We start from the raw sequence: 57617 nt of genomic DNA, 5'->3' as shown, positions 1-57617 counted from the left end.
CCGAAACTAAAGCTGTTTAAATTGATAAATGCTTCGAGAGCTTCGGCATGACATTTCTAATACTAACTGTAATTTAATATTAACTGTAACTGTTATATTAACCGTAAACTTTAGCGATGTCATGCCGAAGCTCTCTAAGCATTATTGATATGTCCTTTTACTTAAATTATTCCACTGCCACAGAATCATCGCCGCGGCCATCGGCTACCGCATGAATATTTCCGTTGTCATCAATTAAAATCATTTCGGTTCTTCCGATCTGATTCCAATTTTCGGCTTTATAACCTAATTTTTCTAAATCTTTAATGGTAGTTTCAGGAAAATTTTTCTCAAAAGCAACACTTTCCGGAAGCCATTGATGATGAAACTTTGGAGAATTTACAGATATATTTGCATTTAGTTTAAAATCAACCACATCGACAATAGATTGATAAACAGATGTCGGAATCGTTGTTCCTCCCGGAGTTCCGACAACCATATAAGGTTTTCTGTTTTTTAGAACAATTGTTGGAGTCATCGAAGAAAGCATCCTTTTATTGGGCTGAATGGAGTTTGCTTCTCCACCGACAGCTCCAAACATATTCGGAACACCCGGTTTTATGGAGAAATCATCCATTTCATTATTTAGGAAAAATCCGGCTCCTGAAACAACAACCTTGCTTCCATATAAACCATTTAAAGTGGTAGTTACGGCAGCTGCATTTCCATCTTTATCGATTACGGAAATATGGGTAGTTTGTGTAGATTCTTTAGGTTGTTTAATAATTTTTCCAACTTCCGAACTTGGGGTTGCTTTGTTAAAACTAAAACTTTTCCATCTTTTTTTTAAATATTCATCAGAAATTAAGTAAGAAGTTTTATCATTAATAAAATCAGGATCGCCCATATATTCTGCTCTGTCGGCGAAAGCTCTTCGTTCGGCTTCTACCATAATTTGAACGGCTTTTGTGGAATTCTGTTGATATTTTTCCAAATTTTCATAACCGGACATTTTCAACATTTGAGCTAGCAAAATTCCGCCGCTTGAAGGCAATGGCATGGAAACTATCCTGTTTCCCTTATAATCAAATTCCAAGGCTTTCCTTTCTGCAACTTTATAATTTTTAAGATCTTCTAAAGTGATAATTCCGTTTCCTTTTTTCATTTCTGAAACCAAAAATTCGGCAGTTTTCCCTTCATAAAATCCTTTTAAACCTAATTTTTGAATTAATTTTAATGTTTCAGCCAATTCATTCTGAACCAAAATATCTCCTGCTTTCCAAGGTATATTCTTTACAAAAACTATTGAAGATTGGTTGTGTTTTTGAAAATATTCTTTGCTTGTATTTAATAAATCAGCTTCCTGTTCGGTTATTGCAAATCCTTTTTCGGCTAAATCAATTGCAGGTTGAATTAATTGATCCATTGGAAGTTTGCAGTATTTCAGTGTTGCAAAAAATCCGGCAACACTTCCCGGAACTCCAACTGCCAATCTTCCGTTTTGAGAAAGATCTGTATCTGCTTTTCCGTTTTTATCAACATACATATCGTGAGTTGCTTTTTTAGGAGCAGTTTCGCGATAATCAAGCGTAAATTTTTCACCGTTGTTTTTAACACCAACTAAAAAACCGCCGCCACCGATGTTTCCGGCTTGAGGATAAACAACTGCCAAAGCATATTGTGTGGTGACAATCGCATCGTAAGCGTTTCCGCCCATTCTCAGAATTTTTGCTCCGGCTTCACTTGCAAGAGGATGTGCTGAAACGACAACGCCTTTATTTTTTACTTTAGCCTCTTTTACTATATTAAATGAAATAAATTGGGTAAAATAAGTACTGTATGTGGCCAATAAAATAATTGTTGTAAGTATTTTTTTCATCTTAATTTTAAATAAGGTTTAAATTTTTCTATAAATATGATATTTATGTTAATTATGTTAAATTAATTGATTAATTTATAGTATATCGATTGTTTTATTTTTGATTTTAATGTTTAATTGATTTTTTATTGCTATGTTTGAAAAATTAAATATAATGTAAAAACATAAAGGTATGAAGAAAAATTATCAGAAAATTATTTCGATAGGTGTGTTGTTTTTTATTTCTACAGGTCTAAGTGCTCAGGTAAGTGATACATTGAAAACTAAGACGGTAGAAGAGGTTAAGATAACAGTGGGATCCAGAAACAAGAGTCGTGTTGCTACGGATACTCCGGTTCCCGTAGATGTTATTAACATAAGTTCACAATCGGTGTTAAGTCCTCAGACGGATCTTAATCAGATCTTAAACTATGCTGCACCTTCATTTACTTCAAATTCTACTACAGTTGCAGATGGAACGGATCATATAGATCCTGCTCAGCTCAGAGGATTGGGTCCGGATCAGGTTCTTGTTTTGCTAAATGGAAAAAGAAGGCACACTTCTTCATTGGTTAATATTAATGGATCGCCGGGAAGAGGATCGGTAGGAACAGATCTTAATGCAATTCCGGCTTTTGCTATTGAAAGGCTTGAAGTTTTAAGAGATGGAGCTTCTGCTCAATATGGTTCAGATGCTATTGCAGGAGTTATTAATGTTATCATGAAAAGAAATACAAAGAAATTGACGGCTGCAATTACAGCAGGAGGATTCAATTCTAAAGGTTCGAATGATCATTCCGGAGGTTGGGATGGCGAAAAATACCAACTTGATCTTAACTATGGTACCAATTTAGGGAAAACCGGGTTTATAAATTTTACCGGTAGTTTAATGAAGAGAGATGATACGGGAAGAGCAAGGGCAAATACATCTAATATTTTTAATGCTTATAATGCAATAGAACAGCGTGCTTTAAATGATGGAATAAATATTTCTTCACTTTTTGGCAATATTAATAGTGCTCCGAACTCCAGTCAGATTTTAAGCTACATAAGGCAATATTCTCAAGGGGTGTCCTATTTTACTGCACAGCAATTAAGTCAAATTCAAAATGCAAATACGATTTCTGCCATGCAGACCGCATTGAATTTTGATGTTACAAATAATGAATTGGCATATAGAGGACTAACACGAGATGATTTTAATATGAGAGTAGGGCAGTCGAAACTTACAAGTGGGCAATTGTTTGTAAATTCTGAATTTGATATTACTTCCGCAATCAGAGGATATGCTTTTGGAGGTTATTCTTACAGGAGCGGGAATGCAGCAGGTTTTTACAGATTGCCAAATCAGAACAGAACATCTACTTCCATTTATCCTAATGGTTTTCTGCCGGAAATTTCTTCAGATGTTATTGATGTGTCGTTTGCTGCAGGTTTCAAAGGGAAGTTGGGTAATGTAAGTTATGATATAAGTAATACTTTTGGAAAAAATACTTTCGATTATACAATTGAAAATACAGCTAATGCAAGTATGATGTATCCAAGTAAAACAAGCTTTGATGCAGGAGGGTTAGGTTTTTCCCAAAATACGATCAATGCAGATTTTGATACTAAATTTGATTGGCTAAAAGGATTTAATCTTGCTTTCGGAGGTGAAGCGAGATTCGAAAATTTTAAAATTAATAATGGAGAAGAGGCTTCATGGGCGCTTTATGATATTAATGGTAATATACAGAATTCTACAACAGCTGCTTCCTTAAAACCTACCGATTTCTATGGGAACAGCAGACCCGGAGGTTCTCAGGTTTTTCCTGGATTCAGACCTGAAAATGCTTTAAGTAAAGGAAGGCATTCTATGGCTCTCTATGTTGACACAGAATTGGATATTACGGATAAATGGCTTGTAAGTGCGGCTTTGAGATATGAGAATTATTCGGATTTTGGTTCTACATTTAATTATAAAATAGCTACCCGTTATAAAATTTCAAATACTTTTAATTTTAGGGCAGCACATTCCACAGGGTTCAGAGCTCCATCTTTACAGCAGATGTATTTTAATTCCACTTCTACACAATTTGTGGGAGGTGTTCCTTTTGAAGTGGGTACTTTTTCTAATGATTCAAAAGCGGCACAGATTTTAGGTATTCCACAATTGAAGCAGGAGGAATCTAAGAGTTATTCGGCGGGGTTTACTGCTAAATTTCCGTCTGCTAAGCTCAGCGTAACCTTAGATGGTTATTATATCAGAGTGAATGACAGGGTTGTTCTTACCGATCAGTTTTCAAGACCAACGGGAACTTATGCAGATGGTACTCCTCTCAGAAATTTGCAGTTGGCTTTTGATGCGGCAAATGCTACTGCAGCTACATTTTTTGCTAACGCAATTGATACACAGACTAAAGGAATGGAAGCTGTGATTTCTCATAAAACTTTTATAGGTAAAGTTTCACTGAATTCAGATTTGGCTGTTACAGTTTCTAAAACAAATAGAATTGGAGATATTCATGGCTCTGATGTTTTGGTAAATGCGGGGCAGATTAACAGGTATTATTCTGAAGCCAGCAGGGTTTATGTTGAAGAAGCTATCCCAAGATTCAAAGCCTCTTTAAATAATTCATTGGAAATAAATAAATTAAGCTTTCTTCTAAGGAATGTTTATTTTGGCAAAGTTACAGATCCGAATGTTGTTGATGTAAATGGAGATGGAATAGTACAGGCGGAAGTGATTAACGGACAAGCTATCGAAGTGGAGCATCCGGTTTGGGGAGGAAAAATTATTACAGATTTTTCTGTTGGGTATAATTTTTCAAAGTCATTTAAACTTACAATTGGAGCTAATAATATTTTTGATGTTTATCCGAATGAAAATTATGGTCCGGTAACGGCTAAGAGAGCCACGGGATTAGATGGTAATGGAAATATCGTTTATTCTGCTTCTCCTGCTACTATTGACTTGTCAAACTCCAATCAATTTGTTTATTCGAGAAATGTTTCTCAGTTTGGAATGAATGGTAGATTTCTTTTTGCGAGAATAAATGTGAGTTTCTAAATATTGTTTTTGAAGTGTAATGAAAAAAAGGTGTGTTTTGCGCACCTTTTTTATTTTGGTTGGCTTGATTTTTTTACTTTTGCGGAATCTAATAAATAATAGTAAAGAAATATACTATGGAAAAAATACTTATTACAGGTGCTTTAGGACAGATCGGCACTGAGCTTACAAACAGGCTTGTTGAGATCCACGGAGCAGATAATGTTGTAGCTTCGGGGCTTGACAGATGGCAAAAGGGAATAACTGCAGCCGGACATTACGAAAGAATGGACGTTACGAATACTCAGTTGGTAAAACAGGTAATCAAAGATTATGAGATTACAACGGTATATCACTTGGCTTCATTGTTGTCCGGAACTTCAGAAAAGCAGCCGATTTTTGCATGGAAATTAAATCTTGAGCCTCTTCTTCATTTCTGCGAATTGGCGAAAGAAGGTCTTCTTCAAAAGATTTTCTGGCCAAGTTCTATTGCTGTTTTTGGAAAAGGAATTCCAAAGGAAAATGTTGAACAGGATGTGGTTTTAAATCCGACAACCGTTTATGGAATTTCTAAAATGGCAGGCGAAAAATGGTGTGAATATTATTTTGACAAGTATGGAGTAGATATAAGAAGTATCAGATATCCGGGATTGATTTCATGGAAAACTCCGGCCGGTGGTGGAACAACTGATTATGCTGTTGAGATTTTCTATGAAGCGATTGAAGAAGGAAAATATACTAGTTTCATTTCTGAAAATACTGGAATGCCGATGTTGTATATGGACGACGCTATCAACGCAACATTGAAATTAATGGAAGCTCCGAAAGATAGTTTAACCGTTCGTTCTTCTTATAATTTAGGTGGAATGTCTTTCACTCCAAAACAATTGGCGGAGGAAATAAAAAAAGAAATTCCAGAATTTACAATCGATTATAAACCGGATTTCAGACAACAGATTGCAGATTCGTGGCCGGCCTCAATCGACGATTCTGTAGCTAAAAAAGATTGGGGATTGACTTACGATTTCGGAATTTCTGAAATGACAAAAGACATGATCAAGAATCTTAAAGTGAAATTAGGTAAAAATTAATTTATATAAAGTTAAACTTTAATTAAAATACATTTTAACATCTGATTTTTAATTTATTATAAAATTTATCTAAAATTTAATTTAAATGATATTATTCACTTTTAACATCTTGAATATTGAAGCTGATACCAAAAATGGTGTCCAGATTTCCGATGATGAAAGACTGAAAATTTCACATGATAATACAAAAGCTATTCTTAGGATTTTAGATATTCATGATGTTAAAGCGAGTTTTTTTGTAGAGATTTCTATCGCTCAAAAACTTCAAAATTTAATAAAAGCAATTTCATCCAAAGGGCATGAAATTGCTTTTTATAATAAAAATTCTACTCTTCAGGAAATTGAAGATGCAAAGAAATTCACACAGGAATTTCTGGAAAAACAAATCAAAGGAGTTCGTCAAAAAGATTTTAAGTTATCTCAAGACAGCTTGAAAATGTTGGAATTTAATTATGTTTCCAATATCGATAATGCAGATATTCTTTTTCCTTTTAAACGTTTGAAAAGAGATACGGAAATCACAGAAGAGGATGGATTAAGTATTGTTCCGGAAAGTATTTCACCTTACAGTCAATTGCCTTATAATGATTTTGTGTTTCAGGTTTTGCCGATGAAATATTATCAGAATATGGTTTTTGAAACGTTGAAGAAAGATGAATTTGTTTTGATTTATTTAAATTCTTGGCAGTTTACAGATTTCAGTAAATATCAATTCGATATTCCATTTTACAGAAGATTAAATTTGGGCAGAAAAATGGAGGACAAATTAGATGCCCTCCTTACCTGGATCAACGAGAAGGAGATGGCTACTTCCCGTATGAAAGATTATATTTTTTAATAGGTTGCAGGAATTAGGTAAGTAAAAACTCTAAATTTTGAGCCCTTAATGTATTTGTGCTTAGAAAATTAATTTAAACGCAAAGATTTAATTATTCAAATCGTTGATTTCAGAGAGCAAAGGCAAATAAATTTGCTTCGCGAAGCTGAAAACGATAGCTTAATCAATCAATACATTGATTCACCTTCGCTCCCTTAAAATGGAGTTTTTAAAATAAAATCTTTGCGTTAAAAATTCGCAGATTTTGCAGATTCAATAGGTTTCTGTGCAAATCCGTGAGATCAGTGGGAGAAAATTAAGCCAATTCAAAAAGCGTAATCTCCGGTAAAACCCCGACTCTCCCCGGATAACCCAACACTCCGAAACCTCTGTTTACATAGAGCATTTTTCCTTCGCTTTCATATAAATCCGCCCATTTTGGATATTTGTATTGAACTGGTGACCATTTGATGTTTTTCAGATCTAAACCGAACTGCATTCCATGAGTGTGTCCCGAAAGTGTCAAATGGATGTCTGTAGGGTGTTTTTTAACCACATAATCAAAATGAGTAGGGTCATGGCTCATTAAAATTTTTGTAGCATCTTTTGGAACGTCTTTCAAAGCATCATCCAGTCTTCCGAACTGAGGGAAAGGTTTTAATCCCCAGTTTTCAACACCTAAAATGTATAGTTTTTCACCGTTTTTCTCAATAATTCTGTGTTCGTTTCGAAGCATGTCAAATCCTGCCTGTCTTTCGTATTCGATCAAAGTTTCAAGGTTTTTCTTTTTTTCATCTAAAGAACTCCAGTTTACATAATCGCCATAATCATGGTTTCCAAGAACTGCTAATTTCCCGTCTTTCGCTTTAATTTTTGAAAATAAAGGAATAAATGGTTTGAATTCATCTGCCACATTATTTACCATATCTCCCGTGAATAGAACCAAATCAGGATTTTGTTCGTTGATTAAATTAATCGCATGTTCCAATTTACTAGGATCGGTGAAGCTTCCACTGTGAACATCCGAAATCTGCACAATTTTGTATCCTTTGAAGCTCTCTGGAAGATTAGTGAAATTAATTCTTACTCTTCTCACCTTGTGACGGTATTTTCCAAATGTAATTCCGTCGATGAAAAGGGCAGAAAGCACTCCTCCTAACCCTAATCCGGCTAAACTCAGAAACTTTCGCCTTTCAGGGAAAAAATGATCGGCAGATCCTGTTAATCCGATTAGATAACTTCCGGTTCTGAAAATATCATCAATTAATAAAAATAAAACAACGAAAACTTTAGGTAAAATGAAAACCAAAAAAAGAGAAATCATAATCTGAGCTCTCACCATACTTTTGTCCGCTCTGTTAAAATGCGTAACCTCGTAAGCGAAAATCCCATAAATAGCTAAAGAAATAACCCAATAGCCGATTTTTATCCAGGAATTATCCGTTAAAGTTCTTATCGCCTGATAAATATACACTTCCAAAAAAAGGAAGACTGCCGCAATAAATAAAAAATTTCTTTGCATAATTAAGGTTAAAAAAAGCACAAAGAATAGTTTCCCTGTGCTTTTTTATATTTTAAATTAAATAATTATTAAGGAAATCTATAAACAATAGCATTGATGTTCATTCCGGCACCTACCGAAGTCATCACAATGTTACCTTTTTCTTTAAACGTTTGACCGTCCATTTTTCCTTTAATTATTAAATCAAACATCGTAGGAATTGTTGCTACAGATGAATTTCCAAACATTTGGATCGTCATTGGCGATATTGCATGGTCGTAATCTTTCACATCATACAGCCTGTGAAGCCTGTCGATCATAGCGTAATCCATTTTAGCATTTGCCTGATGAATTAATATTTTGTTGATGTCTTCAATAGAAAGTCCTGCATCATCAATTGTTTCTTTAATTGCCACAGGAACATTTTTAAGAGCGTACTCATAAATTTTTCTTCCCAGCATTCTGATAAATGGCTTGTCTCTGTCAACTTCTTTGTTTAAAGAAGGTCCGCTTACCAGATACTCCAATTCAGGACCATTGTCGCAGATTGTATTGTGAGCGATAATTCCTACATTTTCTTCATCAGTAGCTTTTACCACAACTGCACCAGCTCCATCTGCAAAAATCATTTTATTTCTGTCGAAAGGGTCCGTTACTCTGCTTAAAGTTTCGCTGCCTACTACAAGAATAGTTTTAGCAACCTGGGCTTTAATTAAATTATCAGCCAAAATCATTGCTTCCACCCATCCCGGACATCCGAAAATCATATCGTAAGTGATACATTTTCTGTTTTTTATACCCAAATGGTTCTTCACTCTTGCTGCCATATTAGGCATAAAGTTTACAAGTCCACCCGTATTTACCTCTCCAAAATTACTTGCGTAAATAATATAATCTATTTCCTCAGCATCAACTTTTGCATCTTCGATAGCAATCTTTGCAGCTTCGTAGCCAATTCTAGAGTTCGAAAGATCGTCTTCAATATATCTACGTTCCTCAATTTCTGTAATTTCTACAAATTTTGAAATGATTTCCTCGGTAGGTTTTTCAATTTTTTCACCTTCATCCGTATAGAATTCAGAATCTAAAAAATAATCTCTACCAATAACTCTATTAGGAATATAAGATCCAGAACCAATAATGATCGTATTCGGCATTCGTTTAAATGATTTTTTTTAAGGATGCAAAGTTAATAATTAATATTAATAACAAAGAATTAAAAATATTATTAAATTTGCAAAAATTGTACTTTACAATCCTATGAAAAATAATCCGTCCTTAAAAGGCTTACTTATTGCAGTTGTGGCGTTTATCGTTGCCTTTGGGATCTACTTCCTTTTTTTAGCAAAAAAGAACTCTTACGTGGTAGATAATCCTACTCCCAATACATTTTACTATAAAATTAATAACGGTTCGGAAGGAACTATTGCAGGAGGGCAAACTGTTCCGGTAGATCTGAACAAGGGCAAAAATTCAATTAAAGTTTTCGATCAGAATAAAAAATTATTGTTCGATTCTGCGTTTGAAGTAAATAAGATCCGTGGCTTAATTAATATTGCACATCAGGATTATTACATTAATGATCAATATTATGGATACAATCTTAAAAAAGATTCATTACTTTTGGCATTGGATAAGACTGTGATCGACGGAAAAGCATATTATGGAGGTGCAAAGCGCTTCAAGAAATTATTTACCGATGATTTTTACTATAATGTGGATGAAGATTACGACAAAGTGATCAAAAATATTCAGCAGATAGAATCAAGATCAAAAATTTTCAGAAAACAGGATTACCTTAATTATTATAAAGAATATTACAAGTTTTAAGTTTTGACAAAAGATATTACTAAAATTACACCCTACAATTCTGAAGCTACAAAGAAGAGCCAGGTAGAGGATATGTTCGACAATATTGCACCGAAATACGATCTTCTGAATCGTGTTTTATCTCTGAAAATTGATGTTTTGTGGAGAAATATTTTGGTGAAATGGATGAAAAATGATAATCCGCAGGAAGTGCTGGATGTGGCTACAGGAACGGGAGATCTGGCAATTACGATTGAAAAAGGAATAGGTTCAAAAGTAATTGGTTTAGATTTATCGCAACAAATGTTAAATGTTGGCGTTATTAAAATAAAAAAACTTAAATTAGACGGCAAAATTTCCATGCAAAAAGGGGATGCAGAAAATTTACCTTTCGAGGACAATAGATTCGATGCTGTTTCCGTTGCATTTGGAGTAAGGAATTTTGAAAACCTTACCAAAGGTTTAGCAGAATTAAGAAGAGTAGTTAAGGATAACAAGAGTGTTTACATACTGGAGTTTTCAAAGGTTGAGGGGTTTCTGGGACCATTTTATATGTTTTATTTTAAAAATATATTACCTGCCATCGGCAGACTGGTTTCCAAAGATAACAGGGCGTATACATACCTTCCGGATTCTGTAAATGCTTTCCCTTTTGGGGAAAAGATGAGACAAATTCTTTTAGATACAGGATTTAAAAAAGTTGAATATAAAAAACTTAGTTTAGGTATAGCCACAATTTATAAAGCAACAAAGTAACCTATGAATAAATTTTTATTAAGAGCACTGGTTTTAGCCTCAGTAAATGTTGCAGTTTTAGCAAACGCGCAATTCAGAACCCGTAACAGAATGGATAAGTTGGAAGACTTTGACGAGCAGAAATTCAGTTGGGGTTTTTATCTGAATGGTAATAAACTAGACTACCGTATCGTTTTGAATCCTAGATATGGTATGAATAATAATCAAAATCTTGTTACTTCTAAAGAAAGTTACAGTTTCGGTGCCGGTTTGATCGCAAAATGGAGACTGAACGACTTTTTAGATTTAAGATTAGAACCAGGGTTACAATTTGGTCAGAGACAATTGACCTTCAATACGCAGTCGAACGACCAGTATGCTGCCGGAACTTTGACGAACGATCCCTTTATTCCGATACCATTAACGGAAAAGGACAGGGTAAGAGAAATTAAAACAACTTTGGTTGACGTTCCTGTGTTGTTAGAATTTCACGGAAACAGATGGTACAATTCAAGACCTTATGTTGCAGCAGGGGTGAACTATATTGTAAATCTTCAGTCGAATTCAGATTCTACTGATGACAACATGCAGCAGGTTTTCAGATCTACAACGCATAATTTTGCTTGGTCTGCTGAGATGGGTATTCAGTTTTACTTTAATAAATTTAAGTTAACACCGGCAATCAGAGGTACATTTATCATGAACAACGAGATCGTTGCTGATAATGCAACTACACCTCCTTATTGGACGTCTGCAATGTCTACTTTACAGACAAGAGCAGTGTTTTTTGTGTTGAAATTTGAATAAGAAAATTTCTTAAAAATAAAGAAAGGAGGTGCAAAAGCATCTCCTTTTTTGTTGTGCTATCAAAATATAGAGCGTTTTATTTTTGTTAGTATTAATATTTTGTTATTTTTGCTAATAGTTAGAATATATAAAACCTGAAATGCTTCAAGATTTAGAAAACAATTTTTCAGAATTAGAGAAAAAGATTTTACTATTACAAAAGAATTATAAAAATCTTACTGAAAAGTTCTCGGAATTAAATATTGAGCATGAAGACCTTAAGAAGAAATATGATGAGGAAAGAAAAAAAGGTCAGGTATTAGCAGAAGAACAAAAAAATATAAAACTTTATTCAGCAATATCAGGAAATCCTGAACACAACAGGTTGATGAAAAATCATATCAACAGATTGGTAAAGGAAATAGATTTCTGTATTGCGCAGCTTCAAAACAGTGGATTATAATGGAGGTAAGAAGAATAACCATCAACATTGCAGGAAGGGTGTATCCGCTAAACGTACCGGCAGCAGAGGAAGAAACTCTGCGTAAAGTAGGGAAGCAGATTGAAAGTATGATTAAAGATTTTGAACAAAATTTCGATGTGAGAGACAAACAAGATGCTTTGGCAATGTGTGCCCTGAAATTGGGAACAAATGCTGAAGTAGTGTCTATGAACTACGATAAAACAATAAATTCAACCAACGAAAGATTAACGCAAATAAATCAATTGTTGAACGAAACAGGGAAATAGATTTTTTCCCACAGGACTGCCTACAATAATTCTAACACATTTAAGGTAAACTCAACGCTAAACAATTACCGAGCAAATGTCCAGTGAATGGCGTGCCGATTTATCGGATTACAGACAGTGGAAATCAGTTCAAATCGTGTTGATTAGGAGTTTACTCTCAATCCCTGGATTATTGTGGGCTTTTTTATTTAAAGATGTGAAGACAATTAAAACTCAATATAGATTATGACAACAGCCATTATAGTCGGCGTAATTTGCCTTGTAATTGGTGCAGTGATAGGAATACTTTTTTCCAAAAGTTCACTCAATACCAAGGGCAAGTTTATTATAGATGATGCAAAAAAGAATGCCGAAAACCTTATAGAAAAAGCTAACGTACAAGCCGAATCCATAAAGAAAGAAAAAAACCTTCAGGCTAAAGAAAAATTTTTAGAACTGAAATCCCAGCATGATGCAGATATCCAGTCTCGCGAAAAGAAAATGCAGGAGGTTGAAAAAAGGATCAAAGACAAAGAACACAAGCTGAATGACGAGCTTAGCAAGACAGGAAAACTTGAGAAAGATTTAGACAGACAAATTGCTGATTATTCTAAGAAAACAGAAATTTTAGACAAAAAACAACATGAATTAGATGTTGCAACAGCTAAAAAAGTTGAAATTTTAGAGAAGATTTCTAATTATTCTGCAGAAGAAGCAAAAGCTGAATTGGTAGAATCTTTAAAAGCAGAAGCAAAAACCAGAGCTCAGGCACACGTTCAGAGCATTATGGAAGAAGCTCAGTTAAATGCAAAAGGTGAAGCTAGAAAAATCGTTATTCAGACCATTCAGAGAATCGGAACTGAACAGGCGATCGAAAACTCAGTATCAGTTTTTAATATTGAATCTGATGAAGTAAAAGGAAGAATTATCGGTAGAGAAGGTAGAAATATACGTGCCTTGGAAGCGGTAACAGGTGTAGAAATTATCGTTGATGATACTCCTGAAGCTATTCTTCTTTCATGTTTCGACCCTGTAAGAAGAGAGATCGCAAGATTATCACTTCACAGATTGGTTACAGACGGTAGAATTCACCCTGCAAGAATCGAGGAAGTTGTAGAAAAAACAAGAAAACAAATCGAGGAGGAGATTATTGAAGTTGGTAAAAGAACAATTATCGATTTAGGAATACACGGCTTACACCCGGAATTGATTAAAATCGTGGGTAGAATGAAATATCGTTCTTCTTACGGACAAAACTTATTACAGCACTCAAGAGAAGTTGCAAATATTGCTGCAACGATGGCTGCTGAATTAGGATTAAACGTAAAATTAGCGAAAAGGGCAGGTCTATTACACGATATTGGTAAAGTTCCGGAGCAGGAATCTGAACTTCCTCACGCTTTATTAGGTATGCAGTGGGCTGAAAAGTATGGTGAAAATGCAGAGGTTGTGAATGCAATCGGAGCTCACCACGACGAAGTTGAAATGACTTCATTATTGTCTCCGATCATTCAGGTTGCCGATGCAATTTCAGGAGCAAGACCGGGAGCAAGACGTCAGGTTTTAGAATCTTATATCCAAAGATTGAAAGATCTTGAATCTGCGGCATTAAGTTTTGAAGGAGTTTCTTCAGCTTATGCAATTCAGGCAGGTAGAGAGTTGAGAGTAATGGTAGAAAGCGGTAAAGTAAATGATGAAGTAGCTTCTCAATTATCTTACGATATTTCTGAAAAAATCCAGAATGAATTGACTTATCCGGGACAAGTAAAAGTAACAGTAATCAGAGAAACGAGAGCTGTGAATATTGCAAGATAATAATCGAAAAAAGATATTTAATAAAAACCTTTCAAGAAATTGAAAGGTTTTTTATTTTTAGCAAAATTTAAAATTCCAAAATGCAAGAACTTTCTTTGTCTTCAAAAATGAGACTTATCTTTTCTATTCCTGTAATCATTGCTGCTTTAGGTTACTTTGTGGATATTTACGACCTGCTTTTGTTTGGTATTGTAAGAATCCCAAGTTTGAAAGCCTTAGGCTTAAATCCTGATGTCGACGGAACATTTATTCTTAATTGTCAAATGGTCGGATTACTTATTGGAGGGATTTTCTGGGGTATTTTCGGAGATAAGAAAGGAAGATTATCTGTTTTATTCGGATCAATCTTAGTATATTCTTTAGCAAATATTGCCTGTGGGTTTTTGCCTCATTTTCCAAAAGAGAATTTGGTGTATTCCTATGCAGGGTTAAGATTTATTGCAGGAATTGGACTTGCCGGAGAGCTTGGAGCAGGAATTACCCTTGTTTCTGAAAGTTTACCGAAGAATTTAAGAGCCATCGGAACTTCTGTTGTTGCCGGATTTGGATTAATGGGGGCCGTTGTGGCTCAATTAACCGTAGAATTGGCCGGAGGATGGAATATTTCATATATAATCGGTGGAGTTTTAGGAATTTTACTTTTATTTCTAAGAATCAGCGTTGCAGAATCCGGAATTTATAAGAATATTGAACACCAATCTGTCTCAAAAGGAAATTTTCTTTCATTTTTTACCAATAAAGATCGTTTAATAAGATATTTAAAATGTATAGCTGTTGGTTTGCCCACTTGGTACTGTATTGGAATTTTAGCGGTTTTAGCAAATCAATTTGCTCCCGAAATGGGAATCGAAAGTCTTAACCCCGGAAAAGCAATTATGTGGGCTTATGTAGGTATTTCTGTGGGTGATTTTACCAGTGGACTTATTTCTCACCTTTTAAAATCCAGGAAAATGGCGATTTTCTATATGTTGGCTTTCACTATTGTTGGTGTTGTGATAATGCTTTTCGGGAATACGGATACCGAGACCAAATATTATATTTTCTGCGTTTGGCTTGGCTTAGGAACAGGCTATTGGGCGATGTTCGTTACGTTAGCTGCAGAGCAGTTTGGGACGAATATCAGAAATACCGCAACGACAACCGTTCCGAATATGGTGCGTGGCTTGGTTCCGGTGATGATTTTTGGTTTTGATTTTTTTAAAACTAATTTTTCAGTGATTATCAGTGCCGCAATTGTAGGAATTATTGTGTTTGGTCTGGCATTTTATTCGTCTCTGACAATTTCTGAAACACACGATAAAGACCTTGAATTTATAGAATAATTATAAGTGTTTAAGAAATATTTAAGTAAGACTTTACGTTATAATACTAAATAAGGTCAACAAAATAAACAATTTATAAAATTTAATATTAAATTATGTGCTGAATAATTAATATTTGTTTAACTTTGAAAAGTAACTAAAACTAAATTTTAATAATCTCAAAAACCAAATCACATGCAAAATTTTTTGAAAAATGCTACAAAATTAAAAAAAGCCGATCTTAAGAACATTACAGGAGGTATAAGCGGAACTCCGGATCTTTCACTTTGCGGATGCGATTGCGCAGGATCTGTTACAGGTCCTAAATATTGTGTTCAGTACATGGCTTGTCCACAAGTTTATACTTGCGATCAGTCGGCGGTATAAAGAATTATTTCAACTTGAAATAAACATTTCCACATTTAATACGCAAAAACCTTTTGATTTTCAGAAGGTTTTTGTTATTAATATATTACAATGAAAAACTTCGGTGTGAAAAACATTAAAAATTTTAAAAAAATTATATAATAACTCTATCGATTAGAATGATATCTAAAAGAAGAAATGTGTAGTTGGAAAAATCAATAAAAGCAGGATTTTTATCTCTCACTGAAAAACCTTATTTTTGCATATCTAAAAGTAAAAGAAAGAATGAATTCCTACAAAAATCCATTGGAAGAGCGCTACTCCAGTGAAGAAATGTTATTTAACTTTTCACACAATAACAAATTCCAAAACTGGAGAAAACTTTGGATCGCTCTTGCTGAGATTGAAAAAGACCTTGGTCTTGAAATCACAGATGAGCAGATTGCAGAGTTGAAAGCTAATGCTGAAAATATCGATTATGAGAAAGCAGCTGAGTACGAGAAAAAATTCCGTCATGATGTAATGGCTCACGTTCACACTTACGGTGATGTAGCGCCTTCAGCAAAAGGGATTATACATTTAGGAGCTACTTCGGCTTTTGTAGGAGATAACACAGACTTAATTCAAATCCGTGACGGACTTTTAATTTTAAAGAAAAAGTTAGTCAACGTGATGAAAAATCTTTCGGATTTTGCCATTCAATATAAAGATCTTCCTACGTTAGGATTTACTCACTTCCAGCCGGCTCAGCTGACGACTGTTGGAAAAAGAGCCACACTTTGGTTACAAAGTTTAGTTCTTGATATTGAGGAACTTGACTTCTTTCTTGAAACTCTACGTTTTAGAGGAGTAAAAGGAACAACAGGAACTGCTGCAAGTTTCCTGGAGCTTTTTAATGGTGATTATTCTAAAGTAAAACATTTAGATAAAGAACTTTCAAAAAGATTCGGTTTTGAGAAAGTTTTCGGAGTTTCCGGACAGACTTACGACAGAAAAATTGATGCGAAAGTGGTGGCTTTATTAGGAAACATTGCTCAATCTGCACATAAATTCACCAACGATTTACGTCTTCTTCAAAATCTTAAAGAAATTGAAGAGCCATTCGAAAAAAATCAAATCGGTTCATCTGCAATGGCTTACAAACGGAATCCAATGAGAAGCGAAAGAATCGGAGCATTAGCGAAATATGTAATGTCTTTGACAACAAGTTCTGCAATGGTAGCTTCTACTCAATGGTTTGAAAGAACATTGGATGATTCTGCAAACAAAAGATTAACAATTCCTCAGGCATTTTTAGCGGTTGATGCGATTCTATTAATTTGGAATAATATCATGAACGGAATTGTAGTTTATCCGAACAGAATCAACAAGCACATTATGGAAGAACTTCCTTTTATGGCGACAGAATACATCATCATGGAAGAGGTGAAAGCTGGTGGCGACCGTCAGGAAATCCACGAAGTGATCAGAGTTCACTCAATGGAAGCTTCTAAACAGGTAAAAGAAGAAGGGAAGGAAAACGATTTGATTGAAAGAATCTTAAACGACCATTCTTTGAAGCTTGATAAATCAAAATTAAAAGAAGTTTTAGATCCTAAAAACTTTATCGGTTTTGCGCCGATTCAGACGGAAGAGTTCATTGCCAATGAAGTTCAGCCGATAATTGATGCAAACAAAGATCTGATAGGTTTGGAGGCTGATCTTAAAGTATAAATCATATGCAGTCTTTTCGGCTGCATATTTTTTGTGTTTGTCATTCTGAATGTATCAAAGCGAAATAAAGAATCTCTATTCTATATAGATTTCTCTTGCCTCAAAATGACAATTTAAATTAAAAATAAATCTAATAAATATCTGACATCTAATGTCTAATAACAAAAGAATTTTCGTAGAAAAAAGAGGAATTTTCGATGTAGAAAGTCCAAAAATTTTTGATGAAGTAAAAGCGGTTGTTCCGTCAATCCAAAGTGTGAAAGTATACAATGTGTATGATATTTTCAATTTGAATGACGGTGAATTCGAAAAGGTTGTTAACAGCACTTTCGTAGACCCTGTTACTGATATTTTGCATGAAGAAAATCCTGCGCAAGGAATCCATTTTGCAATGGAATTTTTGCCGGGACAGTACGATCAGCGTGCCGATTCTGCCCAACAATGTATCGCTTTACTGACTGAAAATGAAAAGTCTAAAGTGAGAAGTGGAAAATTGATCGAGTTTGAAGGTGTTTCTGAAGGAGATTTAGCTAAAATCAAAGATCTTCTGATCAATAAAGTAGAGTCTCAGCAAAAAGATTTATCTGTTTTGGATATTCCTGCGGATGAAACTCCGTCAAAGGTTTTAATCCACGAAAATTTCATCAATTTTGATAATATTCAGCTTGAAGAATTCTTTAACAATCATGGTTTTGCATTAGGTTTAGATGATTTAAAATTCATTCAGGAATATTTTAAAACTGAAAAAAGAAATCCTACAGAAACAGAATTAAAAGTTTTAGACACCTATTGGAGTGACCACTGTCGTCACACAACTTTCGAAACGGAGTTGTCAAATATCGAATTTGAAGGACAGTTTAAACATACATTGGAAACCATTTTCAATGATTATATCGAAAAAAGAAAATTCTTAGGACGTGAGCTTAAACCAATTTCCTTAATGGATTTGGCGACAGTTTGCGGAAGATATTTCCATAAAACAGGCAACTTGGAGAATTTGGTGGTTTCTGACGAGATCAATGCCTGTACGATCCAGATTGAAGCTGAATACGATGGTAAAAAAGAACCTTGGTATTTATTATTTAAAAATGAAACCCACAATCACCCGACAGAAATTGAACCTTTTGGAGGTGCTTCAACTTGTTTAGGTGGTGCAATCAGAGATCCTTTGTCCGGACGTTCTTACGTTTTCCAGGCGATGAGATTGACGGGTGCTGCTGATGTTTTGGAATCGGTTGATAAAACGTTACCGGGTAAATTACCTCAAAAAACAATCACAAAACAGGCGGCAAACGGCTATTCTTCTTACGGTAACCAAATCGGTTTGGCGACTACAATGGTTTCTGAAATCTATGATGAAGGCTACAAAGCAAAGAGAATGGAAGTTGGTTTCGTAACTGGCGCAGTTCCTGTGGATTGGGTAAGACGTGAAAAACCAGAAGCGGGTGATTCTATTATCATTTTAGGGGGTGCAACAGGTCGTGACGGTGTTGGTGGAGCGAGCGGAAGTTCAAAAGAGCAGGACGAAACTTCGATTCACACAATGAGTTCTGAAGTTCAGAAAGGAAATGCGGTTGAAGAACGTAAAATCCAGAGATTATTCAGAAATCCAGAGGTAACAAGATTAATTAAAAAATCTAATGACTTCGGAGCTGGAGGTGTTTCCGTAGCAATCGGTGAAATCGCTGATTCTTTGGAAGTTAATTTAGATGTTTTACCATTAAAATATGAAGGTTTGAACGGAACCGAGCTTGCTATTTCTGAATCTCAGGAAAGAATGGCGGTTGTGGTTGAACCAAAAGATAAAGAACAGTTCATCAAATTCTGTGAAGCTGAAAATATTGTGGCTGTTGAGGTTGCAAAAGTGACAGATTCAGGAAGAATGCAGATGTTCTGGAAAGGCGATAAAATTGTTGATCTTTCAAGAGCATTTTTAGATACGAACGGTTGTTCAAAAAGTCAGGAAGTTAAAATTACTCATCTTAATGAAGTAAAAGAAGAAACTCAGTCATTTAATGAAGAGAATTTCTTAAAAATATTAAGTGATAAAAATGTTGCCTCTCAAAAAGGTTTGTTGGAAATGTTCGATTCTTCTATCGGTGCGACTACGGTTGCGATGCCTTTAGGTGGAAAATATCAGCAGACTTTGATGGAAGGAAGTGTTCAGACATTACCAATTATCGGAGCAAAAAATATTGAAACGGTTTCTTTGGCGAGTTGGGGATTTGATGCAGAGATTTCTAAGCAGAATTCTTTGTTGGGATCTTCTTACGCAGTTGTAGAAAGTGTAGCGAAAATCGTTGCGATGGGTGGCGATTACAAAAATATAAGATTTAGTTTCCAGGAATATTTCGAGAAATTAGGTCAGAATCCAGAAAAATGGGGGAAACCTTTAGCTTCTTTGTTAGGAGCTTATGATGCTCAGATTAATTTCGGTTTGGCGGCTATCGGAGGAAAAGATTCAATGAGTGGAACGTATCAGGATCTGAATGTTCCGCCAACGTTGATTTCTTTTGCTTGTGCGAATGGAGAAAAGAAAAATATTATCTCTCCTGAATTTAAAAATGCAGGAAATAAAGTGTATTTCTTCAATCATATCGCTCAGGAAAACGGACTCCCGAATTATGACAGTTTAAAAGCTGTTTTTGAATTCATTTTCGAAAATATCAAAGCTGGGAAAATCGTTTCTGTAAAAACGGTTAAAGAAGGTGGAGTTGCAGTTGCTTTGGCAAAAATGAGCTTCGGAAACAGATTAGGTGCTGAAATCACAGTTGATGAGAAAGTATTATTAACCAAAAACATTGGTAGCTTAATTATTGAGTCTAAAGAAGAATTAAGTTCTACAAATCTTCAATTGATTGGTCAGGTTGTTGCGGATGAGGTTTTAACGATCAACAATCAACCGACAGCGATCAACAAACTTTTAGCAGCAAATACCAATACATTTGAAAATCTTTTCCCGACAGTTGAAAAAGAAAAATTGACGGTTGAAATTGATGAGAAATTAAACTCAATCAACCCAAGAAATATTATCATTAAAAAACACGGAATCGCTCAGCCAAAAGTATTCGCACCGGTTTTCCCGGGAACAAACTGCGAATATGATACGCTGAATGCTTTCGCAAAAGAAGGTGCGGTTGTCAAAAGCTTACCTTTAATTAATATCAATCACCAATTATTGGATGAAAGTATTGATGCGTGGGTAGAAGAAATCAGAACTTCTCAGATTTTAGCATTCTCAGGAGGTTTTTCTGCGGGTGATGAACCGGATGGTTCTGCAAAATTCATCGTGAATGTGTTGAAAAACGAGAAGATGAAAAACGCCGTTCACGAATTGTTAGACAGAGACGGAATGATCATCGGTATCTGTAACGGTTTCCAGGCGTTGGTTAAATCTGGATTGTTACCTTACGGACGAATCAAAGATTTGGATGAAAATTCTCCGACATTGGCTCACAATGCGATCAGAAGACACATTTCCCAGATGGTGAATGTAAGAGTGGTGAATGATGAATCGCCTTGGTTAAAAGGAATGAAAGATCAAGTGTTCACGATCCCGATTTCTCATGGGGAAGGTCGTTTCATGGCTTCGAAAGCGGAAATTCAGAAGTTGTACGAAAACGGACAGATTGCAACGCAATACTTAGATTTAGATGGAAACATCGCTCACGGAATGCCTTTCAATCCAAATAATTCACTGTTCGGAATTGAAGGAATTACAAGTTCGGACGGAAAAATCTACGGTAGAATGGGACACCCGGAACGTTTTACAGAAGGGTTGATGAAAAACATTCCAACTGCGAATTACCACAACATATTCAAAAATGGAGTGGAATATTTCAAGTAAAATGAAATAAAATTTCAATATAAAAAAGGATTCGGATATAATATTATTCGAATCCTTTTTTTATATTATTTATTACTAAATTATTTAGCCTGAATGTTTCTATTGCTTGTTTTTTTACTAATTTTGGTTCATAAAACTTTTGATTATGTTAAAAAACTACTACCTATTATTTTTCTCATTTTTTACAATGATTTTCGCGCAGGCTCAGTCCGGAAATGCGCTGGATTTTGATGGTGCCAATGATTATGTTGCCTTCAATGTTCCTACTATGTTTAACAATGTTGCTACTCAGGATTTTACCATAGAAGCAAGAATAAAACCAACTGTTTTTGCTACTAACCGTGTATTTTTTGTACAGACAAGCAATTCGAACTATGTAAGTATTTTGATAAGTGGTGCTGGAATTATTTATGTTTATATAAGTGGAACTAATAATTTTATGGTTTCAAATCCGCTTACTTTAAATGCATGGAATCATATTGCAATTGTAAGGTCTGCGGCTCTCGATACTACAAAGATTTATCTTAATGGTGTTTCGGAAACTCTATTAGGAGGTGGTACTACATCTTGGGGAACTGCAAATTTAATGTCTTTTGGAGCAAAAACAGATGGTTCACAGCTATTTAAAGGAACGATGGATGAATTCAGAATTTGGAATATCGAAAGAACACAAAGCCAAATTACTGCCAATATGAATAATTCACTCGTATTGCCACAGACAGGATTAGTTTCTTATTATAAATTTAATCAGGGAATTGCGAACGGAAATAACCCAACTGTTACTACTCTTAATGATGAATTTAATACTGTAAACGGTACTTTATTGAATTTTGCTTTAACAGGAACGACATCCAATTGGGTGGGAACAAGTACTTTATCTGTAAAAGATGTTAGTAATAATTCATCTTTTTCATTAGCACCAAATCCGGCTGAAAACGAAATAAAGATCTCAGGATTAAAGCAAAAAACAGCATACAAGATTTTTAATGCAGCAGGACAGCTTATTAAAACTGGTGATGTAGAGAAAGAAAATAATATTATTAAAGTATCAGAATTAAATACAGGAGTTTATTTTATTAATTTAGATAATGAAAAGATAAAGTTCATTAAAAAGTAAGTTTCAAAATATACAGAAAAGAGTCAAGAATCAAAATTGACTCTTTTTTATGTTGAAATTTGAAATTCAATTATGAAAAATGAAAATTTAAATAAAGAAATGACTGTCATCAATGGTAGTCATTTTTCAGATCTGGAAGGTTTTTACGAAGAAATTTCCCAACTTTTCATGAAAGATAAAGATTGGGAAGTCGGGACTTTGGATGGCTTCGATGATGTTTTGTATGGAATTGATTCAAATATAACTTGGAGGAATTCCCAGAAATCAAAAGAAGATTTAGGTTTTAGTTTAACTAAAGAATTCTACGAGAATAAAATCCAAATTGGAAAACCCTTCAACATAGAATTAATTCAACAAAAACTGGGTGAATTGATTGATGGAAACGGACAAACCTTATTTGAAATTTTAATTGAAATTATAGAATCTCATAAAAATATTACGTTAATTTTGGATTGATTTTATTTTTAAAACCAATTTTATCAATGCCTAATTTATTTTCCTATGGAACACTACAAAAAGAACAAGTTCAAATCGAAACTTTCGGAAGAATTTTACAAGGAGAAAAAGATATTCTAACAGGATATAAACTTGAAATGTTGGAAATCACCGATCCCGAAGTTTTGAGAAAAAGTAATCAAAAATATCACCCTATTTTGGAATTTTCAGGAAATGTTAAAGATGAAGTTGAAGGAGTTTTATTTGAAGTCACTGACGAAGAAATTCTTCAGGCTGATGAATATGAAGTGGATGATTATAAAAGAATTGAAACGGTTTTTAAATCTGGGAAAAAAGGGTTTATTTATGTAGGGAACTGATTTTCTAAACACAAATAACACTAATTTTTTCACAAATGCCTCAAGAAAATAAACATAATTATCTGTGGAATCTGTGAACAGGAGTTCTTTTTGTCATTCAGAGCGGAACAAAGTGGCGCGTAGAATCTCAACTGTATTTTTGTAAATTGTTTTGATAATATTTGCTTAGATTCCTCCGGAATGACAAGTATTATGGGTATTAAAAAATATATTTCCAGTAAACCAAAATTCCCACAACAATAGAAGCAATCGCCATCAAAATAACAGCTCCGGCAGAAATATCCTTAATAAAACCAATCCTTTTGTCAAATTCAGGTTGAATGATATCGCAAATTTTTTCAATAGCGGTATTAAAAATTTCAGCACTCAGAACCCCGAAAGAAACAATTAAAACTAAAATTGTATCAATTGTTGAAAGCTTTAAATAAAAAATCAGAAAGACATTAATAAAAAATGCCAAAAGCTCAAGCTGAAAATTTCTTTCACTTTTAATCATCAGGAAAACACCTCGGAAAGCATTAAAAAAACTCTTATAAATGGGTGGTTTTCGCATTGTGAAAAGATTATTTACAAATATAATTATTTGCTTGAAGAAAATCCTTATCTTTAGTGCATTATGATATTTTTGGATATCAGAAAAAATGGAGTGGAAGTGGTTATGAAATTCTTTTGATCGTTTTGTTAATAACTCTCAGGATTATTCTTTTCCATCTATTTTCTATTTATTATATTTGTAAAAATTTATTTTTAAATCTATGAAATTTATTATTTCAAGTGGTGAACTGCAGAAGGCTTTGCAAACTGTAAGTGGCGTAATATCAAGCTCTCAATCGAGACCGATTTTAGAAAACTATCTTTTTGAATTAGAAGGAAATAATGTTACCATTACAGCATCCGATGGAGAGACGACTCTTGTGACGACTCTTGATGTGAAGTCTGATGATTCAGGGAAATTTGCTGTTCCTGCCAAGATTTTTCAGGATTTTATCAAGACTTACGGAGAACAGCCTTTAACTTTGGCGGTGAAAGATAATGCGGAAGGTACGGGAAGTCAGCTTGAGATTTTAGATGAAAAAGATAACTTCGCAGTAGCATTAGACAACGCAGACGATTACCCGGAATTACCGGAATTTGATGCTTCTCAGAGTGTTACAATGCCTGCAGGAGTTTTATCTGAAGCGCTTACCAATACGCTTTTTGCAACAAGTAATGACTCTCTTCGTCCTGTAATGACGGGAGTTTTGTTTCAGTTTGGAGAAAATGAAACCAACTTTGTTTCCACAGATTCTCACAGATTGGTTGTCTATAAAAGAATGGATTTGATGAATGCCGAGCCAATGGAATTTATCATGCCTAAAAAACCTTTGAACATTTTCAAAAATATTTTAGCAAGTTCAAACGAAGACGTGAAGATCGATTTCAACGAGAACATGGCTAAATTTACTTTTGGTAAACATATCTGGATCTGCAGACTGATCGACGGAAAATATCCTAATTATACTGCGGTAATTCCAAAAGAAAACCCGAATGTACTGACAATCAACAGGAATCTTTTGCTGGGAGCAATTAAGAGAGCTTCTATCATGTCAAACAAATCTACCAATCAGGTACGATTTAAGTTGTCTGCAAACATTCTTCACCTTCACGCAGAAGATACAGAATATGCAAACAAAGCGGATATGCAGATTCCTTGTGATTATAACGGAGAAGATATCAACATCGGATTTAGCTCTAAGTTTTTAACGGAAATGTTGACAATTCTTGGTTCAGACGATATCACAATGAAAATGTCTCAGCCAAACAGACCGGGAATTATTGAACCTCTTGATGGTCTTGAAGAAAACGAAAATATATTAATGTTATCAATGCCGGTAATCGGATTGTAATATTTAAAATAATAAAAATAGGAGGTTTTGATTTTTCAGAACCTCTTTTTGTTTTTAATAAGTAAAATTTAACAAAACTATTTGTTTTAAGTTTGTTCTAAATTTCTGTATTTCTCAAAAAAACACGACATTTGTAGGCTTAAAACTGTACAATTAAAATTGTATAAAAATTCAAATAAATTTTCAAAATATATCAGATGAAAATATCAAACAACTGGCTTAAAGACTATATCAAAACAGAATTAAAAACTGAAAGAATCGGTGAGTTTCTTACAGATATTGGTCTTGAGGTTGAAGGGATAGAAAAATTTGAAAGCATAAAAGGCAGCCTGGAAGGAATTGTTGTAGGTAAGGTTTTAACTTGCGAAAAACATCCGAATGCAGACAAATTGAAGAAAACAACAGTAGATGTAGGAAACGGAAAGGTGTTGAACATCGTTTGTGGAGCTCCGAATGTTGAGGCTGGACAAACTGTTCCCGTGGCTGTTGTTGGAACTAAAATCTATGATAAAACCGGAAACTTTTTTGAAATAAAAGAAGCAAAAATCAGAAGTGAAATTTCTCAGGGGATGATTTGTGCTGAAGATGAGCTTGGTCTTAGTGATGATCATGGCGGAATCATGGTTTTAGACGAAGAAAAGTTCGAAGTTGGAAAAAATTTCGCTGATTATTTTGAGCTGACAAACGATGAGGTGTTGGAAATCGGATTAACGCCAAACAGAACCGACGCAATGTCTCATTATGGTGTTGCAAGAGATTTGTATGCTTATCTTTTAACAAACAAGCAGAAATCTGAGTTTGAAAAAGTATCTTCAGTTGTTTTGAATAACGAAGGTTCTCATGATTTCAAATTAGAAGTGGAAGATGCGGAACTATGCCCAAGATATATCGGAGCAGTGATTGAAGATGTGAAAGTGGCAGATTCTCCGGCTTGGCTGAAAGACAGATTAAAAGCGATAGGATTAAGTCCGATTAATAATGTTGTAGATATTACAAATTATATTCTTCATGGCTTCGGACAACCGCTTCACGCTTTTGATGCAGATAAAATTGCAGATAAAACAGTAAAAGTCGGGACTGTAAAAGAAGGAACAAAATTCACGACTTTGGATGGTGTTGAAAGAACTTTGAATGGTTCTGAAATCATGATCAAAGACGGAAAAGATAACCCGATGTGTATTGCCGGAGTTTTCGGTGGTGCGAATTCCGGAGTTTCTGCAGAAACAAAAACTATTTTCCTGGAAAGTGCTTATTTTAATCCGGTTGCGGTAAGAAAAGGGGCAAAATTCCATGGATTGAATACGGATGCTTCTTTCAGATTCGAAAGAGGTGTTGACCCCAATATTACAAGAACAGCAATTACTCACGCTATTAAAATGATTCAGGAATTAGCTGAAGGAAAATTAGTAGGAGAGTTGTTGGAAGAATATCCGAAGAAAATCGAAGACAATTATGTGATCATCAGATTTTCAAAAATCGAACAGATTTTAGGAACAAAAATTCACAGAGAGAAAGTAAAGGAAATTTTGAAAGCGTTGGAAATTCAGGTTTTAAATGAAATTCAAAACGGTTTGGAAATCTCTGTGCCGGCTTACAGAGCAGATGTAACGAGAGAAATTGACGTTATTGAGGAGATTTTAAGAATTTACGGATACAATAAAATTGATGCTCCGCAAAAGATTTCGTTCACTCCGGTAAAATTGAGCGCTCAAGATCAGGATGAGCTGGAAAACAACTGGGCAAGAACTTTACAAAGCCTAGGTTTCAACGAAGTAATGAACAATTCATTGACTTCTGTAAAAGATGAAACGGATGCTGTAAAATTGTTAAATCCTTTGAGTAACGATTTAGCATTTATGAGAAAGTCTTTATTGGAAGGGCTTTTACAAAATGCAATCTACAATATCAACAGAAAAAATCAGGACATTAAGTTCTTCGAATTCGGGAAAATTTATCATAAAAGAGAAAAATACGAGGAAAGAAAGCAATTGGCGATCCTTGTTTCCGGAAGAGAAGTTGCAGAAAACTGGTTGCAGCCAAAATCTGCTACAAGTTTCTATAATTTAAAGGCTTATGTTAAAGTTTTATTAGAAAAATTAGCGATTGATTATAAAGAAGTTGCTTTATCTGATGAAAGATTCTCTGATGCACTGGCTTATGAAGCTGACGGAAAAGCTTTGGTAAGAATAGGAAAAGTTGCTCCTCAGATGCTGAAGGATTTTGATATCGATCAGGATTGTTTCTATGCAGAAATCGAGTTGGAATATGCTCAGGAATTACGTTCTAAAAACGAATTGAAATTTAAGGATATTCCTAAATTTAACAAGATCAGAAGAGATTTGGCATTGCTAATTGATAAAAATGTGAATTACGAAGATCTTTATCAGACAGCTAAAAAGAATAAATCTCCATACATTAAGAATATCAATTTATTTGATGTTTATGAAGGGAAAAATCTTCCTGAAGGTAAAAAGTCTTATGCGATGAGTTTTGAGCTTTTAAATGAAGAAAAAACATTGGAAGAGAAAGAAATTACAGCTGTAATGGATTCTTTAATTAAATCTTTCCAAAAAGAATTCAACGCAGAATTGAGAGGTTAATTATCATTAAAATTATATAAAACGGGCTGTTTGAGTCCGTTTTTTTTGTAAAATAGTTTCTAAAAATCTTCAATTTTGCAAAACTTACTACATAGATTTCTAGGGAATGATAAATATGGTTGAAATTTTTTTTTAGTTTCATAATATTTATGAAAAATATTCATGATTTTTTGTTTAAAAAGGATTTTTAAAAACAATAAAATCCTCTGAAAACCGTTCAGATAATAATATTTCCGTAAATTTGGTTTAATCAAAAAGAAAAAAATGAAAAATCTTTTTTTAAGTATGTGTACAGCAGCAGTTTTGGTTTCTTGTGGAGCAATGTCGGGTTCTTCCGCTTCAAAAGTCGGTAAAGCTCAACCTTCTCTTGCGGGTACAAAATGGGCTTTGGCTGATAATGTGAAAGGAAAAATTCCTACATTGAATATTGAAGGAGAAAAAATCAGCGGAAATGCAGGATGCAACAATTACTTTGGTACAGCTACAGTAGATACTTCTACAGGTAATTTTGCTGCCGGACAAATGGGTTCTACAAGAATGGCTTGCGACAATATGAGCGTGGAAAAGAACTTTATGGATATGATGGGAAAAGCTAATAAATATGTGGTGACCGGAAATGTCCTCGAATTATACAAAGACAATCTTTTATTATTGAAATTCAATAAAGCTGAATAAAACAAAAGGAACTCGATTGAGTTCCTTTTTTATGTTTAGATTGTTATTAATCTTCCTCTTCCTCGTCGTACTTAGCCAACTCTTCATCACACCATTTGAACGCAGCTTCTACCACTTTTGTAGCCTCATCTGCCATAGTTTCTTCATCATCACCTTCCAAATCATCTAACCACTCAACTTCTTCTTCCTCAACGTTTAAGATAAATCTTGGGTATTCAGTGTGAACTACGAATAGATCTTCTGGAAATTCCGAATTATCTGCTAATAAAAACTTTGGTAATTTCATTTTTCTAATGTTTTAACTTTGAATCAAAGATAATAAAATTATTGATATTTGTTCTTGTCGATCCTAATTTTTTGCAAAACTTTATACCTTGTTAATGTGGTTTTCTGCAAAGTGTCTTTCGGCCTGAAAGTCAGGTGAATATCAGGATTTATTGTACTTATTAACTCGGCGACTTGTATCTTGTCAAGATCTTCTGTGGTTTCCAGATAAAACTGTAAAGGAACTTTGTCAAGGTTTTCGGATTTTAAAAACTGAGTCATTTCTTTTCTGTTTTCAAGATAGTTTCCTTTTGAAAGCCATGTAAAAAGCATTCCTGAGATAATACTTAAAAATCCTATTACATAAACCTTAAGATCAAACAGTTGAAATAGTTTCCTGAAATAAATCAACCATATCGGAAGGCTAAAAGGAGCCATCAATCTGTAATCTATTGCATTGACAGGATAAACGTATTGAACAAAATAAGAACAGATAATTCCTGCAATACTTACAAAAACAAAGAAATATTCTGTCTCTGAAAGTTTATATTTCACAAAAAGATAAATGATTAATAGGATGTTCAAAAAACCGATTCCATAAATAGCATAATTAATGGTTCCTCCTCCGGGATTTGCAATATGAATAAACGGATTGAAGGTCGTACATAATCCCTGAAACAGTTCAACCAACAATTTTGAAGTGGGATATAAACCTATTGTCAAGGCATCTTTTACATAGTTTTCATTAAAATAATCAATGAATAATAATTTATATAAAACCACAAAAATACCACCAATAATACCCGAAATGAAGAAGACGGACGAATATTTTTTCTTCCGGAAAACCAATCCGAAAAGTCCGGTTCCACCAATAATGAAAAGCGAACTGTATCTGATATTGTAAAGCGCAATCAGGCTTAATGACAGATAAAAAATGGCTTTTCTCTTCTCCAATTTTCCTTCAATAATCAATGATGAAATGTATAGAAAAAGTACTACAAAAGGCAATATCAGAGCTTCACTCATCGTATAAGAAAAGATTGAAAGAAAGCTGAATAAAGCACATAAAAGAATAGATTCTTTAAAGAAAAACTTTTTTTTCCAGGTAAAAAAAATAATGGAAAGAAAAGCTGAAATTCCGATTATCTTACTGCCCCAAAATTCATCAAAACCGAAAAAAGTAAAGAATTTTATACTTAAAGGATATCCTAAAGGAGTCGTTGTGTTATCGATCGTCGGAAAAACATGCGCAAACCTCATGTATCGAATAGAATCAGGATTTGTGCGCCCTTTTTCATTGAGTAAAAAACGCAAAATGGTCATCACTAAAGTAATGATGACCAATAATATCTGAATATATTTTTCTTTAAATTTTATCAAGGTTGCTGTTATTAAATTATAGATTGGATATTTAACACCCAAATTTATAATTTATAACCCAAAACTCATAACTTAAAATTATTTTGAAAACATTTTAGCCACTTTTTCTGCTTTTTTGCTTTCAGAGTAGTCGTAGAAACCTTCTCCTGATTTTACACCTAATTTTCCGGCCATTACCATGTTGACTAATAATGGATTCGGTGCATATTTAGGGTTTTTGAAACCGTCGTACATTACATTCAAGATCGCTAAACAAACGTCCAGACCGATAAAATCTGCCAGTTGAAGTGGTCCCATCGGATGTGCCATTCCCAATTTCATTACCGTATCGATTTCTTCAACACCTGCAACACCGTTGTAAAGTGTTTCAATCGATTCGTTGATCATCGGCATTAAAATTCTGTTGGCAACGAATCCCGGGTAATCATTCACTTCTACAGGAACTTTTCCTAACGTTTTGCTCATCTCGTAAATAGAGTCAAAAGTTTCTTTAGAAGTAGAATAACCTTTGATGATTTCAACCAGTTTCATGATCGGAACAGGATTCATAAAGTGCATTCCAATTACTTTATCAGCTCTTTTTGTAGCCGCAGCAATTTTAGTGATCGAAATAGACGATGTATTTGTTGCCAAAATACAGTTTTCAGGAGCAAATTCGTCCATCTGACCGAAAATTTTCAATTTCAGTTCCTGATTTTCAGTAGCCGCTTCTACGATAAGATCAGCCGATCCAACTGCGTCCTGAAGTGTCGTGAAAGTGGTGATATTTCCTAGTGTTTCAGCCTTTTTTTCTTCTGTAAGGTTTCCCTTTGCAATTATCCTGTCAAGATTGGTAGTAATGGTTTTCAAACCTCTGTCTAAATTAGCTTGAGATACATCTACCAAGTTTACTTTAAACCCGCTTTGTGCGAAAGTATGTGCAATACCATTTCCCATGGTTCCTGCTCCGATAACTACAATGTTTTGAATCATTTTTCCTTATTTAATTTTAATTATTTATTCTTGAGTAGAGTTAAATTTCTTGCGTTGGAAAGATCAGCTTTTTTTACCATTTGGGTTTCATCAAAACTTACATTTCCGTCTCTGTTGGGCTTTCTTGTTCTGTTTTGTCCATTAACGGCAGCTTTTAAACCTTCTACAAATTTAATTTTCTGTGTTTTAGAAAATCCGTCGGTTCCGATGTAGATATTAAATTCCCCTTCTCTTCCCAAACCGTTTTGTCTGTAAGTTTCGAAGTTTTTTATCTTATTCTTTTTCTGAAACCAGGTAATAAAATCCATCACAGGTTTATCAGACGGAGTTCCGCAACAAATACTGTGATAGCCGACCTGTAAATAGTTTTCATTCTTTTGGGCAAAGAATAATACTGAGCTGAATAATCCTATTGTTAATAATATTTTTTTCATTTTTAATGGTTTTAAAATTAAGATTAAAATTTTACTTATTAAAATAATCCCAGACAGTCTTTGAAATATCCGAAATCATTTTGCAGTTCACCACATCCGTTTCCGTTGAGTTACTGACAAATACAGATATTGCATAATGCTTGCCATTCGGTAAAGTTATGATGGCAATTTCGTTTTCTGCGCCCGTTAAACCCGCGTCATTCTTTCCGGAAGCTCCCGTTTTCCTTGCGACAGGCGTATCTTTAGGAAGTTGTTCGATCAGTTTATTTTTTCCGGTAGAAGTTGATAACATGACTTTCATTAAATAATCAGTCGATTTTTTCGATAATAATTTCCCGTCGTAGAACTTTTTCAGAACGTCAACCGCTGATGTCATTGTGCTGTAATTTTCGTATTGAGCATTCCAGTCTTTATGCATTGCCGCTTCAGTATATTTAATCTGAAAGCCTTTCACTCCTTTAGAATCCATAAATTTCTGAACAGTTTGTGGTCCTCCCAATAATTTCAGCATGATATCGCAACCGTTATTATCACTTCTGGCAACTGTAAATTCAAGAATTTCACTTAACGGAACTTCAACACCTCCGTTTGGGTATTTATCGCGAAGCGGAGACCATGTATTTTCCAGCAAATTTGATTTATCCAGTAAAACTTTTTGGTCTAATGCAAGTTTTCCTTTGTCTACATAATCCAAAACAGCTGCTGCAATATGAAATTTGAAAACACTTTGCATCGGAAGCTTCTTGTCTGCATTTTTATTGTATTTAAAGCCATTTTCAAAGCCTAGAACAGAAATTCCCACTGTCGCTTTTTTATCTTTAATAATAAAATTGATTTTTTGTTCTAAAACTGATTGCTGAGCGAAAGTAAACGCCGAAATCAAAAGAAGTAACAGTCCGATTTTTTTCATAATATTTTGGATTAAAAAAATCCCTTTTAGAAGTTAAAAGGGATTTGCAATTTAAGATTTTTTATTATTTTACTTCAAAATAATTCAGGTTGACCCCGTCATTTTCGAAATAGATTCTGATTTTATTTTCTCCTTTTTTAAGGTTAATTCCTTTTGCAGAAGCGGTTTTCCACGTTTCATTTCCGCCTGTTGAACTTAATGAAACTGCTGCCATTGGTTTTCCTGAAGCATCTTCAATCCTGATTTTTGCATCGTTGCTGCTTGCATATTTAATGTCAAAAGTATAAGCTTTATCAACATTTGAATTGATTGTGTATTGAAGCCATTCTCTGCTTTCCGTTTTTCCGACGTAATATTGATTGTCTTTTGTTTTGTAAATATCGACACCATCATTTCTCAACTGATTTCCGGAATTCCATTCGGATCTTTTTGTAGCATCACTCACCCAAAGATTGATGAAATCTTTATCCAGATAAGCAGAACCCATTCTTCCCAAATCATAATCTGTTGCTGAGAATTTTCCCGGAGCCTGAAGATTTTTGAAAGGTTTTGTTGAACTGTCTTTTGTCTGTCTGAACATCGCATCAATAATATCATTTTTAATTTCAACATTACTGAATTTGTAATTTTCTGCAATTTGCATTAAAGCTTTTTTAGAAAACTCCTTTGAAGGTTTTTCGCCGCCGTTTTTCCAGTAATCCAATAATTTCTGATATTCCGGAGTGATTTTTACATTCGTAATTCCTGCGATGTTATCGATTTTCTTCATTGGCCAGAAAGCATAGCCAATGTTATGTTTATCTAAAAGCTGAATCAGCTCTGTAAACCAAACATTCGAATTTTCTCCGGTTTCTCCCAACCAAATCGGAATATTGTGTTTTTCTCTTAGATCTAAAGCAAATTTCAATGTTCCCTCATCATTATAATTCCAATATTTATGGAAACTAAACGCCATATTGTTATCCCAGAGTGGAGTTAAACCATTATAATTATTTCCCCAACCGTTTCCTTCGATAATAATGATGTGCTGTTTGTCAACCGTACGAATCGCTTCTGTAATATCTTTCTGTAATTTCCAAAGTGGAGCATTCGACATTTCATCTGTTCCGTTTTGGTTTTTTCCTGTAAAATTAATATTGGGTTCGTTAATTAAATCATAACCGCCAATCCAGGGAGAATCTTTATATCTTTCCGCCAGTTTTTTCCAGAGAGCAATTGTTTTTTTCTGATTTTCATCACTTTCCCAAAGCGACGGTTTTGTTTTGTCATTATCAGAAATATTGACGTCGTTTCCTTGTCCTCCCGGAGCTGCGTGAAGATCCAAAATCAAATACATTTTGTTGTCAGCACACCACTTTAAAAGATCATCGGTCATTTTAAAACCTTCTTCCAACCAGGTATTTTGCCCTTTTTTTGGTTCTTTTTCGATTGGTAGAGTGTATAAATTATAATGCATCGGAAGTCTGATCGAATTGAAACCTGCTTTTTTCAAAAAATCAATATCCTGTTTTGTGATACCGTTTTTCAGGTAAGCTTTGTAGAATTCATTCATTCCGTCTTCGCCAATAAGTTCTGCAATTTTTTCTTTGATTTTGTATTGCGGGCCGGCAAAATCTGCTGTTTTCAACATATATCCTTCCTGCAGCATCCATCCTCCTAAACCGAGACCTCTCAATTGGATATTTTCACCTTTATCGTTTACAATTTTTTGACCTTGTGTTTTTAAAAGTTGCGATGTCCCAAATTGAGACAATAAAAAAGCGGATAATAGGATGACTCTTTTCATAGTAGTTTAATTATTTAAATAGTAAGGGGTTGTTTTAAGGAAATTATTATTTTGATAATGACAAATATATTTAAAATTTATTGATTAAAAATATGAATTGGAATTAAAAACTCAATGAAGCTTTCGTTCTATAATATACAGACAGTTAAAAGATGAATAATAAACGATTTAAGTTTTGGCTAAAGCCAATTGAATGTATTAAACAAAAAAACGGGCTAAAGCCCGTTCCTATTGATATAATTGTTGTGATATTCGTGAAAAGATTTGTGCTATTTGTATTTAGAAATTAAGAAATTAAGAAATTAAGAAATTAATTTCATAATTTCTAAAGCAACCTTCAATGCTTCTGTTCCGTCTTCAATGGAAACTTCCACATGTTTATCTTCAGTAATAGAATCTGCGAAAGAATTTAATTCATCCAAAATCGCATTATTAGGCTGAATATTTGGATATTCAAATAAAATCTGATTCTTTTCTCCATCGGCATTTTCAATAATCATATCAAATGGAGTAGGGTTTTCAGGAGCGTCTTTCATACGGATAACTTCTGCCTTTTTTTCAAGGAAATCAACAGAAATATAAGCATCTTTCTGGAAGAAACGGCTTTTTCTCATCGCTTTCATTGAAATTCTTGAAGTTGTAAGATTGGCAACACATCCGTTTTCAAATTCGATTCTTGCATTGGTAATATCCGGAGTTTTACTTACTACACAAACACCGCTTGCATGAATGTTTTTAACTTTTGACTTTACAACACTTAGTAAAATATCCAGATCATGAATCATTAGATCCAACACTACAGAAACATCAGTTCCGCGGGGATTAAATTCCGCCAGTCTGTGGATCTCAATAAACATCGGATCTTTAATGAAATCTTTAGTCGCCATGAAAGCAGGATTGTATCTTTCAACATGTCCAACCTGTGCCTTAATGCCTTTTTCCTGACATTTTTGTAGAATTTCTTCTGCCTGTTCAAGAGTTTGGGTTACAGGTTTTTCAATAAAAAAATGAAGTCCTTTGTCAATGGCTTTTAAAGCATAATCATAATGATAAACTGTAGGAGTTACAATATCCAACATCTCGATCTGATCAAGCAGCTCATCAAAATTTTCAAAATATTTATAACCGAATTCGGCTTCTAATTTTCTTCCGTTTTCTACATCTTTATCATGGAAACCTACAAATTCATATTGATCAGACTGATTCAAAAGTCGTAAATGTATCTTTCCCAAATGTCCGGCGCCTACCAAACCTGCTTTTAACATGCTGTATTTAATTTTTGTAAATATAATAATTTTCGAGGTTAGGAAATAGATGATAGTTTTTAGGTTGATAAATAATAATTGTTTTTTTACTTTTGTAGAAGCTACACCTAATAACTATTAATGATGCAGGATTCGTTCGTACATAAAGGAAAAAGAAAAAAATTGGTTGATTATCTCCGACAAAGAATCGGGATTTCGGATGAAAATGTACTTTCGGCAATGAATGAAGTTCCGAGACATCTTTTTATAGAAAGTATTTTTGAAGATTTTGCTTACGAAGACCGGGCTTTTCCGATTTTAGCGCATCAGACCATTTCGCATCCTTCAACCGTTGCAGAGCAGTCTGAACTTTTACAGGTAAAGCAAGGTGAGAAAATCCTTGAAATAGGAACAGGCTGTGGCTATCAGACCGCTGTTTTACTTGCCATGAAAGCTCACGTTTATACCGTTGAAAGACAAAAGGATCTGTTTGATTTTTCAAAGAAAAAACTTCGCGAAATGCATTTGTATCCTAAGTTTCAGAGTTTCGGGGACGGTTTTGCAGGGCTTCCTACTTTTGCTCCTTTCGATAAAATTATCGTGACTTGTGGAGCATCTGTTTTACCTACAGAATTATTAAAACAATTGAAAGTTGGCGGAAAAATGGTGATTCCTTTAGGTCCGACCGATGAACAGGTTTTATACAGATTCACAAAAGTTTCTCCAACAGAATTTGAGAAAGAAGAATTCGGAGCTTATAAATTCGTTCCGATGCTAGGCAAAACGAATCTATAAAGCGCCAGAATTTTATCCCATAATATGGAAACCTCCGTCAACATGGCGGATTTCTCCGGTTATTCTCGTTTCTTTTCTGAAAAGATGAACGATTTCATGTGCCAGATCTTCCGGTTGAGCATTTCCAAGCGGACTTATTTGATTGGCTTTTTCCACATCTTCAGCGTTTAAAGTTGCATTTCCTGCTTTGCTTCCCATATAAGGTGAAAAGCGGATGGCATTAGCACGAATACCATATTTTCTGCCTAATTCATGGGCAATTTCCAAGGTTAATCTTTCCAAAGCAGCTTTTGCAATACTGATATTAATGTAAGGAAATGAGGACACTTTTTCCGATGCAATATAACTGAGAGAAACAATTGAAGCCCCATTTTGAAGAACTTTATTCGAAAGTAAAGCCTGTGACAGGGAGATTAACGAAAATGCAGAAACGTTCATCGTTTCATTAAACTCTTCTACGGTGACTTCCAGCATTGGTTTTACAGATTTTTGTCTGATCGTTTTGTCCATGGCAATAGCATGAAGAAAACCATTAAGCTTAATATCTTTCTGATATAAATCTTTTGCAAGAAAATCCAGACTTTCCGGCAATGTGACGTCTAATGGAGCGGTATAAATATCGTTTCCTAAAACTTTTTGACAGGCAGTCTGAAAATCATTATAGTTTTTATTGAGAAAATCCTGTGCTTTTTCAGAAATATTTTTGTGAAAAGGAGTGATACCTAGTCCGGCACAAACTACATTTCCATTATTTTCAAGGATTTTTTCGGCGGTTTTCATGGCAAGGGAATTTTCATCCGCAATACCTGTAATTAGAAATGTCTGATCTTTCAGCATATGTTTTGTTTTTCTATATTATTTTAAGCTTTATAAAGAGCTGTTCCCCAAGTCCATCCAGAACCTACGGCTGCAAATAAAAGGATATTTCCGGGTTGTATCTTTCCGCTTTTATAAGTTTCGTCAAGAACGATAGGGATGGTTCCGCCTGAAGTATTGGCATATTTATCCATATTGGTCATTACTTTTTCGAAAGGGATATTCACTTTTCTTGCAGTTTCCTGCAGGATTCTGATACTCGGCTGATGCGGGATTACCCAATCTACATCTTCAGCAGAAAGCTTATTAGCTTCCAAAATTTCAGTTATTGTTTCGGGCAGAACTTTGGTAGCGGTATTGAAAACTTCCTTACCGTTCATCTGAAAATAGTGTAATCTTTGTTTCAGTGTTTCTTCGGAAGCCGGCATTTCTGAACCTCCCGCAGGAATATTAAAATGATATTTTCCACGACCGTCTGCATGAAGTTTAAAATCAAAAAAACCTTTATCTTCGGTAGTTCCGGAAAGTAAAATAGCCCCCGCTCCGTCTCCGAAAAACACAGAATCTTTTCTTTCCCAATCTGTAATCGTCGAAAAAGTATCCGCACCGATAATCAATACATTCTGATACATTCCGGTTTCTATAAACTGACAGCCAATTGCAATTCCGTATAATCCACCCGAACAAACAGCAGAAATATCAAATGCCACGGCTTGATAAGCTCCCATTTTTTCTTGGACAAAACACGCTGTAGATGGCGCCTGTCTGTCCGGAGTAGATGTTGCAACGATAATCAGGTCAATATCTTTTGGGCTTACATTGGCTTGTTTTAATGCTTCTAAACCTGCTTTATAAGCAAGGTCACTTGTAACTTCACCTTCTGCAATTCTGCGTTCCTTAATTCCTAAATTTTTATAAATCCATTCGTCGGAAGAACCAATAGCTTCAAAAAAGTCATTTTTTAAAATTTTTGGGGGTACATAAGAACCCGTACCTTTTATAAAGGCGTTTTTTTTAAGTGTCATGTTTTATGATATTTTTATCAATTCGGTGAAACGTTTAATTTTAATATGAAAACATAACAAATCTACTGATAATTATATTAGATAAATGTCCGTGTTTTAAATATTTTTGATTTATTTTATATTTATATAGGAATGATTAAATATCTTTTTTTTACTTTTTATATGCCTTTTTTAAAGGATTTCGGAATGAAAATTGTATCGATTTTCACCATACGATTAGTCTTTACTTGTTAGAACTGATATATTTAATTCTTCGTATGGAAAATAATTTCTAAATAATAAAGCTCAGAACCTCTCTTTTAAAAGCAGTGAGGTTTTTTATTTCAAATAACTAATAAAAAGATAAAATGAAAGTATTCGTAAATAAAAGAATTCCAGAGATCGGAATTCACATGCTGGAAAATGCAGGATTGGAAGTTTTTATTCCTGAACATGAAAATCTGTCACACGACGAATGGCTGAGTTACTGTAAAAGTAATGATCTGATTTTAAGTGTCGGAGGAGAATTTAAATTCGACAAAGATTTTTTCAACGAATGTCCGAATATCAAAGCGATTGCTCTGTATTCTGTTGGTTTCGACCATGTTGATATTAAAGAAGCGAATCAAAGAAATATCCCGATCGGAAATACGCCTGATGTTTTAAGCAAAGCAACTTCTGATGTCGCATTTTTATTGATGCAATCGGTTGCAAGAAGAGCAAGTTACAATTTTGAGAAAGTAAAAGCTGGAAATTGGGGAGATTTTGATCCGCTTCATGCTTTAGGTCAGGAATTGTACGGGAAAACTTTGGGAATTTTCGGATTGGGGAGAATTGGTTTTGAAATGGCAAAAAAATCAAAAGCTGCTTTCGATATGAATATTATTTATCACAATCGCCACCAAAATGAAGAAGCTGAAAAAGAACTGAATGCAAAATATGTTTCATTCGACGAATTGATTTCTCAGTCTGATGTGTTAAGTATTCATGCGAATTTTAAGCCTGACCAAAAAGAACTTTTCAACAGTTCAGTCTTTGAAAAGATGAAAGAGAATTCGATTTTCATTAATACGGCGAGAGGAGGTTTTCATAATCAGAAAGATTTGTATGATGCACTTGCCGAAAGAAAAATCTGGGGCGCAGGATTGGATGTTACGAATCCTGAGCCGATTTATAAAGATGATCCTATTTTGGAACTTTCAAGTGTTTGTGTTCTTCCGCACATCGGTTCTGCTACGATTGAGGCTAGAAACGGGATGGCAAAACTGGCATCCGAAAATCTGATCGCTTTTTCGAAAGGTGAAAAAATGCCGGCTTGTGCTAATCCCGAAGTTTATGAATAAATTTTAATCTTTTAATTCTTTAGATATCATAAATCTGCTGCTTAATTGAATGAAAACAACGGCCGAAAGCAAAAACAAAACGATAAATTTATATTCCAAAAATATAGAAAACATCATTGAAAATTGATCCTGATTAAAAAATGTAACCAAGAAGGCCAGACACATTAATAAAATCACAGAAAATAAAGCATACACTTTTATATTAAATCGGCGCTGTTGTTTGGCTTCGATTTTTTTTATGATCTGTATAGAAAAGCCTAATGAAAATCCTTTTTCAGATGTTTTTTTTAAAGACTCGTCAAGTATTTCGTATGTTTTTAATTCACTTTCAGATAATTCATTATAATTTTCCTGACCGTTAAGTAAAGTCTGATTTTTTTTATTGATATCCATCTTTTTCAAGTTTTTCTTTTAATAATTTCCGGGCTCTGAATAAATATCCTTTGATCGTTCCTTCGGGAAATTTTGTGATTTTCTGAATTTCCTGAAGGCTGAAATCATCCAGATGATACAACGTAATTACCGTTCTGTACTGCAACGGAAGCTCGCTGATCAATCTGTTGATGTAAATGTCAAATTCTTTTCCGATAAGCTTCGTTTCGGGAGTTTCGGAAGAGAATTGAAAATCTGAGCGGTCATCGATTGTATTAAATTGCTGTTTCGAATTTTTCTTTATATAATTTACGGCAACATTATACGTGATTTTCGCAATCCATGTTGACAGTTTAGATTCTCTTTTGAAATTTTTTAAATTGTCATAAACCTTAATGAAAACTTCCTGTCCGACATCTTCAATATCTTCATCATTAGTCATCATTCTGTTTAAAATAGAATACACCAAATTCTGATACTGCTTTACAATATGCTGAAAAGCGGTAGGGTTTCCCTTTAGAATTTCATTAATGGTTTTTTCTTCATCAAACATATCACATTAGACAATTTTTTTTGTTTTAGGTTACAACTTTCTAATGTATTGTAAATTTTTGTAACCTGATGCGAGGTAATTTTGTCTATTGGCTAAATATAATTCGAAATGAAACATCTTGCACCTTTTATAGTCATGATCGCCATATTAATTGCCATCTCAGTAATTATCGTGGTAATCACCAATTACAACCTGAAAAGAAGAATTTTAAATAAGGAAAATATCGACGATAAAATGTATGTGATCCTGAATAATCTTACGGGATTCAATTCCGAAATGTTGAAATGGGGAATCATTTTATTATTCGGTGGAGTAGGTCTTATCGTTCTGGAATTCCTTCCTCATGATGAAAACACACCTCTTCCTTATGGAGTGATGACAGTCTTTGTTGCGCTCGGCTTTCTTACGTATTATTTCGTGATGAGAAATCACAAGAAATAAGCTTCTCAATCTAAATTAATCAATAAATATCCCGAACCTTTTTAAGGGCAAAAAACTTTGCACTCGGGATTTCTATGCCCTTTTTTTAATAATTATGAAAAAATCAAACTTACTTTTAGCAATAGTCTTTATATTGTGTATGAGTTATTTACAGGCTCAGGAAACAAAAAAAGATTCAGTTATACAAATACAGGAAACTTCGATAAAAGAAGTGGTACTGAATGGTAAAAAACCTTTAATTAAAAATAAAATTGACGGTTTTATCTATAATATACAGTCTGATCCGGAAAGTCAGTCAAAAAGCCTGATCGAAATGATGAAAAAAATCCCGTATTTGGCTGTTGACAGCAATGAAAATATACTTTTCAAAGGAAATACAAATTTTAAAATTCTGATGAACGGTAAGGAAACACAGCTTCTCAATAACAATGCGAAAGATGTTTTAAAAAGCATTCCTGCGAACACGATTCAAAGTATTGAAGTGATTACCAATCCTTCCTCAAAGTACGATGCAGAAGGTGTTTCGGGGATTATCAATATTATTACAACAAAGAAAATGAGTGATGGTTACAATGCTTCGATTAATTTCGGGACAAAATTTCCTAAGCAGGAACAGAATGCAGGATTTTCTTTAAATATTCAACAGAAAAAACTTGGTATTTCAGCATATGGCGGCGGTTTTCTGAGAAATAATCCTGAAATTGAATATCAGAATTATCAGCGAACTTCATCCAATTATTTAGACCAAAAGGGAAAGATTTCAGGCAAAGGAAATGGCGGATATTTTAACGTTAGTGCGAGTTATGAAATAGACAGTTTGAATTTAGTAAACGTTCAGTTTGGTTCAAATTTTTCTAAAAACAGATCAGAAGATGTTATCAACTCTTATTTTTATAATCAAAATTTACTTAGTGAGAATAGTATTTCAGCTAGTAATTCCAACAGCAACGGAAACGGTTTTGAAACTTCGGTTAATTATCAGATTGGATTTAAAAACGATAAATCCCAACTTTTGACATTGTCTTACAATTTTAATAATTATGATTACAATTTGACCAGTTTTGCTGATATAACCAATGTTTTAACTAATTCCTCAAATCAAATCAAACAAAATAACAGTAATAAAAATAGTGAAAACACTTTTCAGATCGATTTTGTGAAGAATATTAAAAAAATGTCTCTGGAAACAGGTTTGAAAGCCATTCTTCGAAGAAACAGCAGTGATTATGATGCGATCCCTGAAAGTGTATTGAATTCAGATGAATTTTTAAATAAGCAAAATATTTTCGGAGCATATTTTTCAACGAAATTCACTTTATTGAACTGGAATTTCCAAACAGGTTTAAGACTGGAAGGTACACAAACTAATGTGAATTTTACTTCTACGAATACAGAGGTTAACCAGAATTATTTTAACCTGATTCCTAATATTTCGATAAGCAAAACCTGGAAGGAAAATCACAGTATCAATTTTGGATTTTCACAACGTATAAAACGCCCGGGAATTATCCGCTTAAATCCATTTGTTAATAAATCAAATCCGTATTTTGAAATTAGCGGAAATCCTTACTTGAAATCTGTTGTGAACAATGATTTGATGGCAAATTATTCATTTAATAAAAAAATAAATCTCAACATCGGATTGTCTTATTCCTTTTCAAATAAAATCGATCTGAAGGTTTCCACTTATGATCCTTCGACAAATATTACAAGAACGACCTACCAAAATTCGAGTAAAGCAAGCAGATTGGGGCTGGATTATTATTTGAATTATCCGATTAATAAAAAGCTTAATTTCAGCATTAATGGAAATTCTGCAATGTTCTTTATCAACGGAACAGTCAACGATGTTTTTGTTGAAAATAATCTTTTCACTTGTTATGTTTATTTCTCGGCAAATTATCAGTTTGAAAAGAATTGGAGTGTAAATTCAAATCTGGAAATTACCAGTAAAATGCCTGCAGGATTACAAAATACAACCAATTCTTTTGTGGGTTCGTCTTTCAGTTTCAGTAAAAGTGTTCTAGATAATCAGCTTACTTTTTCTGTTTCTGTTAATAATCCATTCAATAAATTCAGAAAATTAGCTACGGAAACATTCGGGGATACTTTTTATCAAAACAATTACATAAGAGATTATTACAGATCGTTTGGTATCAATGCAAGCTATAAATTTGGAAAGTTAAAGAGTGAAGTGAAGACAGCAAAAAGAAAAATCAACAATAATGATTTATCAAACTAAATTTTTTATTTCCAAAAAGCTTGAAACATGGAACTATTTTTGTTTAAATTTATTCAACACTAAATAATAATATTATGGTACCTGAAAACAATCCTCAAGAGCAAGACCGAAAATTGGAACAGATGGATTACAATCCAAATGAAGATATTTTTACAAGAGAAAAACATATTCCGCTCGATGGCGACGGAAATCCGGTTGAGGATGAAGATTTTGATGAAGATAAAATCGATAAAGGTCTCGATATTCCGGGAGTTGATGACGATGATGAAATGGAAGAAGTCGGAAGTGAAGATGAGGAAAACAATTATTGGAGTCTCAGTGATAATGACGATGACCACGAAGAAGAAAATGATGATGTTTTAACTTAAAATTTAATCGATTATAAAATATAAACCTTACTTTAAACAGTAGGGTTTTTTGTTAATATTTAAAATTTAAATAGCTATACGACAAATCCATAGGAACTTTATATATTAATTTAACATAAATAAATATTTATCATTGAAAATAATATAATTAAAAGTGGTAAATTTATCATTATTTAGTGATTAATTCCGGTAAGCTTATGGTAAAATTTATACAAATTATAGTTATTTTCATTAGTGTTTTCGGGTTTTCTCAGGTTCCGGGAAACGTGAAAGTGAAAGATGATGCAGGAAATGAAAGTTTCAATGTTACCTGTACTAATGATCTCAATGCGAATGGCTGTATAGCTCTTCACGTAGAATATCCTGTGCTGAAACAGACAACAGGATATGAAGTGACTTCTCAAACTTACAGTCCGCCGATTGCAATGAATCAGGGAACTTCCCTAAATGCCAATTATGACGATCTTTTTGCTGTAAAACTGGATTTGCCTTTTAAATTTTGTTTTTACAATCAATATTTTGAATCACTGGTTGTCGGTTCAAACGGAATGGTGACTTTCGATTTGAGTCAATTGGGAAATATAAATTATCCTAATGTTCAATGGCAAAATCCGAGTACAAGCCTTCCTAAAAATGCAATTTTCGGAGTGTATCATGATATTGTTTTTTCAGCGGGTGATTCTTCGGAAATCTATTATTCAACGATTGGAACGGCGCCTTACAGAAAATTTGTGATCAATTTTTTTGATGGAAGAGTTGCCGGTTGTACAGACCGTTCTTCATCACAGATTGTTTTGCATGAAACGACCAATGTGATTGAAGTTTTTGTAGATAAAAAATTAACACCCTGTCCGACAAGAAAGTTTGAAAATGCTTTGATCGGAGTTATTAATAATGACGGAACACAAGGCGTTTCTCCTGCAAACCGAAATACAGGAGTTTGGCAGGCTTTACAGGAAGGTTGGATATTCAATCCGCTTGGAAATGTGATCCAGCCGGAAGTTACATGGACGAATTCTGCGGGACAAACCGTCGCAACAGGAATTCAGGCCACAATTTGCCCGACACAGAATGATGTTTTTACAGCCAATGTTAAGTTTAATATCTGTGGAAACAGTGATCTTATTTTAACAGATGATTTCCCATTGACTTTCGATCCTACTTATCCGGCTGCGAAAAATTATACTCAGGATTTCTGCGGAAATTCTCCGGTGAATTTGACTTTGAATAGCTTTCAGGCTAATTTAACTTCCCAAAATCCTGCGAATTTCAATTTTAGTTTTCATACAAGTTTACAGAATGCACAAAATAATGTAAATCCTTTACCAAATAATTTTACATTAAATGCAAACACGGTTTTATATGTAAGAATCCAGAATCCGACTACTCCAAATTGTTATAGAGTAGCTGTTTTGACATTGAATTTCCTGACGAAAAGCTTGCTTAAAAATACGATCGAACTTTGCGATACCAATAACGATGGAGTAGAGGCGAATTACAACTTAAGCTTATTAAATCCAGAACTTTTTGCTGCAGGAACTACCGGAATTTCTTATTTCGGCTCTCAATCTGATGCTCAGAATAACGTAAATTCAATTACAACAGCAAATATTACGACCAGTACAAATATTTGGGTAAGGCTTCAGGAAGGAAACTGTACCTATGTTTTGGGACCGGTTCATTTCCAGTTCAGACCGGGGGTGAATCTGAATTCACCGATAAACTTTCCGTTTTCAATTTGTGATATTAATGCAGATAATCAGGAAGCATTTGATTATCCGTTGACTATCGGTCCATTAATTACAACACAAACAGGAGCCATTTTTACAGCTTATGAAACTTATAATGAAGCTTTTACAGGTTCAGGAGCTGTTTTAAGCTCAATTAAAGAAGGAACTTATACGATTTACATCAGAGTTCAGGTTCCAAATGGCTGTTTTGCGGTGGCAACAGTGAATATGAATGTCACTTTCACGAAAATTACTGTAACCGAAAAGAATGAGTATATCTGTTTTAATGGAACGGATGATATCAGTATTAATTTGAATACCCTTTCAAACGGAATGTTGGTTTCTCCGGCTACAGTTCCTGTGACTGAATTTTATTCAAGTTATGCAGATGCAACTTTTGGAACGAACCCCATCAGTCCGAATCAGATCATCACGACGAATGGAAATTTTGTAACGCAAACCTATTTTGTGCGATTTGAAATCTCAGATGACTGTTATACGATTAGAGCAATCAATGTAAATTTGGTTCATCCTGTCGCTGTTCAGTCTAGCTTTACGGTTTGTGATTTTAATAATGATAATCTGGAAAATGTACAATTATCTCAATTTTCATCAGCTATTATCGGAAACCAGAATGCAACAACAACTTTCTATCTGAATGCTGCCGATGCAGCAAGTGGAAACAATCCGATCAATACAATTGCGCTTACAGGTACCCAACAGGTTTTTGTTAAAATTACTTCTTACAATTGCCAGCAGATTTATCCGGTAACAGTTAGTTTAACATCAACTCCGGCGGTAAATTCTCCGGTTACCATTACGTTAAATAATATTTGTGATAATAATAATGACGGAAGTGAAATTTACAATCTTACTCAGGCTCAGTCGCAAATTTATACAGGCTCGAATGTCAGTTTTACTTATTATTTGAATTACGATGCTGCAACCCATACTTTTTCTAACGAAATAACGGATCCGACTACATTTGTGGTTACAGGTGGAAGTGCAACGGTTTTTGTTAAGGTTAAATTTAATAACGGCGAATGTTTCTCAGCCGCTCAATTAAATATTCAGATGACATTTTTACCGCCTGTTGTTTTGAACAGCGCCACTTTAAATAAATGCGATGAAGATTTTAATTTAAGTGAAACTTTTCAGCTGAGTAATGCGGTTTCGCAACTGTTTATTCAATCGCAGAATACTTACCCTTTGTCAGGAATGACAATTTCGTATTACAATACACAAGCGGAAGCAAATACAGGAAATTCCGCTAATCAGATTGGAAATACGATTACAACCAGCATTTCTTCGGTTCAGGTTTGGGCGAGATTTCAGTCGCAGGCAACAGGTTGTTATTCTGTGGCTCCGATTCAGTTGAATACCTATTTCCCTCCAAAAGCTATCAATTCTACGATTACTGTTTGTGATGAGAATCTCGATGGGAGCTATGAAGTGAATTTATTAAGTTATACCAATTTAATGGTTGATATTCCGAATCCTGCGAATACATTTACATTTTATCTGACGCAACAGGATGCCCAAAACGGAGTGAATCCAATTGCTAATCCGGCTAATTTTACAGCTAATCCTTTCCCGGCGCAAATTTGGTTTAAAGTGCAGAATTCTCCGGGTTGTAATGACATTGCAATAATCAATTTTATCCTTGGAAATAAACTGACTTTACAAAATCCCGGACCTTTCGAACTTGCAACCTGTGACATCGGAAATAATGGAACAGAGAATGTAAATTTAACACAATTTGAAACGCAGATCTACACAGGAGCGAATGTTACTTTTACCTATTATCCAACTTTGGCCGATCTAAATGCAGGAACGAATGCTATTACAACACCTTCGAATTTTGTGTATAATCAGACAACAGGCTCTAATATTGTCTATGTAAAAGTAAGTGTTCCCGGTTTCTGTCCGAATGTCGCGGAAATTCATCTATCATTGAAAAAAACACCGATTTTTGATATTCCGACACTCTATTTCTGTCCGGAAGGTTCACTGAATTATACCGTTCATATTGAAGGTTATACGATTGTAAGTTATGTCTGGACAAATCCTTCAGGACAGATTATTTCAACAACAGATACGATTACAGGAATTACAACTGTCGGAACCTATACCTTGACTGTCACAGCGAGTAACGGATGTTCTTACACGGAAACTTTTGAAATCAAACATTATGAAGTTCCTGTGATTCAAAACCTTGAATTTAACGGAAATAATGTTACTGTTCATGCGACAGGTTCAAAACCAATTTTATATTCAATTGACGGAATCACTTGGCAGGCGACCAATACTTTCTACAATCTGCCGACAGGAATCGTAACTTTCTATATAAAATATGCCGACAGCGATTGTATCGTAAAACAGCAAAGTGTAGTTCTGGATATTAAGAATGCCATCACACCAAACGGAGACGGTATGAATGACCATTGGATTGTTAAAAATCTTCATGTTTTCGGTGGAAAAATGTCTAATGTGAAAATATTCGACCGTTATCAGGCTCTGATTTTCGAACAAAGTTCAAGCACAGAATTTTTCTGGGACGGAACATTGAGAGGAAGAGCAATCCCAACGTCAAGTTATTGGTATGTGATTACCCTTCCGGACGGAAGAACGTTTACAGGCTGGATCTTAGTGAAGAATAACAATTAAAAAAATAGACTGATTTTTGTAAAACCTCATTGATTTTCGATGAGGTTTTTTATTTTTGAAAAATCAAATTATTCAAATTTATCCATGACAAAATTCCCCTCCTCTGGAGGGGTGGCAAAAATTTTCTTGAAATTTTTGACGGGGTGGTTAATAAAAACACAAACAATAAAAAATAACAAATAATGAAAGAAATTATCACAGAAATAAACGGAGTTTCCATTTATAAAAACTTTGTAGAAAATTTGCCCTACAATCCAAAATTAAAGCCATTATTAAGCGGAAAACGTAAAGCAAGAATTCTCAGCGAAGTCATTTTCTGGAAACAAATACGTGCTAAAACATTTCACAATATAGATTTTGATCGTCAAAGAATCATCGGAAATTATATTGTAGATTTTTATGTGAAAAATTTAGGATTAGTTATTGAAATTGATGGATGGAGTCATGATACTAAAGAAATTTATGATGAGGTAAGACAAAATTATCTTGAATCTTTAGGATTGAAAATTAAGAATCTTAAATTCCCCTCTTTTGGAGAGGTGGATTCGACTGAAAAGAGAAGACGGGGTGGTTAATAAATTCAATAAATAACAGTATTCATATTTAATCAAAACACATAATGGCCACCCCGTCAAAAATTCTTTGAATTTTCGCCACCCCTCCAAAGGAGGGGAATTTTTGCTGTCTTCGAATTTTAATACATTAGTTGCAGGGATTTTCTAATTTGAATATCTTTAAAACCACAAAAAATCATCAACTATAAATAACGATCCATAATAAATGACTTTCCAGGAACAGATACAACAAGGCATCCCAAGCCAGTTACCACAGCCGAAACCGTATGAAACCAATATTAATCATGCTCCGAAACGTAAAGAAATTTTAGGGGAAGAAGAGAAAAAATTAGCGTTGAAGAATGCTTTGCGTTATTTTGAGCCACAGTTTCATGCGGAATTATTGCCGGAATTTAAAGAAGAATTAGAGAAATACGGTAGAATTTACATGTATCGTTTTCGTCCGGATTATGAGATGAAAGCAAGAGATATTGCAGAATACCCCGGAAAATCTGAGCAGGCAAAAGCGATTATGCTGATGATCCAAAACAATCTGGATTATGCAGTGGCGCAACACCCTCACGAATTGATTACTTACGGTGGAAACGGTGCGGTTTTCTCAAACTGGGCGCAATATCTTCTGACAATGAAATATTTGTCGGAAATGACAGATGAACAGACTTTAACGATGTATTCCGGTCATCCGATGGGATTATTTCCTTCTCACAAAGATGCACCAAGAGTCGTTGTGACAAACGGAATGGTAATTCCTAACTATTCTAAACCTGATGACTGGGAGAAATTCAATGCGTTGGGCGTTTCTCAGTATGGGCAAATGACGGCCGGAAGTTATATGTACATTGGTCCGCAGGGAATTGTTCACGGAACAACGATTACGGTTTTAAATGCTTTCAGAAAAATAAATAAAGAACCAAAAGGCGGACTTTTTGTGACTTCAGGTCTAGGCGGAATGTCCGGAGCTCAGCCAAAAGCGGGAAATATTGCAGGTTGTGTTACGGTTTGTGCGGAAGTGAATTCAAAGATCACAAAAATCCGTCACGAACAGAAATGGGTAAACGAAATCCATGAAAATCTTGATGAATTGGTAGAAAGAGTAAGAAAAGCTCAGGAAACTCAGGAAACGGTTTCGTTGGCTTATCTTGGAAATATTGTTGAGGTTTGGGAAAAATTCGATCAGGAAAATTTAAGAATTGATATAGGTTCAGACCAGACTTCGCTTCACAATCCTTGGGCGGGAGGGTATTATCCTGTCGGACAAAGTTTTGAGGAATCTAATAAAATGATGGCAGAAAACCCTGAATTATTCAAAGAAAAAGTTCAGGAAACATTGAGAAAACATGCTGCAGCCATCAATAAACATACAGAAAAAGGAACGTATTTCTTCGATTACGGAAATGCATTTCTATTGGAAGCATCAAGGGCCGGAGCCGATGTAATGTCTGATAATCCGACGTTGGGAAGAGAGTTTAAATTCCCAAGTTATGTTCAGGATATTATGGGGCCGATGTGTTTTGATTATGGTTTCGGACCGTTCCGTTGGGTTTGTACAAGCGGAAAACCTGGAGATTTACAGAAAACAGATGAAATTGCGTGCAGGGTTTTAGAAGAAATTCAGCAGAATTCTCCGGAAGAAATCCAACAGCAGATGAAGGATAATATTCAGTGGATCAAAGGGGCGCAGGAAAATAAATTGGTTGTCGGTTCACAGGCGAGAATTTTGTACGCTGATGCAGAAGGAAGAATGAAAATCGCAGAAGCCTTCAACAAAGCTATTGCAAAAGGAGAAATCGGAGCTGTAGTTTTGGGTAGAGATCATCATGATGTTTCGGGAACAGATTCGCCTTACAGAGAGACTTCCAATATTTATGACGGTTCGAGATTTACGGCAGATATGGCGATTCACAATGTGATTGGTGACAGTTTCCGTGGCGCAACTTGGGTTTCTATTCACAATGGAGGCGGTGTTGGTTGGGGAGAAGTAATTAACGGAGGTTTCGGAATGTTGCTTGATGGAAGCGATGATGCCGACAGAAGATTAAAATCAATGCTTTTCTGGGATGTCAACAACGGAATTTCAAGACGAAGCTGGGCAAGAAATGAAGGTGCTGTTTTCGCCATTAAAAGAGCGATGGAAGCTGAACCGAATTTGAAGGTGACCCTTCCGAATTTTGTGGATGAGAGTTTGTTTTAACTACTATACATAAATGATGAAAACTTGTACAATCAATGTCTACAAAAATTTATTTTGCTTGTTTAATGAAGATCAAAAACTTGTTGGAGAACTATTAAATGGATTCATAAAGAAAAGCATAAAAATTGGCAAAGAAATTTATAAAATAAAAAATACCGGTTTTTTTTGGAGTGATTTGAATATTTTTGATAAGAATAATCAATTAGCTTTAAGGAGTGACGCTTCAAAAAACAGGCTAGTTCACTACAGTAATTATACTGAATTTTATACCTACAAAGGTTTGTCTAGTAAAAAAGTATGCTTATTTGATAATGATGATAATCAAGTTATACTGATAGATCGTAAAGAAAATTTATTTTCAACTGAATATAAAATAGAAATTCAAAAAGACTTCAATAATTATCTAGTTATTTTAAGTTTTTTATACTTATACATAAGAAATTCATCAGGTGAATAAAGTTGTAGAATATAAAAAATCTGCTGTTAGATTTGTGACTGAACGTTTGCCTTAAAACAAAAACCTGCTGTGTGGCAGGTTTTTTTATGAACTTTTTTCTACTCGTAATTTGTTACTCTTTTGAACCTTTAAAATAATCTTAAAATGAACCTTCGGAGTACTTCTTTGGTTTAAAATAACATTGTTTGTAACAAAACAACTTTTTTATATATTTGATTATAGATTTATTTAATAAACTCACTTGAAAATGGATTTTCACAATCAATTTACGCTTTACCATTTCTTAGCTTTCACAATACTTTTGTTGGTGATCAGCTTTATTATTTTGAGGTTTAAAAAACTGAATGGAAAGACTTTATTAGATTGGAAAGTTGGATTACTGGCTCTTCTTGTTACATTGTTAGGATTATTTTATTCTGAAACATCAAATGCAAAAGACTGGATTGTTAAAAGCTATGGTTTTCCCAGAGGTTTTTATCTGGAAAAGATATCTTCAGGGAAAGATGCTTTTATAAGTTGGGGGATTGTGAGATTGGATTATATGAATTTTGTTCAGAATTTTATTCTCTTTTTTCTACTTATCAATATTTTTCGATTGATTTTAAAAAAGCGTTCGTGAAATTTTATTCTATCATTTTAATTCAATTATGATTTTCATGTTAAAAATTTCTTGATAATAGTAAATCTAAATATTTTTGTGACCAACTTTGGGTAAAATAAATTTATAAATCAAAATATGAAAAAAATAGGAATCATCGGCTATGGTTGGTTGGGAAGTCACATTGCAGAACGATTATCAAACCGATATGAAATATTTGCAACGACAACCACAAAATCAAAAATAGAAGAATTACAATCCAAAGAATATAATGCAACTTTAGTAAAATTTTCCGATGAGATCGATGCTGAAATGAAAGAATGGGAAGTTGCTTCAAAATTAGATTCCATTATCATTACTGTTCCGTTTTCAGGAATCAGAGGAGCGCAGATTTCAATGAAAGACAGGCAGGAAAATATGCTGAAATTTCTTGGAGATTATAAAGGTCAGTTATTTTTAATGAGTTCGACAGGCGTTTATCCCGAAACTGAAAAAGAATTTACAGAAGACGATTTACCTGCAGAAAATGTAGAAAGTGAAAGTTTTATTTTGAATAAATTTCCTCAAACCAATATTTTGAGATTAGCGGGATTGATGGGAGATCAGCGATTGTTGAAGAACTATAATATTTCAAATTTGGATATGTTGGTAAATCATATTCATTATGAGGATATTTGCTCGGTTGTTGAAAAAATGTTAGACAATGAATCTCAATCCAAAGTTTATAATGTAGTAGCGCCGATTCATCCTAATAAAGAAGAAGTCGTCAATGCGCAGAAAGATTTGCCATATTCAGGAAACCGTACTACAAAAGGCAGAACAATATCGCCGTCAAAATTAATTTCAGATTTGGATTTTGAATTTCAATATCCTGATCCGAGATATTTTCATATTGCGAGTGTTTCAGAATAATGATATTTTGTAAATAATAAAACCTGCTCAACGGCAGGTTTATTTTATTTATTGGTCAATATATTTTCAACAGAGCTAAGGATTTCCTTTTCTATATTTTCTTCATCAAGCGTTTCAAGAGTATAAGTTTGTTCTTTCATTGCTGCGTTTCCTGTACCGTTTTGGAAAATGGTATCCTGATGAATTCCGATTCTTTTTAAATTTTTGTCGGCTACAAACATAATGTGCGGAAACTTATCGTTTGCATAAAAATTAGAATCAATATTTCTTGAAATCTGAAGTTTCATATTAGGTTGAGAATTAATACCCAAGCCGTTTTTATTTTCTTCATTAAATGTTACTTTACAGCCAAATCCGTTTTCTCTCAGCATCCTTCTGAATTCCTGCATCTTTGGCTCGATCAGATTTTTGCATATAGTTTTAAAACCTTCAGTAAATAAATCTTCTTCGCTTTTCTTTTTTGCGAGGCTTTCTTTCAATTTTTGTTCTTCTGTTTTTAAATTTGAAAACAGAGAATTCAATTTATTTATATTTTCTTCCTTCATTTTATCAATTTTCCCCAAATATAAATAAAATTGTAAAAAATATTTGTGCTAAATCTGATGTTGGATTTACAATTTGTGTCTGATTTGTAATTAATTTAAAATCTTTTCCAACCTTTTTCTATAATAAAGCATCTTTACTATAAAAGAGGTTACTATGAAACTTACCATACCAAAACCATGTCATGAAACCTGGGAAACAATGACTCCCGAAGAAAAAGGAAGATTCTGTTCTGTTTGTTCAAAAACTGTGAGAGATTTTACCGTTGCTTCCGATGAAGAAATTATAGATGTTTTTTCAAATACTTCAGAGAATATTTGTGGTAATTTTAATGAATCACAGCTTAATAGAGACTTGCAATATTCTCATATTAATTCAGCTCTTACAAAGTTTGCGGTTGGCTTTATTTTTACGGCTGCAGGCTTTATTTCTGTGAATGCACAAGACAAAATCGTTAATGATTCTGTAAAAGCTGAAAATATAGATGAGGTTGTTGTCACAGGAGTTGTAAAGAAACGAACATACAAAGAAAGTGTGACAGGTGCTCCGACCGTAATTTCTGAAGAATGTCTTGCCAAAGATCAGGAAAATAAATTAAAGGGAAAGGTTCAAGGTGTAACAATTAGCCATAAAAAAGATACTCTTCAGCCTACAAGACTTATTTTGGGAGGAATTCATTCTGTAAGAATTGATGATTATAGACCTTTATATATTTTGGACGGAAAGATTATTAATGAGAAGAAGTTCCGCGCAATAGATCAGAAGGCGATAAAAAAAATGAATGTTTTAAAAGGTACTTCTGCAACAGCAATCTATGGTGAAAAAGGAAAAAATGGAGTAATTTTGATGACGACAAAATAATTTTTTTTGAATGCAAAGAATTGTTTAAAGATGCTTCGACAGGCTCAGCATGACAAATTAAAAGTTAGTATTAGAGATGTCATGCTGAGCCTGTCGAAGCATCTATTTTATATTTAAATTGATATTTGGAAAATCAAAAACTTATTTTTTCACAGCATTAATCGCCGCTTCATAATTCGGTTCGTGTGAAATATCATCAACCTGCTCTTCATAAATAATCTTTCCTGAGGGATCAATCACGACAACCGCTCTGCTTAAAAGCCCTTTCATCACAGAGTCTGTGATTTCTACGCCATAAGTTTTCCCAAAATCTGAACGGAAATCTGAAAGCATTACTACATTTTTTATACCTTCCGCTCCACAAAATCTTTTTTGAGCAAAAGGTAAATCTTTAGAAATACAAAGAACAACCGTGTTTGGAATATTCGCTGCATCTTCATTGAAATGACGAACAGAAGCTGAACAAACACCTGTATCTACACTTGGAAAGATATTAAGAATCATATATTTTCCTTTGTAAGAATCAAGTGTCTGATCTTTCATCGTAACGTCTGTAAGCGTGAACTTTGGAGCTGCTTTATTCACAGATGGCAGTTTTGCGTAAGTATGAACAGGTTTTCCTCCCATTAAAACAGTATTTTCTGTTTTAGAGCTTTGTGCAAAAGCAAATACTGAGAAAAATAACAATGTGCTGAAAACTAATTTTGAATACATGAATTTTATTTTTAGCAAAATTATTCTTTTTTACCATCGCCAAGATTAATTTTAATTCAAAAACCTATTAAATAGAGCAAATCTATTAAACAGCTATTTTTAAAGTCAATTTTTACGTCTACCTTTATTCTATTAAAAGTTTACACTAACACTATTAAAAAAATAAAAGATTTATGGATTCAGCAAACACAGCATCATTTCGTGAAATATTTAAATCTGAAAATGAAATTCCCGAAGAATATAAAGTTCCCGAAATTCACCAGAAAGTTTATCTACTAAACGGAGAATTGGTAGAATGGAACGGAGATGTACAAAATATCTATTCACCGGTTTGTATTCCTACAGAAAACGGTCTGGAAAGAAAACTCCTGGGAAGCATTCCGAATATTGGTCCAAAAGAAGCGATGGATGTGTTGGAAGCTTGTGTAAAAGCTTATGACAACGGATTGGGAGAATGGCCTACAATGTCTGTGGAAGGTCGAATCAAATGTATGGAGAAATTCGTATTCCTGATGATTCAGCAGAGAGATCTGGTGATCAGATTACTGATGTGGGAAATCGGAAAAACTTTGGCAGATTCTACGAAAGAATTCGACAGAACGGTAGATTATATCAATCAGACCATCGATGCTTTGAAAGATTTGGACAGAGAATCTTCACGTTTCCAACAGGCGGAAGGAACAATTGCGCAGATCAGAAGAGCTCCGCTTGGCGTGGTTTTGAGTATGGGACCTTTCAATTATCCTTTAAACGAAATTTTCACGACGTTGATTCCTGCTTTGATTATGGGAAATACAATTCTGTTTAAACTTCCCAAACACGGTGTTTTAGCGCATTATCCTTTACTAAATGCATTCAAAGAAGCCTTCCCGAAAGGAACGGTAAATACATTGTATGGAAAAGGTTCTGAAATCATCACACCGATCATGGAAAGCGGAAAAGTTAATGTTTTAGCCTTCATTGGGTCAAGTAAAGTAGCAAATGGATTGAAAAAATTGCATCCGAAAGTTAATCGTTTAAGAGCGATTTTAAGTTTAGATGCAAAAAATGCGGCCATTGTTACGAAAAATGCAAACCTGGATGTTGCGGTAAGCGAATGTATTTTAGGTTCGCTTTCCTTTAACGGACAAAGATGTACGGCATTAAAATTAATTTTTGTTCAGAAAGATGTTGCAGAGGAATTTACTCAAAAATTAACGGCGGCAGTTTCTGCAATGAAAGGCGGACTTCCTTGGGAAAAAGATGTAAAAATCACACCGCTTCCGGAGGTAAACAAACCTCCGTATTTGAAAGAATGTATTGATGATGCTTTGGCGAAAGGAGCAAAAGTACTTAATGAAAATGGTGGATTTACAGATGAATCTTTTGTTTTCCCGGCAGTTGTTTATCCGGTAAACAGCGATATGAAATTGTATCATGAAGAGCAGTTCGGGCCAATAATTCCTGTTGTTCCATTTGATGATATTGAAGAGCCTATCGACTATCAGGTAAATGCCGATCATGGGATGCAGGTGAGTATTTTCAGTGAAGATCCGATGGAGGTTTCAAAATTAATTGATCCGTTTGTGAATCTGGTAAGTCGTGTAAATATCAATTGCCAATCTCAAAGAGGTCCGGATGTTTTCCCGTTCACAGGAAGAAAAGACAGTGCAGAAGGGACGCTTTCTGTGTTTGATGCGCTTCGTTCGTTCTCAATCCGCTCTTTAGTTGCTGCGAAATTAACAGAATCCAACAAAAATTTATTAAATACGATTGTAAGAGATCATGACTCTAATTTCCTGAGCACGGATTATCTTTTCTAGTATTAATTTTTGATTTTATTGAATATAAGTCCTCAACGAATTTTGGTTTGTTGGGGATTTTTTGTTTGGTTATATTTAATTTTTTAAGAAAAACTGTAACATATTATTTAAGTAGATACTAACTCCATAGAGAGTAAGAAACCATGGCCTCATTAGAACAAGAATTTTTAGGAAAAATTGAAAAGCATAAAGGAATCATTTTCAAGATTTCTAAAATGTATATGGATGAAAAAGACGACCGTGACGATCTTTTTCAGGAGATCACCTATCAGGTTTGGAAGGCTTATCCGAATTTTAAAGGTCAGAGTGAATTTTCCACATGGTTATACAGAATTGCTCTGAACACGGCAATTATTTTTCTTAAAAACGAAAAGAAAAGAAGCTTTATTGCTAATGAAGATTTTTCCAACTATAAAATCATTCAGGAAGAATTTGATAACGAAAAAGAAGAAAAGTTAAGCGCAATGTATAAGGCTATCCATCAGTTAAATCCCATCGACAAAGCTTTTATTTTCTATTATCTGGAAGACTTTTCCGGGAAAGAGATTGCCGATCAAATGGGAATTTCCGAAGGGAATGTAAGAGTGAAAATGAACCGCGCAAAAAATAAACTGAAAGATATCTTAAACTCAAAATAATTACCCAATTTATTTACATTTTAAATCAATTATCATGAATATAGATGACCTAAAAAATACATGGAACGAAGACGATCTTCTTGAAGAAACGCCTGAAATCAGTATTGAACAGAAAAATAAAATCAATCTTCCGCTGGAAAAAATGCGTAAGAACATGCGCATGGAATTTTGGTCCACAGTAGGGATTTTTGTATTTGCTTTCGCCGTGATTGCTTTATCTCCGGGGCCTTTTAAGTTTAAATTTTATCTTACCATTCTAATTGCTTCAATGGTTTTTGTAACTTTTTTCTTTTTCAGCCAGTTTTTTAAATTGTATAAAAACATGACCGATCCGATGATGAAAACCTATGATGGTTTGACAGATCTGCTTCATCAGTTTAATCTGAATAAACAATATTATCTTTCATTTTACCTCGCTTTTGTGCCATTTTTAGTATGTGAATTAATCATCGTTCTGGAGTTTATTCCACACCCGATTGCTTTATCAAATATAAAGATTGCCAGTATTCTTATCGGAACAATGATAACTGTAATGCC

General features: G+C 34.2%; 51 protein-coding genes. 34 read left to right on the top strand and 17 right to left on the bottom strand.

Annotation, left to right across the window (positions count from 1 at the left end; translation table 11 throughout):
- Window positions 1-166 precede the first annotated feature (166 nt).
- On the bottom strand, window positions 167-1858 hold the full coding sequence (gene ggt / locus ABD745_RS15075; protein WP_344831601.1) for a gamma-glutamyltransferase: 1692 nt from the start codon (window positions 1856-1858) through the stop codon (window positions 167-169).
- Window positions 1859-2030: 172 nt separating this feature from the next.
- Between ggt and ABD745_RS15070 the strand changes: the two genes are divergently transcribed.
- The 3 genes from ABD745_RS15070 (at window position 2031) to ABD745_RS15060 (ending at window position 6794) form a co-directional block, all read left to right on the top strand.
- On the top strand, window positions 2031-4886 hold the full coding sequence (locus ABD745_RS15070) for a TonB-dependent receptor plug domain-containing protein (protein WP_344831599.1): 2856 nt from the start codon (window positions 2031-2033) through the stop codon (window positions 4884-4886).
- A 116-nt stretch (window positions 4887-5002) separates the two neighbouring features.
- Entirely contained in the window at window positions 5003-5956 is a 954-nt protein-coding gene (locus ABD745_RS15065) for an NAD-dependent epimerase/dehydratase family protein (RefSeq protein ID WP_344831597.1), read from the top strand.
- A gap of 85 nt (window positions 5957-6041) precedes the next feature.
- Window positions 6042-6794, top strand: coding sequence for a polysaccharide deacetylase family protein (locus ABD745_RS15060; RefSeq protein ID WP_344831595.1), 753 nt, complete (start codon window positions 6042-6044; stop codon window positions 6792-6794).
- A 295-nt stretch (window positions 6795-7089) separates the two neighbouring features.
- Here ABD745_RS15060 and ABD745_RS15055 read toward each other — a convergent pair whose 3' ends face one another.
- Window positions 7090-8295 carry a metallophosphoesterase gene (locus ABD745_RS15055; protein WP_344831593.1) on the bottom strand — a complete coding sequence of 402 codons (1206 nt, stop codon included), beginning with the start codon at window positions 8293-8295 and terminating at the stop codon, window positions 7090-7092.
- A 68-nt stretch (window positions 8296-8363) separates the two neighbouring features.
- Window positions 8364-9431: a 3-oxoacyl-ACP synthase III family protein gene (locus ABD745_RS15050; RefSeq protein ID WP_344831590.1), complete on the bottom strand. Its 1068-nt coding sequence runs from the start codon at window positions 9429-9431 to the stop codon at window positions 8364-8366.
- Between the two features lie 103 nt (window positions 9432-9534).
- Between ABD745_RS15050 and ABD745_RS15045 the strand changes: the two genes are divergently transcribed.
- The 13 genes from ABD745_RS15045 to ABD745_RS14985 all read left to right on the top strand — a co-directional run bounded on the left by ABD745_RS15045 (window position 9535) and on the right by ABD745_RS14985 (window position 23307).
- The gene (locus ABD745_RS15045; protein ID WP_344831588.1) at window positions 9535-10104 is read left to right on the top strand and encodes a hypothetical protein; all 570 of its coding nucleotides are present in this window, start codon (window positions 9535-9537) and stop codon (window positions 10102-10104) included.
- Between the two features lie 3 nt (window positions 10105-10107).
- Window positions 10108-10839, top strand: a complete 732-nt coding sequence (gene ubiE / locus ABD745_RS15040; RefSeq protein WP_047398256.1) for a bifunctional demethylmenaquinone methyltransferase/2-methoxy-6-polyprenyl-1,4-benzoquinol methylase UbiE — start codon at window positions 10108-10110, stop codon at window positions 10837-10839.
- Between the two features lie 3 nt (window positions 10840-10842).
- A complete protein-coding gene (porT, locus tag ABD745_RS15035; protein WP_344831583.1) occupies window positions 10843-11625 on the top strand; it encodes a type IX secretion/gliding motility protein PorT/SprT in 783 nt (260 codons plus the stop codon).
- Window positions 11626-11764: 139 nt separating this feature from the next.
- Window positions 11765-12067, top strand: a complete 303-nt coding sequence (locus tag ABD745_RS15030) for a hypothetical protein (RefSeq protein WP_047398258.1) — start codon at window positions 11765-11767, stop codon at window positions 12065-12067.
- Entirely contained in the window at window positions 12067-12354 is a 288-nt protein-coding gene (locus ABD745_RS15025; protein ID WP_047398259.1) for a cell division protein ZapA, read from the top strand. Before ABD745_RS15030 ends, ABD745_RS15025 begins: the two co-directional genes overlap by 1 nt.
- 225 nt (window positions 12355-12579) lie before the next feature.
- Complete coding sequence (rny, locus tag ABD745_RS15020) at window positions 12580-14148, top strand: ribonuclease Y (RefSeq protein WP_344831578.1); 1569 nt, start codon at window positions 12580-12582, stop codon at window positions 14146-14148.
- An 80-nt stretch (window positions 14149-14228) separates the two neighbouring features.
- Window positions 14229-15470, top strand: a complete 1242-nt coding sequence (locus ABD745_RS15015; protein ID WP_344831576.1) for an MFS transporter — start codon at window positions 14229-14231, stop codon at window positions 15468-15470.
- A 174-nt stretch (window positions 15471-15644) separates the two neighbouring features.
- Complete coding sequence (locus ABD745_RS15010) at window positions 15645-15836, top strand: hypothetical protein (RefSeq protein ID WP_344831573.1); 192 nt, start codon at window positions 15645-15647, stop codon at window positions 15834-15836.
- 264 nt (window positions 15837-16100) lie between these two features.
- Window positions 16101-17528 carry an adenylosuccinate lyase gene (purB, locus tag ABD745_RS15005; protein WP_344831570.1) on the top strand — a complete coding sequence of 476 codons (1428 nt, stop codon included), beginning with the start codon at window positions 16101-16103 and terminating at the stop codon, window positions 17526-17528.
- A gap of 151 nt (window positions 17529-17679) precedes the next feature.
- Window positions 17680-21375 (top strand): phosphoribosylformylglycinamidine synthase, encoded by a 3696-nt coding sequence (locus ABD745_RS15000; protein ID WP_344831567.1) that lies wholly within the window; start codon window positions 17680-17682, stop codon window positions 21373-21375.
- 145 nt (window positions 21376-21520) lie between these two features.
- The gene (locus ABD745_RS14995) at window positions 21521-22492 is read left to right on the top strand and encodes a LamG-like jellyroll fold domain-containing protein (RefSeq protein ID WP_344831565.1); all 972 of its coding nucleotides are present in this window, start codon (window positions 21521-21523) and stop codon (window positions 22490-22492) included.
- A 72-nt stretch (window positions 22493-22564) separates the two neighbouring features.
- A complete protein-coding gene (locus ABD745_RS14990) occupies window positions 22565-22948 on the top strand; it encodes a barstar family protein (protein WP_344831563.1) in 384 nt (127 codons plus the stop codon).
- 26 nt (window positions 22949-22974) lie between these two features.
- Window positions 22975-23307, top strand: coding sequence for a gamma-glutamylcyclotransferase family protein (locus tag ABD745_RS14985; protein ID WP_344831560.1), 333 nt, complete (start codon window positions 22975-22977; stop codon window positions 23305-23307).
- 199 nt (window positions 23308-23506) lie between these two features.
- Here ABD745_RS14985 and ABD745_RS14980 read toward each other — a convergent pair whose 3' ends face one another.
- Window positions 23507-23860, bottom strand: a complete 354-nt coding sequence (locus ABD745_RS14980) for a diacylglycerol kinase family protein (RefSeq protein WP_344831555.1) — start codon at window positions 23858-23860, stop codon at window positions 23507-23509.
- A 202-nt stretch (window positions 23861-24062) separates the two neighbouring features.
- Here ABD745_RS14980 and dnaN point away from each other — a divergent pair, with 202 nt between their 5' ends.
- The 3 genes from dnaN (at window position 24063) to ABD745_RS14965 (ending at window position 28468) form a co-directional block, all read left to right on the top strand.
- Window positions 24063-25193, top strand: coding sequence for a DNA polymerase III subunit beta (dnaN, locus tag ABD745_RS14975; protein ID WP_344831551.1), 1131 nt, complete (start codon window positions 24063-24065; stop codon window positions 25191-25193).
- Between the two features lie 197 nt (window positions 25194-25390).
- A complete protein-coding gene (pheT, locus tag ABD745_RS14970) occupies window positions 25391-27793 on the top strand; it encodes a phenylalanine--tRNA ligase subunit beta (RefSeq protein ID WP_344831548.1) in 2403 nt (800 codons plus the stop codon).
- Window positions 27794-28057: 264 nt separating this feature from the next.
- Complete coding sequence (locus ABD745_RS14965; protein ID WP_047398270.1) at window positions 28058-28468, top strand: META domain-containing protein; 411 nt, start codon at window positions 28058-28060, stop codon at window positions 28466-28468.
- A gap of 46 nt (window positions 28469-28514) precedes the next feature.
- Here ABD745_RS14965 and ABD745_RS14960 read toward each other — a convergent pair whose 3' ends face one another.
- The 7 genes from ABD745_RS14960 to ABD745_RS14930 all read right to left on the bottom strand — a co-directional run bounded on the left by ABD745_RS14960 (window position 28515) and on the right by ABD745_RS14930 (window position 35479).
- A complete protein-coding gene (locus ABD745_RS14960) occupies window positions 28515-28754 on the bottom strand; it encodes a hypothetical protein (RefSeq protein ID WP_002977986.1) in 240 nt (79 codons plus the stop codon).
- Between the two features lie 38 nt (window positions 28755-28792).
- Complete coding sequence (locus ABD745_RS14955; RefSeq protein WP_344831543.1) at window positions 28793-30112, bottom strand: hypothetical protein; 1320 nt, start codon at window positions 30110-30112, stop codon at window positions 28793-28795.
- 78 nt (window positions 30113-30190) lie between these two features.
- A complete protein-coding gene (locus ABD745_RS14950) occupies window positions 30191-31081 on the bottom strand; it encodes a 3-hydroxybutyryl-CoA dehydrogenase (RefSeq protein ID WP_344832333.1) in 891 nt (296 codons plus the stop codon).
- A 23-nt stretch (window positions 31082-31104) separates the two neighbouring features.
- On the bottom strand, window positions 31105-31518 hold the full coding sequence (locus tag ABD745_RS14945) for a hypothetical protein (RefSeq protein ID WP_344831540.1): 414 nt from the start codon (window positions 31516-31518) through the stop codon (window positions 31105-31107).
- A 31-nt stretch (window positions 31519-31549) separates the two neighbouring features.
- On the bottom strand, window positions 31550-32428 hold the full coding sequence (bla-A, locus tag ABD745_RS14940) for a CGA/CIA family class A beta-lactamase (protein ID WP_344831537.1): 879 nt from the start codon (window positions 32426-32428) through the stop codon (window positions 31550-31552).
- Between the two features lie 64 nt (window positions 32429-32492).
- Complete coding sequence (locus ABD745_RS14935; RefSeq protein ID WP_344831535.1) at window positions 32493-34214, bottom strand: cellulase family glycosylhydrolase; 1722 nt, start codon at window positions 34212-34214, stop codon at window positions 32493-32495.
- A gap of 302 nt (window positions 34215-34516) precedes the next feature.
- The gene (locus tag ABD745_RS14930) at window positions 34517-35479 is read right to left on the bottom strand and encodes a Gfo/Idh/MocA family protein (protein WP_344831533.1); all 963 of its coding nucleotides are present in this window, start codon (window positions 35477-35479) and stop codon (window positions 34517-34519) included.
- A 123-nt stretch (window positions 35480-35602) separates the two neighbouring features.
- Between ABD745_RS14930 and ABD745_RS14925 the strand changes: the two genes are divergently transcribed.
- Window positions 35603-36253 (top strand): protein-L-isoaspartate(D-aspartate) O-methyltransferase, encoded by a 651-nt coding sequence (locus ABD745_RS14925; protein WP_344832331.1) that lies wholly within the window; start codon window positions 35603-35605, stop codon window positions 36251-36253.
- 12 nt (window positions 36254-36265) lie between these two features.
- Here the strand turns inward: ABD745_RS14925 and ABD745_RS14920 are convergent, their stop codons facing one another.
- Together ABD745_RS14920 and ABD745_RS14915 are read right to left on the bottom strand one after the other, a co-directional pair.
- Entirely contained in the window at window positions 36266-37090 is an 825-nt protein-coding gene (locus ABD745_RS14920) for an SDR family oxidoreductase (protein ID WP_344831531.1), read from the bottom strand.
- Between the two features lie 23 nt (window positions 37091-37113).
- The gene (locus tag ABD745_RS14915; protein ID WP_344831528.1) at window positions 37114-38094 is read right to left on the bottom strand and encodes a 3-oxoacyl-ACP synthase III family protein; all 981 of its coding nucleotides are present in this window, start codon (window positions 38092-38094) and stop codon (window positions 37114-37116) included.
- A 347-nt stretch (window positions 38095-38441) separates the two neighbouring features.
- On the opposite strand from ABD745_RS14915, the gene ABD745_RS14910 reads away from it, so the two are divergent.
- Complete coding sequence (locus tag ABD745_RS14910) at window positions 38442-39416, top strand: 2-hydroxyacid dehydrogenase (protein ID WP_344831526.1); 975 nt, start codon at window positions 38442-38444, stop codon at window positions 39414-39416.
- Between the two features lie 3 nt (window positions 39417-39419).
- Here the strand turns inward: ABD745_RS14910 and ABD745_RS14905 are convergent, their stop codons facing one another.
- Window positions 39420-39809: a hypothetical protein gene (locus ABD745_RS14905; RefSeq protein ID WP_344831524.1), complete on the bottom strand. Its 390-nt coding sequence runs from the start codon at window positions 39807-39809 to the stop codon at window positions 39420-39422.
- The gene (locus ABD745_RS14900) at window positions 39796-40341 is read right to left on the bottom strand and encodes an RNA polymerase sigma factor (protein WP_344831522.1); all 546 of its coding nucleotides are present in this window, start codon (window positions 40339-40341) and stop codon (window positions 39796-39798) included. Before ABD745_RS14900 ends, ABD745_RS14905 begins: the two co-directional genes overlap by 14 nt.
- Window positions 40342-40449: 108 nt before the next feature.
- Here ABD745_RS14900 and ABD745_RS14895 point away from each other — a divergent pair, with 108 nt between their 5' ends.
- The 9 genes from ABD745_RS14895 (at window position 40450) to ABD745_RS14855 (ending at window position 52522) form a co-directional block, all read left to right on the top strand.
- On the top strand, window positions 40450-40782 hold the full coding sequence (locus ABD745_RS14895) for a DUF6249 domain-containing protein (RefSeq protein WP_344831520.1): 333 nt from the start codon (window positions 40450-40452) through the stop codon (window positions 40780-40782).
- Between the two features lie 94 nt (window positions 40783-40876).
- Window positions 40877-43024 carry an outer membrane beta-barrel protein gene (locus tag ABD745_RS14890; protein ID WP_344831518.1) on the top strand — a complete coding sequence of 716 codons (2148 nt, stop codon included), beginning with the start codon at window positions 40877-40879 and terminating at the stop codon, window positions 43022-43024.
- A 74-nt stretch (window positions 43025-43098) separates the two neighbouring features.
- On the top strand, window positions 43099-43392 hold the full coding sequence (locus tag ABD745_RS14885) for a hypothetical protein (RefSeq protein WP_344831515.1): 294 nt from the start codon (window positions 43099-43101) through the stop codon (window positions 43390-43392).
- 197 nt (window positions 43393-43589) lie between these two features.
- A complete protein-coding gene (locus ABD745_RS14880) occupies window positions 43590-47789 on the top strand; it encodes a T9SS type B sorting domain-containing protein (RefSeq protein ID WP_344831512.1) in 4200 nt (1399 codons plus the stop codon).
- 182 nt (window positions 47790-47971) lie between these two features.
- Window positions 47972-48364: an endonuclease domain-containing protein gene (locus ABD745_RS14875; RefSeq protein ID WP_344831510.1), complete on the top strand. Its 393-nt coding sequence runs from the start codon at window positions 47972-47974 to the stop codon at window positions 48362-48364.
- Window positions 48365-48569: 205 nt separating this feature from the next.
- Window positions 48570-50555: a urocanate hydratase gene (locus tag ABD745_RS14870; RefSeq protein WP_344831507.1), complete on the top strand. Its 1986-nt coding sequence runs from the start codon at window positions 48570-48572 to the stop codon at window positions 50553-50555.
- A gap of 58 nt (window positions 50556-50613) precedes the next feature.
- Window positions 50614-51012 carry a hypothetical protein gene (locus tag ABD745_RS14865; protein ID WP_344831505.1) on the top strand — a complete coding sequence of 133 codons (399 nt, stop codon included), beginning with the start codon at window positions 50614-50616 and terminating at the stop codon, window positions 51010-51012.
- 247 nt (window positions 51013-51259) lie between these two features.
- Window positions 51260-51631: a hypothetical protein gene (locus tag ABD745_RS14860; protein WP_344831503.1), complete on the top strand. Its 372-nt coding sequence runs from the start codon at window positions 51260-51262 to the stop codon at window positions 51629-51631.
- 117 nt (window positions 51632-51748) lie between these two features.
- Window positions 51749-52522: an NAD(P)-binding domain-containing protein gene (locus ABD745_RS14855; RefSeq protein ID WP_344831501.1), complete on the top strand. Its 774-nt coding sequence runs from the start codon at window positions 51749-51751 to the stop codon at window positions 52520-52522.
- A 44-nt stretch (window positions 52523-52566) separates the two neighbouring features.
- Here ABD745_RS14855 and ABD745_RS14850 read toward each other — a convergent pair whose 3' ends face one another.
- Window positions 52567-53067 carry a hypothetical protein gene (locus ABD745_RS14850; RefSeq protein WP_344831499.1) on the bottom strand — a complete coding sequence of 167 codons (501 nt, stop codon included), beginning with the start codon at window positions 53065-53067 and terminating at the stop codon, window positions 52567-52569.
- 154 nt (window positions 53068-53221) lie between these two features.
- Here ABD745_RS14850 and ABD745_RS14845 point away from each other — a divergent pair, with 154 nt between their 5' ends.
- A complete protein-coding gene (locus ABD745_RS14845; RefSeq protein WP_344831497.1) occupies window positions 53222-53926 on the top strand; it encodes a TonB-dependent receptor plug domain-containing protein in 705 nt (234 codons plus the stop codon).
- A 141-nt stretch (window positions 53927-54067) separates the two neighbouring features.
- Here the strand turns inward: ABD745_RS14845 and tpx are convergent, their stop codons facing one another.
- Complete coding sequence (gene tpx / locus ABD745_RS14840) at window positions 54068-54640, bottom strand: thiol peroxidase (protein ID WP_344831492.1); 573 nt, start codon at window positions 54638-54640, stop codon at window positions 54068-54070.
- Window positions 54641-54813: 173 nt separating this feature from the next.
- Here tpx and ABD745_RS14835 point away from each other — a divergent pair, with 173 nt between their 5' ends.
- The 3 genes from ABD745_RS14835 to ABD745_RS14825 all read left to right on the top strand — a co-directional run.
- Window positions 54814-56442 carry an NADP-dependent glyceraldehyde-3-phosphate dehydrogenase gene (locus ABD745_RS14835; protein ID WP_344831487.1) on the top strand — a complete coding sequence of 543 codons (1629 nt, stop codon included), beginning with the start codon at window positions 54814-54816 and terminating at the stop codon, window positions 56440-56442.
- A gap of 143 nt (window positions 56443-56585) precedes the next feature.
- The gene (locus ABD745_RS14830) at window positions 56586-57080 is read left to right on the top strand and encodes an RNA polymerase sigma factor (protein ID WP_344831483.1); all 495 of its coding nucleotides are present in this window, start codon (window positions 56586-56588) and stop codon (window positions 57078-57080) included.
- A gap of 34 nt (window positions 57081-57114) precedes the next feature.
- Window positions 57115-57617, top strand: a 503-nt coding sequence (locus ABD745_RS14825; protein ID WP_344831480.1) for a hypothetical protein, incomplete at its 3' end; no start/stop codon positions are given.

This window comes from Chryseobacterium ginsenosidimutans (genome assembly GCF_039536845.1).
GTDB lineage: Bacteria > Bacteroidota > Bacteroidia > Flavobacteriales > Weeksellaceae > Chryseobacterium > Chryseobacterium ginsenosidimutans_B.
This window is presented reverse-complemented; position numbering and strand designations above follow the sequence as displayed.

Bases quoted from the DNA above. Each gene is read 5' to 3' on its own strand.
- ggt (WP_344831601.1), bottom strand. From the start codon at position 1,858: ATGAAAAAAATACTTACAACAATTATTTTATTGGCCACATACAGTACT.
- ABD745_RS15070 (WP_344831599.1), top strand. From the start codon at position 2,031: ATGAAGAAAAATTATCAGAAAATTATTTCGATAGGTGTGTTGTTTTTT.
- ABD745_RS15065 (WP_344831597.1), top strand. From the start codon at position 5,003: ATGGAAAAAATACTTATTACAGGTGCTTTAGGACAGATCGGCACTGAG.
- ABD745_RS15060 (WP_344831595.1), top strand. From the start codon at position 6,042: ATGATATTATTCACTTTTAACATCTTGAATATTGAAGCTGATACCAAA.
- ABD745_RS15055 (WP_344831593.1), bottom strand. From the start codon at position 8,295: ATGCAAAGAAATTTTTTATTTATTGCGGCAGTCTTCCTTTTTTTGGAA.
- ABD745_RS15050 (WP_344831590.1), bottom strand. From the start codon at position 9,431: ATGCCGAATACGATCATTATTGGTTCTGGATCTTATATTCCTAATAGA.
- ABD745_RS15045 (WP_344831588.1), top strand. From the start codon at position 9,535: ATGAAAAATAATCCGTCCTTAAAAGGCTTACTTATTGCAGTTGTGGCG.
- porT (WP_344831583.1), top strand. From the start codon at position 10,843: ATGAATAAATTTTTATTAAGAGCACTGGTTTTAGCCTCAGTAAATGTT.
- ABD745_RS15030 (WP_047398258.1), top strand. From the start codon at position 11,765: ATGCTTCAAGATTTAGAAAACAATTTTTCAGAATTAGAGAAAAAGATT.
- ABD745_RS15025 (WP_047398259.1), top strand. From the start codon at position 12,067: ATGGAGGTAAGAAGAATAACCATCAACATTGCAGGAAGGGTGTATCCG.
- rny (WP_344831578.1), top strand. From the start codon at position 12,580: ATGACAACAGCCATTATAGTCGGCGTAATTTGCCTTGTAATTGGTGCA.
- ABD745_RS15015 (WP_344831576.1), top strand. From the start codon at position 14,229: ATGCAAGAACTTTCTTTGTCTTCAAAAATGAGACTTATCTTTTCTATT.
- ABD745_RS15010 (WP_344831573.1), top strand. From the start codon at position 15,645: ATGCAAAATTTTTTGAAAAATGCTACAAAATTAAAAAAAGCCGATCTT.
- purB (WP_344831570.1), top strand. From the start codon at position 16,101: ATGAATTCCTACAAAAATCCATTGGAAGAGCGCTACTCCAGTGAAGAA.
- ABD745_RS15000 (WP_344831567.1), top strand. From the start codon at position 17,680: ATGTCTAATAACAAAAGAATTTTCGTAGAAAAAAGAGGAATTTTCGAT.
- ABD745_RS14995 (WP_344831565.1), top strand. From the start codon at position 21,521: ATGTTAAAAAACTACTACCTATTATTTTTCTCATTTTTTACAATGATT.
- ABD745_RS14990 (WP_344831563.1), top strand. From the start codon at position 22,565: ATGAAAAATGAAAATTTAAATAAAGAAATGACTGTCATCAATGGTAGT.
- ABD745_RS14985 (WP_344831560.1), top strand. From the start codon at position 22,975: ATGCCTAATTTATTTTCCTATGGAACACTACAAAAAGAACAAGTTCAA.
- ABD745_RS14980 (WP_344831555.1), bottom strand. From the start codon at position 23,860: ATGCGAAAACCACCCATTTATAAGAGTTTTTTTAATGCTTTCCGAGGT.
- dnaN (WP_344831551.1), top strand. From the start codon at position 24,063: ATGAAATTTATTATTTCAAGTGGTGAACTGCAGAAGGCTTTGCAAACT.
- pheT (WP_344831548.1), top strand. From the start codon at position 25,391: ATGAAAATATCAAACAACTGGCTTAAAGACTATATCAAAACAGAATTA.
- ABD745_RS14965 (WP_047398270.1), top strand. From the start codon at position 28,058: ATGAAAAATCTTTTTTTAAGTATGTGTACAGCAGCAGTTTTGGTTTCT.
- ABD745_RS14960 (WP_002977986.1), bottom strand. From the start codon at position 28,754: ATGAAATTACCAAAGTTTTTATTAGCAGATAATTCGGAATTTCCAGAA.
- ABD745_RS14945 (WP_344831540.1), bottom strand. From the start codon at position 31,518: ATGAAAAAAATATTATTAACAATAGGATTATTCAGCTCAGTATTATTC.
- bla-A (WP_344831537.1), bottom strand. From the start codon at position 32,428: ATGAAAAAAATCGGACTGTTACTTCTTTTGATTTCGGCGTTTACTTTC.
- ABD745_RS14935 (WP_344831535.1), bottom strand. From the start codon at position 34,214: ATGAAAAGAGTCATCCTATTATCCGCTTTTTTATTGTCTCAATTTGGG.
- ABD745_RS14930 (WP_344831533.1), bottom strand. From the start codon at position 35,479: ATGTTAAAAGCAGGTTTGGTAGGCGCCGGACATTTGGGAAAGATACAT.
- ABD745_RS14925 (WP_344832331.1), top strand. From the start codon at position 35,603: ATGCAGGATTCGTTCGTACATAAAGGAAAAAGAAAAAAATTGGTTGAT.
- ABD745_RS14920 (WP_344831531.1), bottom strand. From the start codon at position 37,090: ATGCTGAAAGATCAGACATTTCTAATTACAGGTATTGCGGATGAAAAT.
- ABD745_RS14915 (WP_344831528.1), bottom strand. From the start codon at position 38,094: ATGACACTTAAAAAAAACGCCTTTATAAAAGGTACGGGTTCTTATGTA.
- ABD745_RS14910 (WP_344831526.1), top strand. From the start codon at position 38,442: ATGAAAGTATTCGTAAATAAAAGAATTCCAGAGATCGGAATTCACATG.
- ABD745_RS14905 (WP_344831524.1), bottom strand. From the start codon at position 39,809: ATGGATATCAATAAAAAAAATCAGACTTTACTTAACGGTCAGGAAAAT.
- ABD745_RS14900 (WP_344831522.1), bottom strand. From the start codon at position 40,341: ATGTTTGATGAAGAAAAAACCATTAATGAAATTCTAAAGGGAAACCCT.
- ABD745_RS14895 (WP_344831520.1), top strand. From the start codon at position 40,450: ATGAAACATCTTGCACCTTTTATAGTCATGATCGCCATATTAATTGCC.
- ABD745_RS14890 (WP_344831518.1), top strand. From the start codon at position 40,877: ATGAAAAAATCAAACTTACTTTTAGCAATAGTCTTTATATTGTGTATG.
- ABD745_RS14885 (WP_344831515.1), top strand. From the start codon at position 43,099: ATGGTACCTGAAAACAATCCTCAAGAGCAAGACCGAAAATTGGAACAG.
- ABD745_RS14880 (WP_344831512.1), top strand. From the start codon at position 43,590: ATGGTAAAATTTATACAAATTATAGTTATTTTCATTAGTGTTTTCGGG.
- ABD745_RS14875 (WP_344831510.1), top strand. From the start codon at position 47,972: ATGAAAGAAATTATCACAGAAATAAACGGAGTTTCCATTTATAAAAAC.
- ABD745_RS14870 (WP_344831507.1), top strand. From the start codon at position 48,570: ATGACTTTCCAGGAACAGATACAACAAGGCATCCCAAGCCAGTTACCA.
- ABD745_RS14860 (WP_344831503.1), top strand. From the start codon at position 51,260: ATGGATTTTCACAATCAATTTACGCTTTACCATTTCTTAGCTTTCACA.
- ABD745_RS14855 (WP_344831501.1), top strand. From the start codon at position 51,749: ATGAAAAAAATAGGAATCATCGGCTATGGTTGGTTGGGAAGTCACATT.
- ABD745_RS14850 (WP_344831499.1), bottom strand. From the start codon at position 53,067: ATGAAGGAAGAAAATATAAATAAATTGAATTCTCTGTTTTCAAATTTA.
- ABD745_RS14845 (WP_344831497.1), top strand. From the start codon at position 53,222: ATGAAACTTACCATACCAAAACCATGTCATGAAACCTGGGAAACAATG.
- tpx (WP_344831492.1), bottom strand. From the start codon at position 54,640: ATGTATTCAAAATTAGTTTTCAGCACATTGTTATTTTTCTCAGTATTT.
- ABD745_RS14835 (WP_344831487.1), top strand. From the start codon at position 54,814: ATGGATTCAGCAAACACAGCATCATTTCGTGAAATATTTAAATCTGAA.
- ABD745_RS14830 (WP_344831483.1), top strand. From the start codon at position 56,586: ATGGCCTCATTAGAACAAGAATTTTTAGGAAAAATTGAAAAGCATAAA.